Annotated in this window: 55 protein-coding genes and 1 pseudogene; 21 read left to right on the top strand and 35 right to left on the bottom strand. The window is 69.4% G+C overall.

Going from position 1 to position 47,295, the window contains the following annotated elements; all coding sequences use genetic code 11:
* Positions 1-38: 38 nt before the first annotated feature.
* Positions 39-950 (bottom strand): pseudouridine synthase, encoded by a 912-nt coding sequence (locus tag ACKVMH_RS04100; RefSeq protein ID WP_412699333.1) that lies wholly within the window; start codon positions 948-950, stop codon positions 39-41.
* 196 nt (positions 951-1,146) lie between these two features.
* Between ACKVMH_RS04100 and ACKVMH_RS04095 the strand changes: the two genes are divergently transcribed.
* From ACKVMH_RS04095 to ACKVMH_RS04080, 4 genes are all read left to right on the top strand, one after another.
* The gene (locus tag ACKVMH_RS04095; RefSeq protein WP_215220134.1) at positions 1,147-1,929 is read left to right on the top strand and encodes a TerC family protein; all 783 of its coding nucleotides are present in this window, start codon (positions 1,147-1,149) and stop codon (positions 1,927-1,929) included.
* A 69-nt stretch (positions 1,930-1,998) separates the two neighbouring features.
* Positions 1,999-4,080, top strand: coding sequence for a catalase (locus ACKVMH_RS04090; RefSeq protein WP_412699332.1), 2,082 nt, complete (start codon positions 1,999-2,001; stop codon positions 4,078-4,080).
* 91 nt (positions 4,081-4,171) lie between these two features.
* Positions 4,172-4,720, top strand: a complete 549-nt coding sequence (locus ACKVMH_RS04085; RefSeq protein ID WP_412699331.1) for a YaeQ family protein — start codon at positions 4,172-4,174, stop codon at positions 4,718-4,720.
* A 19-nt stretch (positions 4,721-4,739) separates the two neighbouring features.
* Positions 4,740-5,936: a BaiN/RdsA family NAD(P)/FAD-dependent oxidoreductase gene (locus ACKVMH_RS04080; RefSeq protein ID WP_412699330.1), complete on the top strand. Its 1,197-nt coding sequence runs from the start codon at positions 4,740-4,742 to the stop codon at positions 5,934-5,936.
* Positions 5,937-5,943: 7 nt separating this feature from the next.
* On the opposite strand, the gene ACKVMH_RS04075 is transcribed toward ACKVMH_RS04080, so the two are convergent.
* Positions 5,944-6,336 carry a host attachment family protein gene (locus tag ACKVMH_RS04075; RefSeq protein WP_215220131.1) on the bottom strand — a complete coding sequence of 131 codons (393 nt, stop codon included), beginning with the start codon at positions 6,334-6,336 and terminating at the stop codon, positions 5,944-5,946.
* A gap of 127 nt (positions 6,337-6,463) precedes the next feature.
* On the opposite strand from ACKVMH_RS04075, the gene ACKVMH_RS04070 reads away from it, so the two are divergent.
* Positions 6,464-6,925 carry an FKBP-type peptidyl-prolyl cis-trans isomerase gene (locus ACKVMH_RS04070; protein WP_215220130.1) on the top strand — a complete coding sequence of 154 codons (462 nt, stop codon included), beginning with the start codon at positions 6,464-6,466 and terminating at the stop codon, positions 6,923-6,925.
* 91 nt (positions 6,926-7,016) lie between these two features.
* Here ACKVMH_RS04070 and ACKVMH_RS04065 read toward each other — a convergent pair whose 3' ends face one another.
* Both ACKVMH_RS04065 and ACKVMH_RS04060 read right to left on the bottom strand, forming a co-directional pair.
* A complete protein-coding gene (locus tag ACKVMH_RS04065; RefSeq protein WP_215220129.1) occupies positions 7,017-7,169 on the bottom strand; it encodes a hypothetical protein in 153 nt (50 codons plus the stop codon).
* On the bottom strand, positions 7,166-8,827 hold the full coding sequence (locus tag ACKVMH_RS04060) for a serine hydrolase (protein ID WP_412699329.1): 1,662 nt from the start codon (positions 8,825-8,827) through the stop codon (positions 7,166-7,168). The genes ACKVMH_RS04065 and ACKVMH_RS04060 overlap by 4 nt, the downstream gene beginning before the upstream one ends.
* A gap of 72 nt (positions 8,828-8,899) precedes the next feature.
* Between ACKVMH_RS04060 and ACKVMH_RS04055 the strand changes: the two are divergent.
* A pseudogene (locus ACKVMH_RS04055) lies at positions 8,900-10,339 on the top strand (TIGR03862 family flavoprotein); the annotation flags it as partial.
* 108 nt (positions 10,340-10,447) lie between these two features.
* On the opposite strand, the gene cueR reads toward ACKVMH_RS04055, so the two are convergent.
* From cueR to ACKVMH_RS04040, 3 genes are read right to left on the bottom strand one after another with little or no spacing between them, the layout of a single operon-like run.
* The gene (cueR, locus tag ACKVMH_RS04050) at positions 10,448-10,897 is read right to left on the bottom strand and encodes a Cu(I)-responsive transcriptional regulator (RefSeq protein ID WP_412699328.1); all 450 of its coding nucleotides are present in this window, start codon (positions 10,895-10,897) and stop codon (positions 10,448-10,450) included.
* Positions 10,897-13,140 (bottom strand): heavy metal translocating P-type ATPase, encoded by a 2,244-nt coding sequence (locus tag ACKVMH_RS04045; protein WP_412699327.1) that lies wholly within the window; start codon positions 13,138-13,140, stop codon positions 10,897-10,899. The genes cueR and ACKVMH_RS04045 overlap by 1 nt, the downstream gene beginning before the upstream one ends.
* Positions 13,141-13,195: 55 nt before the next feature.
* On the bottom strand, positions 13,196-13,951 hold the full coding sequence (locus ACKVMH_RS04040) for a sulfurtransferase (protein ID WP_412699326.1): 756 nt from the start codon (positions 13,949-13,951) through the stop codon (positions 13,196-13,198).
* A gap of 108 nt (positions 13,952-14,059) precedes the next feature.
* Here ACKVMH_RS04040 and ACKVMH_RS04035 point away from each other — a divergent pair, with 108 nt between their 5' ends.
* Complete coding sequence (locus ACKVMH_RS04035) at positions 14,060-14,374, top strand: HPF/RaiA family ribosome-associated protein (protein ID WP_215220123.1); 315 nt, start codon at positions 14,060-14,062, stop codon at positions 14,372-14,374.
* Positions 14,375-14,391: 17 nt separating this feature from the next.
* On the opposite strand, the gene ACKVMH_RS04030 is transcribed toward ACKVMH_RS04035, so the two are convergent.
* The 8 genes from ACKVMH_RS04030 to ACKVMH_RS03995 form a co-directional block, all read right to left on the bottom strand.
* Entirely contained in the window at positions 14,392-14,622 is a 231-nt protein-coding gene (locus ACKVMH_RS04030; protein ID WP_215220122.1) for an oxidoreductase-like domain-containing protein, read from the bottom strand.
* Complete coding sequence (trxC, locus tag ACKVMH_RS04025) at positions 14,619-15,062, bottom strand: thioredoxin TrxC (RefSeq protein ID WP_412699325.1); 444 nt, start codon at positions 15,060-15,062, stop codon at positions 14,619-14,621. Before trxC ends, ACKVMH_RS04030 begins: the two co-directional genes overlap by 4 nt.
* 135 nt (positions 15,063-15,197) lie before the next feature.
* A complete protein-coding gene (locus tag ACKVMH_RS04020; protein ID WP_412699324.1) occupies positions 15,198-15,818 on the bottom strand; it encodes a COG4315 family predicted lipoprotein in 621 nt (206 codons plus the stop codon).
* Between the two features lie 190 nt (positions 15,819-16,008).
* Positions 16,009-16,626, bottom strand: coding sequence for a trimeric intracellular cation channel family protein (locus tag ACKVMH_RS04015; RefSeq protein WP_412699323.1), 618 nt, complete (start codon positions 16,624-16,626; stop codon positions 16,009-16,011).
* A gap of 91 nt (positions 16,627-16,717) precedes the next feature.
* The gene (locus tag ACKVMH_RS04010; protein WP_412699322.1) at positions 16,718-17,794 is read right to left on the bottom strand and encodes an ATP-grasp domain-containing protein; all 1,077 of its coding nucleotides are present in this window, start codon (positions 17,792-17,794) and stop codon (positions 16,718-16,720) included.
* Positions 17,791-19,023, bottom strand: a complete 1,233-nt coding sequence (locus ACKVMH_RS04005; protein WP_412699321.1) for a flavohemoglobin expression-modulating QEGLA motif protein — start codon at positions 19,021-19,023, stop codon at positions 17,791-17,793. Before ACKVMH_RS04005 ends, ACKVMH_RS04010 begins: the two co-directional genes overlap by 4 nt.
* Positions 19,020-19,871, bottom strand: a complete 852-nt coding sequence (locus ACKVMH_RS04000; RefSeq protein WP_412699320.1) for an N-formylglutamate amidohydrolase — start codon at positions 19,869-19,871, stop codon at positions 19,020-19,022. Before ACKVMH_RS04000 ends, ACKVMH_RS04005 begins: the two co-directional genes overlap by 4 nt.
* A gap of 74 nt (positions 19,872-19,945) precedes the next feature.
* Entirely contained in the window at positions 19,946-20,560 is a 615-nt protein-coding gene (locus ACKVMH_RS03995) for a tetratricopeptide repeat protein (RefSeq protein ID WP_412699319.1), read from the bottom strand.
* Positions 20,561-20,808: 248 nt separating this feature from the next.
* Here ACKVMH_RS03995 and ACKVMH_RS03990 point away from each other — a divergent pair, with 248 nt between their 5' ends.
* Positions 20,809-21,276: an FKBP-type peptidyl-prolyl cis-trans isomerase gene (locus ACKVMH_RS03990; RefSeq protein ID WP_215220114.1), complete on the top strand. Its 468-nt coding sequence runs from the start codon at positions 20,809-20,811 to the stop codon at positions 21,274-21,276.
* A 63-nt stretch (positions 21,277-21,339) separates the two neighbouring features.
* On the opposite strand, the gene trhA is transcribed toward ACKVMH_RS03990, so the two are convergent.
* A complete protein-coding gene (gene trhA / locus ACKVMH_RS03985) occupies positions 21,340-21,993 on the bottom strand; it encodes a PAQR family membrane homeostasis protein TrhA (protein WP_412699318.1) in 654 nt (217 codons plus the stop codon).
* Positions 21,994-22,154: 161 nt separating this feature from the next.
* Here trhA and ACKVMH_RS03980 point away from each other — a divergent pair, with 161 nt between their 5' ends.
* Positions 22,155-23,234 carry a COG3904 family protein gene (locus ACKVMH_RS03980; RefSeq protein ID WP_412699317.1) on the top strand — a complete coding sequence of 360 codons (1,080 nt, stop codon included), beginning with the start codon at positions 22,155-22,157 and terminating at the stop codon, positions 23,232-23,234.
* 19 nt (positions 23,235-23,253) lie between these two features.
* On the opposite strand, the gene ACKVMH_RS03975 is transcribed toward ACKVMH_RS03980, so the two are convergent.
* Positions 23,254-23,919, bottom strand: a complete 666-nt coding sequence (locus tag ACKVMH_RS03975) for a COG4315 family predicted lipoprotein (protein WP_412699316.1) — start codon at positions 23,917-23,919, stop codon at positions 23,254-23,256.
* A gap of 331 nt (positions 23,920-24,250) precedes the next feature.
* On the opposite strand from ACKVMH_RS03975, the gene ACKVMH_RS03970 reads away from it, so the two are divergent.
* The gene (locus ACKVMH_RS03970) at positions 24,251-24,511 is read left to right on the top strand and encodes a hypothetical protein (RefSeq protein ID WP_412699315.1); all 261 of its coding nucleotides are present in this window, start codon (positions 24,251-24,253) and stop codon (positions 24,509-24,511) included.
* A gap of 88 nt (positions 24,512-24,599) precedes the next feature.
* Here ACKVMH_RS03970 and ACKVMH_RS03965 read toward each other — a convergent pair whose 3' ends face one another.
* Positions 24,600-25,631, bottom strand: coding sequence for a GGDEF domain-containing protein (locus ACKVMH_RS03965; RefSeq protein ID WP_251370696.1), 1,032 nt, complete (start codon positions 25,629-25,631; stop codon positions 24,600-24,602).
* Positions 25,632-25,954: 323 nt separating this feature from the next.
* Here ACKVMH_RS03965 and ACKVMH_RS03960 point away from each other — a divergent pair, with 323 nt between their 5' ends.
* Positions 25,955-26,560, top strand: a complete 606-nt coding sequence (locus ACKVMH_RS03960; protein ID WP_412699314.1) for a DUF4136 domain-containing protein — start codon at positions 25,955-25,957, stop codon at positions 26,558-26,560.
* A gap of 3 nt (positions 26,561-26,563) precedes the next feature.
* Here ACKVMH_RS03960 and ACKVMH_RS03955 read toward each other — a convergent pair whose 3' ends face one another.
* Complete coding sequence (locus ACKVMH_RS03955; protein ID WP_412699313.1) at positions 26,564-26,938, bottom strand: hypothetical protein; 375 nt, start codon at positions 26,936-26,938, stop codon at positions 26,564-26,566.
* Between the two features lie 109 nt (positions 26,939-27,047).
* Positions 27,048-27,314, bottom strand: a complete 267-nt coding sequence (locus tag ACKVMH_RS03950; protein ID WP_412699312.1) for a DksA/TraR family C4-type zinc finger protein — start codon at positions 27,312-27,314, stop codon at positions 27,048-27,050.
* 100 nt (positions 27,315-27,414) lie between these two features.
* Between ACKVMH_RS03950 and ACKVMH_RS03945 the strand changes: the two genes are divergently transcribed.
* From ACKVMH_RS03945 to ACKVMH_RS03935, 3 genes are all read left to right on the top strand, one after another.
* Complete coding sequence (locus ACKVMH_RS03945) at positions 27,415-28,014, top strand: mechanosensitive ion channel domain-containing protein (protein ID WP_412699311.1); 600 nt, start codon at positions 27,415-27,417, stop codon at positions 28,012-28,014.
* Between the two features lie 147 nt (positions 28,015-28,161).
* Positions 28,162-28,467 (top strand): DUF2388 domain-containing protein, encoded by a 306-nt coding sequence (locus ACKVMH_RS03940; RefSeq protein ID WP_215220104.1) that lies wholly within the window; start codon positions 28,162-28,164, stop codon positions 28,465-28,467.
* 11 nt (positions 28,468-28,478) lie between these two features.
* Positions 28,479-30,356 carry a DUF7844 domain-containing protein gene (locus ACKVMH_RS03935; protein ID WP_413840327.1) on the top strand — a complete coding sequence of 626 codons (1,878 nt, stop codon included), beginning with the start codon at positions 28,479-28,481 and terminating at the stop codon, positions 30,354-30,356.
* 6 nt (positions 30,357-30,362) lie between these two features.
* Here the strand turns inward: ACKVMH_RS03935 and ACKVMH_RS03930 are convergent, their stop codons facing one another.
* From ACKVMH_RS03930 to ACKVMH_RS03920, 3 genes are all read right to left on the bottom strand, one after another.
* A complete protein-coding gene (locus tag ACKVMH_RS03930) occupies positions 30,363-30,515 on the bottom strand; it encodes a hypothetical protein (protein ID WP_215220102.1) in 153 nt (50 codons plus the stop codon).
* 66 nt (positions 30,516-30,581) lie between these two features.
* Positions 30,582-31,736: a diguanylate cyclase domain-containing protein gene (locus ACKVMH_RS03925; protein ID WP_412699309.1), complete on the bottom strand. Its 1,155-nt coding sequence runs from the start codon at positions 31,734-31,736 to the stop codon at positions 30,582-30,584.
* Between the two features lie 189 nt (positions 31,737-31,925).
* Positions 31,926-32,162: a hypothetical protein gene (locus ACKVMH_RS03920; protein WP_412699308.1), complete on the bottom strand. Its 237-nt coding sequence runs from the start codon at positions 32,160-32,162 to the stop codon at positions 31,926-31,928.
* A 165-nt stretch (positions 32,163-32,327) separates the two neighbouring features.
* On the opposite strand from ACKVMH_RS03920, the gene ACKVMH_RS03915 reads away from it, so the two are divergent.
* Positions 32,328-33,038: an rRNA pseudouridine synthase gene (locus ACKVMH_RS03915; RefSeq protein WP_412699334.1), complete on the top strand. Its 711-nt coding sequence runs from the start codon at positions 32,328-32,330 to the stop codon at positions 33,036-33,038.
* 6 nt (positions 33,039-33,044) lie between these two features.
* Here ACKVMH_RS03915 and ACKVMH_RS03910 read toward each other — a convergent pair whose 3' ends face one another.
* Positions 33,045-33,902, bottom strand: coding sequence for a PA4780 family RIO1-like protein kinase (locus ACKVMH_RS03910; protein ID WP_215220099.1), 858 nt, complete (start codon positions 33,900-33,902; stop codon positions 33,045-33,047).
* A 76-nt stretch (positions 33,903-33,978) separates the two neighbouring features.
* Positions 33,979-35,115 (bottom strand): HDOD domain-containing protein, encoded by a 1,137-nt coding sequence (locus ACKVMH_RS03905; RefSeq protein WP_412699307.1) that lies wholly within the window; start codon positions 35,113-35,115, stop codon positions 33,979-33,981.
* Positions 35,116-35,226: 111 nt separating this feature from the next.
* Here ACKVMH_RS03905 and ACKVMH_RS03900 point away from each other — a divergent pair, with 111 nt between their 5' ends.
* The 3 genes from ACKVMH_RS03900 to ACKVMH_RS03890 all read left to right on the top strand — a co-directional run bounded on the left by ACKVMH_RS03900 (position 35,227) and on the right by ACKVMH_RS03890 (position 36,883).
* Entirely contained in the window at positions 35,227-35,709 is a 483-nt protein-coding gene (locus ACKVMH_RS03900; RefSeq protein WP_215220097.1) for a pyridoxamine 5'-phosphate oxidase family protein, read from the top strand.
* A gap of 101 nt (positions 35,710-35,810) precedes the next feature.
* Entirely contained in the window at positions 35,811-36,110 is a 300-nt protein-coding gene (locus ACKVMH_RS03895; RefSeq protein WP_412699306.1) for a biotin--protein ligase, read from the top strand.
* Positions 36,107-36,883, top strand: coding sequence for a lipoate--protein ligase family protein (locus ACKVMH_RS03890; protein ID WP_412699305.1), 777 nt, complete (start codon positions 36,107-36,109; stop codon positions 36,881-36,883). Before ACKVMH_RS03895 ends, ACKVMH_RS03890 begins: the two co-directional genes overlap by 4 nt.
* On the opposite strand, the gene arsC is transcribed toward ACKVMH_RS03890, so the two are convergent.
* Together arsC and arsH are read right to left on the bottom strand one after the other, a co-directional pair.
* Positions 36,849-37,286, bottom strand: coding sequence for an arsenate reductase (glutaredoxin) (gene arsC / locus ACKVMH_RS03885; RefSeq protein WP_412699304.1), 438 nt, complete (start codon positions 37,284-37,286; stop codon positions 36,849-36,851). The genes ACKVMH_RS03890 and arsC overlap by 35 nt on opposite strands.
* 10 nt (positions 37,287-37,296) lie before the next feature.
* Positions 37,297-38,097, bottom strand: a complete 801-nt coding sequence (gene arsH, locus ACKVMH_RS03880) for an arsenical resistance protein ArsH (protein WP_412699303.1) — start codon at positions 38,095-38,097, stop codon at positions 37,297-37,299.
* A gap of 38 nt (positions 38,098-38,135) precedes the next feature.
* Between arsH and ACKVMH_RS03875 the strand changes: the two genes are divergently transcribed.
* The 3 genes from ACKVMH_RS03875 to chrA are packed head-to-tail and all read left to right on the top strand — an operon-like array spanning position 38,136 to position 40,989.
* Positions 38,136-38,453 carry an ArsR/SmtB family transcription factor gene (locus tag ACKVMH_RS03875; protein WP_412699302.1) on the top strand — a complete coding sequence of 106 codons (318 nt, stop codon included), beginning with the start codon at positions 38,136-38,138 and terminating at the stop codon, positions 38,451-38,453.
* 3 nt (positions 38,454-38,456) lie between these two features.
* The gene (locus ACKVMH_RS03870; RefSeq protein ID WP_412699301.1) at positions 38,457-39,743 is read left to right on the top strand and encodes an arsenic transporter; all 1,287 of its coding nucleotides are present in this window, start codon (positions 38,457-38,459) and stop codon (positions 39,741-39,743) included.
* A gap of 28 nt (positions 39,744-39,771) precedes the next feature.
* Positions 39,772-40,989, top strand: coding sequence for a chromate efflux transporter (gene chrA, locus ACKVMH_RS03865; RefSeq protein ID WP_412699300.1), 1,218 nt, complete (start codon positions 39,772-39,774; stop codon positions 40,987-40,989).
* A 24-nt stretch (positions 40,990-41,013) separates the two neighbouring features.
* Here chrA and ACKVMH_RS03860 read toward each other — a convergent pair whose 3' ends face one another.
* The 8 genes from ACKVMH_RS03860 to ACKVMH_RS03825 all read right to left on the bottom strand — a co-directional run bounded on the left by ACKVMH_RS03860 (position 41,014) and on the right by ACKVMH_RS03825 (position 47,058).
* Positions 41,014-41,622 (bottom strand): phosphatase PAP2 family protein, encoded by a 609-nt coding sequence (locus ACKVMH_RS03860; RefSeq protein WP_412699299.1) that lies wholly within the window; start codon positions 41,620-41,622, stop codon positions 41,014-41,016.
* A 94-nt stretch (positions 41,623-41,716) separates the two neighbouring features.
* On the bottom strand, positions 41,717-42,076 hold the full coding sequence (locus tag ACKVMH_RS03855; RefSeq protein ID WP_412699298.1) for a PDZ domain-containing protein: 360 nt from the start codon (positions 42,074-42,076) through the stop codon (positions 41,717-41,719).
* Between the two features lie 97 nt (positions 42,077-42,173).
* Positions 42,174-42,578: a VOC family protein gene (locus ACKVMH_RS03850; RefSeq protein ID WP_412699297.1), complete on the bottom strand. Its 405-nt coding sequence runs from the start codon at positions 42,576-42,578 to the stop codon at positions 42,174-42,176.
* 59 nt (positions 42,579-42,637) lie between these two features.
* On the bottom strand, positions 42,638-42,853 hold the full coding sequence (locus ACKVMH_RS03845) for a DUF4287 domain-containing protein (RefSeq protein ID WP_412699296.1): 216 nt from the start codon (positions 42,851-42,853) through the stop codon (positions 42,638-42,640).
* A gap of 147 nt (positions 42,854-43,000) precedes the next feature.
* The gene (locus ACKVMH_RS03840; RefSeq protein WP_215220084.1) at positions 43,001-43,228 is read right to left on the bottom strand and encodes a DUF6289 family protein; all 228 of its coding nucleotides are present in this window, start codon (positions 43,226-43,228) and stop codon (positions 43,001-43,003) included.
* A 216-nt stretch (positions 43,229-43,444) separates the two neighbouring features.
* Entirely contained in the window at positions 43,445-44,329 is an 885-nt protein-coding gene (locus tag ACKVMH_RS03835; protein WP_412699295.1) for an alpha/beta hydrolase, read from the bottom strand.
* Between the two features lie 58 nt (positions 44,330-44,387).
* Positions 44,388-44,615 carry a hypothetical protein gene (locus tag ACKVMH_RS03830; RefSeq protein ID WP_412699294.1) on the bottom strand — a complete coding sequence of 76 codons (228 nt, stop codon included), beginning with the start codon at positions 44,613-44,615 and terminating at the stop codon, positions 44,388-44,390.
* Between the two features lie 322 nt (positions 44,616-44,937).
* The gene (locus ACKVMH_RS03825; protein WP_412699293.1) at positions 44,938-47,058 is read right to left on the bottom strand and encodes a M13 family metallopeptidase; all 2,121 of its coding nucleotides are present in this window, start codon (positions 47,056-47,058) and stop codon (positions 44,938-44,940) included.
* Positions 47,059-47,295: the final 237 nt, after the last annotated feature.

Genomic DNA, 47,295 nt, shown 5'->3' with positions numbered 1-47,295 from the left:
CGGCCACGGCGGACACGGGGCGGGCCCGCGCAAGCCCTTCAAGCCGCGCCCGCGCTGACCGCACTCAGCGCCCTGCGGGTTTCGAAGCTCCGCGGCCGCCCATCCAGCGGGTCGGCAAACGCCAGCCCGCTTGCGAGCAATTGCAGCGGGCGCAGGAAGTCATCCGGGGCCTGCGGGCACAGCGACGGGTAGTAGCGGTCGCCCTCGATCGGCGCCCCCAGCGCCGCCATGTGCACCCGCAGCTGGTGCTTGCGGCCGGTCACCGGTTCCAGCGCGTAGCGCCACAACGGTCCTGCGCGATCGAGCACGTCGATGCGGCTCTCGCTGTTGTGCTCGCCGTCGACTTCGTGCATGCGGAAGAACGGCTCGCCAAGTTCGAGCCGGCTGCGTCGGACATGCGGAAAGGCGAGTTCCGGCAACGGTGGTGCAATCGCCTCGTAACGTTTGACGATCCGGCGCTCGCGGAACAGCGCCTGGTAGGTATCCCGCGTGGCCGGTTCGGCGGAGAAGAGCACAAGCCCTGCCGTCCCCCGGTCGATCCGGTGCAGCGGCACCAGCCCGGGATTGCCCAGATGCTTGACCATGCGCGCCAGCAGCGTCTGGTCGACATACCCACCCGCCGGCACCACCGGCAGGAAGTGCGGCTTGTCGACCACCACCAGGTGCTCGTCAACGTGCAGGACCGCCGCCTCGAACGGGATGACCGGCTCCTGCTCCACCTCACGGAAGTAGCGCACTTCGGCACCGACCACGTACGGCGAGTCGGCCGCCAGTGGCTGGCCCCGCACATCCTGCACGCGCCCGCGGCGGAAACGCGACTGCCATTGCTCGCGGCCGACCTGCGGGAAGCGCGAGCACAGCCCGTCCAGCAGCGTGGTCCACCGGCCGGGCGGCAACTGCAGGCGGCTGGGCGGCGGCGTGGCTGAAGTGCGGGTGAGCGGGGACGGCATGGGCGGCAAAGTACCGCACCAGGCGCCGGCGGGCGTGCTAGCCTCGCCGCTCGAAGGGGAGTAGCTCCCGATCGCCACGGCCGTCAATACGAGCACCCGCTCCGGTCCGGCGGCACCTTCCAGGGTGTGAGCAAGACCTTCGCGAACCCACGCCGGCAACCGCCGGCGTGTTTGCCCTTTCGCGAAGGAAAAACCCATGGAAGCACTGGCGAACCCGGAAATCTGGATCGCACTCGCGACGCTGACGGCGCTCGAACTCGTCCTCGGCATCGACAACATCATCTTCATCTCGATCCTCGCAGGCAGGCTGCCCGAAGCGCAGCGTGACCGCGCCCGCAAGCTCGGCATCCTCGGCGCCGCGGTCACACGCCTGGGCCTGCTGTTCATGATTGCGTGGATCATCGGGCTGACCGCGCCGCTGTTCTCGCTGTTCGGCCAGGCGTTCTCGTGGCGCGACCTGATCCTGATCGGTGGCGGCCTGTTCCTCATCGGCAAGGCGACCCACGAGATCCACCAGAAACTCGAAGGCGCCTCCGAGCAGGTCGCCCCCGGTGCGGCCACCAGCTTCATGGCGGTCATCGCCCAGATCATGGTGCTGGATATCGTGTTTTCGTTGGACTCGATCATCACCGCGGTCGGCATGGTCGACGAGCGCTGGGTGATGGTCACCGCCATCGTCGCCTCGATCGTCTTCATGCTCGCCTTCGCGCGACCCATCAGCGAGTTCGTCGAACGGCATCCGACGGTCAAGGTGCTGGCGCTGAGCTTCCTGATAATGATCGGGCTGGTGCTGATCGCCGACGGGTTCGGCCTGCATATCCCGAAGGGTTACGTGTACGCGGCGATGGCGTTCTCGGTGTTCGTGGAGATGATCAACCTGTGGATCCGCCGCCGCGAGCGCCAGGGCCCGCCGGTGAAGCTGCACGAGAAGTACGTCGAGGGCGCCGGGGCCCCTCCGGGAGCCGATGCGGGGCGTTGACCCCGTCGCAGCACACTGCGTTTACGTCCCCGCCGGCAAGCTCCGATGGATCCCCCACGGAGCATTGCGATGGCGTCGAAAGACCAGAACGGGGGCGGCAGCGCCCCCAAGGGCCAGGCCGGTGAGCTGCACCAGCAGGCCGGCGACGGGCACCCGGTACTGACCACCAACCAGGGCGTGCCGGTTGCCGACAACCAGAACTCGCTACGCGCGCATGACCGCGGTCCGACGCTGCTCGAGGACTTCATCTCCCGCGAGAAGCTGACCCACTTCGACCACGAGCGCATCCCCGAGCGCGTGGTCCACGCCCGCGGTACCGGCGCGCACGGCTATTTCGAGCTGACCGAATCGCTTGCCCAATACACCACTGCCCGGCTTTTCACCGAGGTCGGCGAGCGCACCCCGGTGTTCTGCCGGCTGTCCACGGTGGTCGGCAACAAGGGTTCGATGGACACGCCGCGCGATGCACGCGGGTTCGCCACCAAGTTCTACACAAAGGACGGCAACTACGACCTGGTCGGCAACAACATGCCGGTGTTCTTCATCCAGGACGCGATCAAATTCCCCGACCTGGTGCACGCGGTGAAGCCCGAGCCCGACCGCGGCTTCCCGCAGGCGAGCGGTGCCCATGACACGTTCTGGGACTTCATCTCGCTGATGCCCGAATCGATGCACATGATCATGTGGCTGATGAGCGACCGCGCGATCCCGCGCTCGCTGGCCATGATGGAGGGCTTCGGCATCCACAGCTTCCGCTTCCTCGATGCGGAAGGACGCGCCACGTTCGTCAAGTTCCACTGGAAGCCGCGGCTGGGCATGCAGTCGCTGGTGTGGGACGAAGCGGTGAAGATCGCCGGCGCCGACAACGACTTCAACCGTCGCGACCTGCATGACCGGATCAAGGCGGGCAAGGCGCTGCCCACCTGGGACCTGGCGGTGCAACTGTTCACCGAGGAAGACGCGGCGAAGTTCCCGTTCGACCACCTCGATGCCACCAAGATCATCCCGGAGGAGCTGGTGCCGCTGAAGGTGGTGGGCCACATGGTGCTCGACCGCTGGGTGGACAACTTCTTCGCGGAGACCGAGCAGGTCGCGTTCTGCCCGGCCAACATCGTGCCGGGAATCGACTTCAGCGAGGACCCGCTGCTGCAGGGGCGGATCTTCTCCTATCTCGATACCCAGCTGATACGGCTCGGTGGGCCCAACTTTCAGCAGATCCCGGTCAATGCGCCCAAGTGCCCGTTCGCCAACCACCAGCAGGACGGCTTCATGCAGATGGGCCGGCCCAAGGGTCGGGTGATGTACGAGCCGGCATCGCTGGACGAGGACCCGAAGACCGCGCGGGCGACCGCGGGCGGGTTCCGCAGCGCCACCGTCCCCGCCAGCGGGCAGCGCACGCGCCTGCGGCCAGAGTCGTTCGCCGACCACTACAGCCAGGCGCGGCAGTTCTACCGCAGCCAACAGCCACTCGAGCAGGCGCACCTGGCGGCCGCGCTGGTGTTCGAGCTGTCCAAGGTGGAGACCGTGCGCATCCGCGAAGCCATGGTGGGCCACCTTCGCCACATCGACGAGGACCTGGCCGCACGCGTCGCTGCGGGACTTGGGCTGCAGGGCATGCCCGAGCCACCCGACGCCGCACGGCCGGTGCAGGACATGCCGCTGTCACCAGCGTTGAGCCTGATCGGCAATTCCGTGCCGACGCTCGAAGGCCGATCCGTCGGGATCCTGTTCGACGAAGGTTCCGATGCCGCGGCTATCAAATCCCTCCGTGACGCCGCGATGGCGGCCGGTGCAATGGTCAAGCTGGTCGCACCGAAAGTCGGTGGCGCGACGCTGTCGGACGGCAAGCACCAGCCCGCGGATGGTCAACTGGCCGGGACACCGTCGGTGGTATTCGATGCGGTCGCTGTGCTGCTCTCCGCCGACGCGGCGCAGAAGCTGCGCAGCGAGGCAGCGGCCGTGCAGTTCGCCAAGGACGCCTTCGGCCACCTGAAGGCCATCGCGCAGGACGCCGGTGGCAAGGCGTTGCTGGACGAGGCTGGCGTGATGCCCGATGCCGGCGTGGTGATGGCCACCGACACCGCTGCCTTCATCGAGCAGGCCAAGACCAGGCAGTGGGACCGCGAGGCGAAGGTCAGGACGCTGCCGTAATCCGCCGGCGGCCGGTCGGGGGGATCAGTCAACGACCGGGGCGGGACGACCCACCGGCTAGAATGATCCCCTTTTCCGGATGGCCACCCGCATGGCGACCAAATCCACCGTGGTCAAGGCCGAGTTGCAGGTCAGCGACATGGACCGGCACTACTACGCCACCCACAACCTCACCCTCGCCCAGCACCCGTCGGAGACCGACGAGCGGCTGATGGTGCGGCTGCTGGCGTTCGCCCTGCATGCGGACGACCGGCTCGAGTTCGGCCGCGGCCTCAGCGACGAGGACGAGCCGGCACTGTGGAAGCGCGACTACACCGGGGAGATCGAGCTGTGGATCGACCTGGGCAATCCGGACGAAACCCGCATCAAGAAGGCCTGCGCGCGTGCCCGGCAGGTCGTGGTGGTGAACTACGGCGGGCGTGCCTCCGACCTCTGGTGGGACCGCATCGCCAATTCACTGACACGGCTGAAGAACCTCACCGTGATCGACATCCCGGGTGACGTCGTGGACGCGATGGCCGCGATCGGCGAACGCGGGATGCGGCTCAACGCGCTGGTCCAGGATGGCGAGCTGCAGCTGATGGGCGAACGCGGCAACGTGTCGCTGCGCCCTGACGTGCGGATGGCCGCCGCCGGCTGAGCCGGTCCGCGAGGTGGCCGTGACCGAACACGCCGACGTCATCGTCATCGGCGCCGGCGCCGCCGGGCTGATGTGCGCACTCACTGCCGGCCAGCGTGGTCGCCGCGTGCTCGTGGTCGAGCACGCCAACAAGGTCGGCAAGAAGATCCTGATGTCCGGCGGCGGGCGCTGCAATTTCACCAACACCGGCACCACGCCCGACAACTACCTGTCGGCGAACCCGCACTTCTGCAAGTCGGCGCTGGCGCGCTACACGCCGTGGGACTTCATCGCGATGGTGGAGCGCCACGGCATCGCGTACCACGAGAAGGAACTCGGGCAGCTGTTCTGCGATGTCTCGTCCAAGCTCATCGTCAAGATGCTCCTGGACGAATGCGCCGCCGCGGGTGTGCGCATCGAGACCCACTGCAGTGTCGAACGCGTCGTGCACGGCGACGACGGCGGCTACCGCCTGCACACAACCCGCGGCACGTTCACTGCCCCGGCCCTGGTGGTCGCCAGCGGCGGCCTGTCGATACCCAGCATGGGCGCTAGCGGTTTCGGCTACGAGCTGGCGCGGCAGTTCGGCCACGCGGTGCTGCCGACCCGCGCCGGACTGGTGCCGTTGACCCTCAGCGGCAAGCACCAGGAGCGGCTGGCCGACCTGAGCGGCGTCGCCTTCCCGGTCACCGCACGCTGCAACGGCCAAGCCTTCAGCAACTTCATGCTGGTCACGCACCGCGGCGTCAGTGGGCCGTCCATCCTGCAGATCTCGTCGTACTGGCAATCCGGTGACCACCTCCGGCTGGACCTGCTGCCTGGCGTCGACGCGCTGGACCGGCTGCAGGCACTGCAGCGCGAACGGCCCGCGGCCGAGTTGCGCACCGTGCTCGGCGAGCTGCTGCCCAAGCGCTTCGCCCAGCGGTTCGGTGAGGTCTGGCTGGCACACCTGCAGCCGAACCGGCCGATGCGCCAGTTCACCCTGCCGCAGCTGCGCGACGTCGCGTCGCTGCTCGGCGACTGGCCCCTGGTGGCGAGCGGCACCGAGGGCTATCGCACCGCCGAGGTCACCCTGGGGGGCGTGGACACCGACGGTGTTTCATCGAGCACGATGCAGTCGCGCCACGTGCCTGGCCTGTACTTCATCGGCGAAGTGCTGGACGTGACCGGCTGGCTGGGCGGCTACAACTTCCAGTGGGCCTGGGCATCGGGCCACGCGGCCGGGATGGCGGTCTAGCCCGTCGTCACGACAGGATCCGCTCGATCTCCTCCAACGGCGTGTTGGTCAGCGTCTTGGGGATCTCGGCACGCAGGCGATCCTGGACCTCCTTGTGCAACAACGGCCGCATCTCGCCGAGGGTCTTCTCGTCGGCCACCAGGACCAGGTCGCGGTACTGCTGCTTGAGCGCGCCGTCGTTGAGCCGAAGCGCAAGCTGCTTGGCGAACGTCGCCTTGTCGATGCGGAAGCCGTCGGAGCCGTCAGGCATCGAACCGGCCGGGCCGTCGTCGTTCATGTTCATCAGCTCCAGCAGGTCGTACTGGTGCAAAGAGAGCCGCTGCCCGTCCCCGCGGTTGCGGAACACACGGGCGCCTTCGCCGTCGGCGACGATGACCAGGGCTTCGTTGGGAATCTGCATGGGTGGCCTCCTTTTTCCCCACGCTAGTGCCGGCGCCGTTACGCATGCGTGTAACCACGCAACACCGTGATGCCCCGCCGCATAGGGGTTCCGTTAACCTCACGCAATCATCGTCCGGAACCCTTCCATGTCCCGTTGCCTTCCCCGCCTGCGCCGATCCCTGCTGATTGCGGCCGCCGCGCTGTCACTGGTGCTCTGCGCGTGCGCGCCTGAAGCGCCACCGGCGGGCGGGCGCGTCGCCGAGCTGCAACGCGTCGACGTCGTCACGGGTGACGGCGCCCTCGCAACGCCGGGAGACCAGGTCACCGTGCACTACACCGGCTGGCTCTACGACGAGGACGCACCGGAGCAGCGGGGCGACAAGTTCGACAGCTCGCTCGACCGTAGCGAGCCGTTCACGTTCCTGCTCGGCGCTGGGCGGGTGATCCGCGGCTGGGACGACGGTGTCGCCGGGATGCGCGTGGGCGGCCGCCGCGTACTGATGATCCCGCCGGAGTACGGCTACGGGCGCAAGGGCGCCGGTGGCGTGATCCCACCCGGCGCGTCTCTGGTGTTCGAGGTCGAGCTGCTCGACGTCGAGGCACGCTGACGGCCTCGGCTGTTGTAGGAGCGGCTTCAGCCGCGATCGGATAGTTACGCCATGCTCCAATCCGATCGCGGCTGAAGCCGCTCCTACGCCGTCAGAACGGCCGGGGCCAGCCAAGCATTGGCGCCAGCAGCCAGTACAGGCCGAACAGCACGACGCCCCACATCACCAGCTTGAGCGCGAACCCGGCCACCTTGATGGCCAGCCACACGCCCAGCACGACCAGGGCAATGCCGAGCCAGCTCACGCGTCATCCCCGTTGGAGGCGGCGTCATCGTCCACCGGTTCCAACCGCAGGTGATGGAAGTCGAAGCTGAAGTCGGTCAGCGGTGAAATCGCCTCCATCCGCGCGGCGCGCACGTCGCCATCGGGGCCGAGGTCGAACGTCAGGAACGCGTCGGCATTGAGCCAGCGCTCGTCCCAGCGCACCACGAACGTGTCGTGCTGCCAGTGCGACAGGGTGCCAACCAGCGCCGGGCTGCGGGTGAACCGGATCCGCAGTGCGTCGCCGTTGCGTGCCACCACGACGTCGCCGTACCAGGGGTCGCGGTAGGTCGCCGCGTAGCCGTCCAAAGCCAGCGATGGCGACGAATCGGCAACGCGCGCAGCCTGGTGCTTGCGCCAGTCCTCGTCGGCCTCCTCCTGCGCATTGCCACGTGCGGCCAGGTAGGCAGCGGTCCAATCGGTCGGCGCCTCGCCCAGCATCGCGTCCAGTGCACGCATCGTCACCGCGTTGAACGCGCCGCCGACCTCCGCACTGGTGAGCACGATGACCCCCAGCTCATACCCGGGCACCAGCGTGATGCGCGAGTAGAAGCCCGGCCAGCCGCCGGTGTGCCAGACCAGCCGCTCGCCACGGTAGTCGGAGACATTCCAGCCCTGGGCGTAGCCGCGGAAGTTCGGTGCGGCCGCTGCAAGCTCTGGCACCGTGGATGGCTTGCCCAGCGGAATCGGCGTGAGCACGTTCCACATGTCGCGCTGCTGCGCCTCGTCGAAGAGCCGGCGCACATGCGCGCCCTCGCCTTCCACCACGCCCTGGTCGAGCTGCAGGCGCACCCAGCGGGTCAGGTCGTGCGCGCTCGAGTACAGCCCGCCCGCGCCCGACACGTTGCCCCACGCCATGCGCGGCGCGGCGACCAGCTTGGTGAAGTCGGCCTTGGAGTAACCGGTGGCGACGTTGTCACCGGGACGCAGGTGGTCGCTGTTGAAGCGGGTTTCGTCCATGCCGAGCGGGTCGAGGATTCGCTCGCGCAGGAACGCTTCGAAACGCTGTCCACTGGCGGCCTCGACCACCAGCTGGGCGACGCCGAAAAGGATGTTGTCGTAGGCGTACTGCTCGCGGAAACCGCCTTCGATCGGCACCTCGGCCAGTCGCCGGGCGACCTCCTCGGTGGTGTAGTCGGTGCCGGGCCAGTACAGCAGGTCGCCGGCGCCAAGCGCGAGCCCGCTGCGGTGGGCGAGCAGATCGCGGATGCGCATCTCGCGGGTGATGTACGGGTCGGACATGCGGAACCACGGCAGGTGGTCGATCACCCGGTCGTCCATCGCCAGCCGACCGTCACCGGCCAGGATCTGCAGTGCGGTGGCGGTGAATGCCTTGGTGTTCGAGGCGATCGCGAACATCGTGTGCGCATCCACCGGCTCGCGGCTAGCAAGGTCCTTCACGCCATAGCCGCGCTCGAGCACCACCTCGCCATCCTTGACGATGGCTACCGCGATGCCGGGCACGTCGAACTGCGTGCGGACGTTCTCGACGTAGGCATCGAAACCCTGCAACGGGTCGGCCACCGGGGCATCCGCGCGGACTTCGGCCGCCGGCAGGGTCTGCGCGGCCGCGACGCCGGCAATCGAGAGGGACAGCAGCAGCGCGGCCAGGGTCGTCGGCAGGCGGATGGCGTTGGGCATTGGATGGCTCCCTAGGCGAAGCGCCGACATTACCGCAGCCCGTCCGTCGTACGCGCGTGCGATCCTTTGCCGCTGCCCGCCCGCACTGCCCCGCACCTCCGACACCATGCCCGAAACCCCTTCCCTGCTCCCCGGCATCGCCATCATCGGCGGCGGACCGGCCGGCCTCATGGCCGCCGAGGTCGCGCGCGCCGCCGGCGTCGAGGTCGACCTGTTCGAGGGAAAGGGCTCGGTCGGGCGCAAGTTCCTGATCGCCGGCAAGGGCGGACTCAACCTCACCCATGCCGAACCGCGGCCCGCGTTCGACCAGCGCTACCGCGAGCGGATCGCGGACGTGGCCGGCTGGCTGGACGACTTCGACAGCGATGCCCTGCGCGAATGGGCACGCGGCCTCGGGGTCGAAACGTACGTGGGGAGCTCCGACCGGGTGTTCCCGATGGACCGCAAGGCGGCGCCCCTGCTGCGAGGCTGGGTGCGCCGCCTGCGCGAACAGGGCGTGCGGTTCCACGTGCACCATCGCTGGCTCGGCTGGGAACCCGCCGAGCCCACGGCTTCGTCCACGCCGGNATGGACCGCAAGGCGGCGCCCCTGCTGCGAGGCTGGGTGCGCCGCCTGCGCGAACAGGGCGTGCGGTTCCACGTGCACCATCGCTGGCTCGGCTGGGAACCCGCCGAGCCCACGGCTTCGTCCACGCCGGCGCCGCTGCGTTTCGACACCCCGGACGGCCCGGTCCGGTTTCAGGCGCCGGCCACCGTCCTGGCGCTGGGCGGCGCCAGCTGGCCGCAGCTCGGCTCCGACGGGGCCTGGGCGCCGTTGCTCTCACGCCGCGGCGTCGACGTCGCACCGCTGCAGCCCTCCAACTGCGGCTTCGACATCGACTGGAGCGAACATTTCGCCAGCCGCCACGCCGGCGCACCGGTGAAGCCCGTGGTGGCGCACTGGTCGGACGGCGCTGGCTGGCACGCGCTGCAGGGCGAATGCGTGGCTACCGCAACCGGCATCGAGGGCAGCCTCGTCTACGCGCTCTCGGCACCGCTGCGCGAGGCGATCGAACGACACGGGCAGACGACGCTGTGGCTGGATCTCGCACCGGGTCGTGACCTCGCGCGGTTGCAACGCGACCTGGCCCGGCCCCGCGGTGGCCGCAGCGCGAGTGAGCACCTGCGTCGGCAGACCGGCCTCACCGGGGTAAAGGCCGCGCTGCTGCACGAGGTGCTGGGTCGCGGCGGGCTGGACGATCCGGCGCGCGTCGCCGGGACGATCAAGCGGCTGCCGCTGGTGCTACGGCGCCCGCGCCCGGTCGCGGAGGCGATCAGCAGCGCCGGCGGCGTCCGACTGGAAGCGATGGACGATGCCCTGATGTTGCGCGCCCTGCCTGGCGTGTTCGCCGCCGGCGAGATGCTGGCCTGGGCGGCCCCGACCGGTGGATACCTGCTGACCGCGTGCTTTGCCAGTGCCCGGCGCGCGGGGCGTGGGGCGGTGGAATGGCTACGAGGGCACGGGGCGGACTGACCGCGCGACCCCCCGCAACAGTAGGAGCGGCTTCAGCCGCGATCCTGGAACCGGTACGCGCGCCAAGCATTCGATCGCGGCTGAAGCCGCTCCTACAGGACGCCTGGGTCAGTTGCCGGATGGCCCCGCCAGGTCGTCGAGGATCGGGCAGTCGGGACGAGCGTCGCCGTGGCAGCGGTGCGCCAGCTCCAGCAACGTGCGCTGCATCGCCTGCATTTCCTCGATCCGATGCCCCAGGTCGTCGGCGTGCGCCTGGGCCATGCGCTTGACCTCGGCGCTGGCGCGCTCGCGGTCATCCCACAGCCCCAGCAATACCTCGATCTGCTTCACCGAAAAGCCGAGCGTCCGGCTGCGCTTGATGAAGCGCAATCGGTGCAGGTCCTTGTCGGAGTAGATGCGGTAGCCGGCAAAGGTGCGGCTCGCTGGCGGGATCAGTCCGATCGCCTCGTAATGGCGGATCATCTTGGCGCTGACACCGCTCAGTCGCGCGGCATCGCCGATATTGTGCAGGCCATCGGCCAGTGCCTCGGCCAGTTCCGGTCGCGCGGTGTTGGCCATCAGTTCTCCTCCGATGCGCGGGGCGTCCAGCGGCGCAGCAGCAGGGTGTTGGCCACCACGCTGACGCTCGACAGCGCCATCGCCGCACCCGCAACCACCGGGTTGAGCAGCCCGGCCGCGGCCAGCGGCAGGCCGACGACGTTGTAGACGAACGCCCAGAACAGGTTCTGCCGGATCTTGCCACTGGTGCGGCGGGAGATGGCGATCGCGTCTGCCACCAGGCGCGGGTCCGGCCGCATCAGGGTGATCCCGGCCGCATGCATGGCGACGTCGCTGCCACTGCCCATCGCAATACCGACATCCGCGGCCGACAACGCGGGGGCATCGTTGATGCCGTCACCCACCATCGCCACCCGGCCGTGCGCTTTGAGCGCCTGTACCGCGTCGACCTTGTCGGCTGGAAGCACCTCGGCGCGCACGTCATCGATGCCGAGCGCGTCGGCCACCGCCTGCGCCGCGCCCCGGTTGTCGCCGGAGATCATCGCGGTGCGGATGCCAAGGCGGTGCAGGGTCGCGATGGCTGCCTTGGCCTCCGCCCGCGGGGCGTCGCGGAAGGCCAGCAAACCCAGCACGTGCACGCTGTCGCCGGTCCGCTCGGCCAGCCACGACACGCTGTGGCCACGGGTGGCCAAGGCGTCGCTCTCGGCCCGCAGCGCGGGTGCGGATGCAAGGGCGCCCTCCTGCTCCATCCAGCGCGTGCTGCCGAGCAACAACTGGCGGCCCTCGACGTCGCCCACCACGCCACGCCCCGCCACCGCGCGGGTGTCGCTCGACGACGGCAACGCCATGCCGGTGGCCGCCTCGCGCACCGCGGCGGCCAGCGGATGCTCGCTGCCGCCCTGCAGCGCCGCGGCCAACCTCAAAAGCGCCGCGTCGTCGCCGTCGACCGCGACGTATCGGGCCAGCGTCGGACGCCCCTCCGTCAGGGTCCCGGTCTTGTCGAACGCGACCACGTCGACCGCCCGAGCGGTCTCCAGCACCTCGGCGTCCTTGATCAGGATGCCGGCGCGCGCGGCCACGCCGGTGCCGGCCATGATCGCGGTCGGCGTGGCCAGACCCAGCGCGCAGGGGCAGGCAATCACCAGCACCGCTACCGCGTGCAGGATGGCGTCGTTCCAGTCACCGCCGATGAAGCCCCAGCCCAGCAGCGTCAGCAGCGCGATTGCGACCACCACCGGCACGAACACCGCGCTCACCCGGTCGACCAGCCGCTGGATCGGCGCCTTCTTCGCCTGCGCGTCCTCGACCAGCCGGATGATCCGCGCAAGCGCCGTCTCGGCACCGACCGCGGTGGTGCGCAGCAGCAGCCGGCCCTCGGCGTTGAGCGCACCGCCGGTGACGGCATCCCCCGGCTCCTTGGCCACAGGCAACGACTCGCCGGTGATCAGTGATTCGTCGGCGTGGCTGCGGCCTTCCACCACCACCGCGTCTACCGGGAACCGCTCGCCGGGGCGCACGGCGACCTGGTCGCCCACCACCACTTCAGCCAAGGGCAGCTCCCGCTCGATGCCGTCGCGCAATACGCGCGCGGTGGCGGGACGCAGTGCCTGCAACGCGCGGATCGCCTCGGTGGTCTGGCGCTTGGCCCGCGCCTCCAGCCATTTGCCCAGCAGCACCAGCGTGATGACAACAGCCGACGCCTCGAAGTACAGGTGTCCACTGCCCGACAGCAAATGGAAGAGGCTCAGGCCGTACCCCGCGCTGGTGCCCAGGGCGACCAGCAGGTCCATGTTTCCGGTGCCGGCCTTCAGCGCCGACCAGCCACCGCGATAGAAGCGCGCGCCCAGCCAGAACTGCACGGGGGTGGCCAGTGCGAACTGCACCCAGCCGGGGAGCATCCAGTCCACGCCGAACGGCATGAGCAGCATCGGCAGCAGCAGCGGCGCCGACAGCGCGATCGCGATGAGCAGATGGCGAAGCTCGCGCGACTTCCGCGCGGTCGCCGACGCAACGGCACCGCCAGCAGCCGGGGCCCCGGTGTCCGAGGCCAAGGGGGCAGCGGCATCGGCGGGCACCGTGGCGCGATAGCCCGCGCCGGTAACGGCGGCGACCAGCTCCGACTCGAGCCGGTCGCGACCGGTTGCGCGGACACTGGCACGCTCGGTCGCGAGGTTGACGCTCGCTTCCCGAACCCCGGGCACCGCCGCCAGCGCTTTCTCCACGCGGCCGGCGCACGACGCGCAGGTCATTCCCTCGATATCGAGCCGTACTTCGCGCTCGGGTGCGGCGGTCGGGGCGTTCATGGCGGACTCCTGGAAGGCTCAGGCCATGATGCTCCACCTTCCCATCATTGGAGGGTCAACCCGTGGCCATCGCCTCGTCGCCGTCCACCAGTGGCTCCAGCGCCGGGTCCAGCGCCACCCGGCCGTCGAACACGAAACAGCGGCCGTCGTAGCCGAACCCGCCGACCTGCTCGAAGTAGCCGAGGATCCCACCGTCAAGCTGCAACAGGTTGTCCATGCCATCGGCCTGCAGGTGCAGCGCGGCCTTTTCGCAGCGGATGCCACCGGTGCAGAAGCTGACCACGGTGGCGTCGGCCAGTTCGTCACGATGCGGGACCAGCGCCGCCGGCAGCTCGGTGAAGTTGTCGATCGGCAGGGTGAGCGCGCCCACGAAGCTGCCGTGACCCACCTCCTCGCGGTTGCGGGTATCGAGCAGGACCAGCCGTCGTCCCTTGTCGTCGCAGCCCTGCCCGATCCAGCGCGCAAGGTCCGCCGGCGCCACGGTCGGCGCGCGTCCCTGCAGCGGCGAGGCATCGGCGCGGCGGAAGCTGATCAGCTCGGGCTTGACCTTGACCTTGAGCCGCTGGAACGGCTGGGCCCGACTGTAACTCTCCTTCACCACGAGGCCGGCAAACCGGGGCTCGGCCCGCAGCCAGTCCACCCAGGTGCGGACCGCTTTGCCAGCGCCGGCCAGGAACAGGTTGATGCCCTCCCCCGCCACCAGCACGGTGCCCAGCAGGCCCGCCGCGACGGCGCGCGCACGGGCTTCTTCGGCCAGCGCCTGCGGGTTGTCGACAGCGGTGAAATGGTAGGCGGCAACGTTGAGGATCATCGGCGGATTTTACCGGCGTGCGCCGCGGAAGGCCGCCTTCTCGCCGTGTGTATGCGACCGGCGCTAGCGTGGGTGCATACCCGTCACGCATACCGGAGGCCACGCCGCATGAAAGTCCTGCTCAACACCGACAACCACGTCCAGGGTGACGAAGCGCTCGCGCAGCACGTCGAACAGGTCGTCACCGACGCCCTCCAGCGCTTCGGGGACCAGGTGTCGCGGGTCGAGGTCCACCTGGCGGATACCAACGGTGGCAAGTCGGGCGACAACGACAAGCACTGCACGATGGAAGCGCGGCTGGAAGGCCGGCCACCGGCGACGGTAACCGCCGAGGCCCCCACCATGCGCGGCGCGATCGGCGGAGCGAGCAGGAAGCTGCAGCGGCTTCTGGAAAGCTCGCTGGGCAAACTCGCCGGCTATTGATCCGGCTGCGGACCGGGTCAGGTGCCGCCGCCCGGATCCTTCGGCAGCGGTACGCCCGGATTGCGCTCGCGCCACACGGCAAGCGCCTTTGCGTATCGCTCCAGCGCCTCGTCGTGCACGTCATAAATGCAACGGACGCAGCCCTCGCCGCAGCAATCGTTGGGGTCGGGCTCTTCCGGGCGACGGGGTGGCGGGTCGTGGCTTTGCGCGGCCTCCGGCGACGTGCCCTCCGGGAACGATGCGATCATCGCGGCAGCTGGGAACGGGCCCACGCGACGATCTGCCCGCTGCCCATCGCACCGGACTGGCGCCCCAGCTCCCGACCCTGGTGAAGCAGCACCATCGTCGGAATGCTGCGGATGCCAAAACGCGCACCCAGGCCGGGCTCGGCCTCGGTGTCGACCTTCGCCAGACGGATACCGGGCTCCAACGCCGCGGCGGCCGCCTCGAATTGCGGCGCCATTGTCCTGCACGGCCCGCACCAGGGCGCCCAGAAGTCCACCAGCACCGGCACCCCGCCGCGCACCGCATGACGGTCGAAGTCGGTGGCGGTGAGCGCGAGCGGCGCCCCGGTGAACAACACGCCATGGCAACGACCGCAGGTCGGGGACTGCCCGAGACGCTCGGGGGGCACGCGGTTCATCGCTGCGCACTGGGGACATGGAACCAGCAAGGGATCGCTGCTCATCGGAATCTCCATGGGAATGCCGCCAGCGTGCCAGACATCGCCATCGTCAGTCCCTCGCAGGGTGGGCTACCCGGCACGACACGGGCCGCCACCGGCTACCGGCGACGGCCCGCACGCCCACATGGTGAAACGGGATCAGTTGGTCTCGACGTCGTCATCGACCTCGGTGCCGTCCGGAGCCAGCAGGTACCACTCGCCCCAGTCGTCGGTCACGTCATGTCCGCTGGCGACCTGGGCAGCCGTGTCGCGCGTGTAGTAGTACAGCGGATGGCCGTTGTAGGTCAGCTGGGTCGTGCCGTCGGCGCGCTCGACGGTACCGAGTAGCCCGGCCTTCAGGTCGCCATCCACCCCGGGCGTTGTGTCACCCGCGATGACCGGCGGCCACAGTTCCAGGCACGGACCGGTGCAGGTGCTGCCATCGGTGTCGCCCTCGAGGAAATAGATCGCGCGGCCGTCGTCGTCCGTCAGGTACGGTCCCGGCGCGCCGGTGGTGCTGACCATCAACGTGGTCGGGGCGACGATGGCGCCGGCGTCAGCCATGGTGCCAGGGTCGCTGTTGGGGTCCATGTCGCCGCCCAGGGCGGTCGAGTCATCGGGCATGGTGTCGGCCGGCATGGTGTCGTCCATCGTGTCCGGCATGGTTGTGTCGGGCGTGGTGGCGCCCAAGGTGTCATCGGTTTCGACGTTGTTGTCGCAGCCTGCCAGGCCGATGGCCAGCAGCGCGGCGGCAAGGGTGGAAATCTGGTAGTTGCGCATGGGATGTCTCCGTGGGGGGCGGATGCCCGTGGTGGCCCTATCCATAAAGCGCGCCGGGTAAATAACAGGTCAGCTGGATGTACGCGGATCGTGATCTGGAAAGCGCGATAACCGCCCTAGGCCTTCGCAGGCCCGATGTGGCGGGCCCTCCATCGGGTTCAGTGACTGCACCGCCAGCTGAACCCGGATCTCAGGAATCCCGCGGCTGGGCGACCGGCAGCCGCCAACCGTGGCGGATCGCCATGTAACGCAGGCCGAAACACAGTGCGGCGCCGACGACTACCGCCGGCATTGCCGGCCAACCGAGCCAGTGCCCGGCCACGACGGTGGCGGCCCCGGCCATCGCGGCGACGGCGTACAGCTCCGCCTGGAAGATCACCGGCGTGCGCGCTACCAGCACATCGCGCGCGATGCCGCCACCAATGCCGGTGAGCATCCCGAGCAGCGTGGCCGCAATGGGCCCCAGCCCGAAGTCGATCGCCTTGAGCGCGCCGCTGACGGCAAACAGCGCCAGCCCCATCGCGTCGAACACCTGCACCGGGTTGCGCAGCCGCTCGATGTCGGCGAACCAGCGGAACGTAAGCAGCCCCGCCAGGCACGCCACCACCAGGTAGCTCCAGTTGACCAGCGCCACGGGCGGGGTGGCGCCGATCAGCAGGTCGCGCATGATGCCGCCGCTGGTGGCGGCCGCGAACGACAGCACAAGCACGCCGAACAGGTCGAGCCGGTTGCGCACGCCCACGGTCGCCCCGGAGATGGCGAAGACGAAGGTGCCCAGCAGGTCGAGGGCGATCAGCAGGGTGTCCAAGCGGCACGCCCGTGTGTGGAAGGCCCCACAGGATGCGAGCGCGGCCCGGGCGCGGCAACTCCCGGGCCGCGATCGGTGCCGCGACGCGCGGCTACATCATCGCCAGCTCGTTGTTGGTCAGGGTGCGGTTGTACTGGTCGCGCAGCCGCACCTTGCGCTCCAGGTCGGAGACGATGTGGCCGCTGAAGTCGACCCCGGTGAGCTCCTCGGCCATGTTGATCCCGCCCGGCGTGTCGACGTTGATCTCCATCATCTTGTCGCCAACGATGTCCAGCCCGGCCAGGTACATGCCGTCGCGCATCAGCTTGGGCGCGACGATCTCGGCAAGGCGCAGTGCGTCCTCGTCGGGCACTGCCATGTCGATCTTGCCGCCTGCGGTGATGTTGCTGCGCGCGTCGCCGCTGTCGTTGTAGCGGCGGAAGCAGGCGTACTTGCCATCAACGCACAGCGGCCGGCCATTGAGCGTCAGCAGGCGCAGGTCGCCGTCCACCGCCTTGGGCAGGTACTCCTGCACGATCGCGTAGCCATCGCGGGTCACCGCCTCGATCATCTGGTTGAGGTTGGCGCCACTGTCGGGGGTCACCACGAACACACTCTGGCCACCCGACCCCTGCAGCGGCTTGATCACGCCGTAGCCGTCGTGGGACTGGATGAACGACTTGATCTCGTCGGCATCCAGGGTGATGCAGGTGACCGGCCTGACCTCCTCGGGGAAATGCTGGAAGTAGGTCTTGTTGGACGCGTCGGTCAGGTGGGTCGGGTCGTTGAGCACGATGACGTGCTTGAGCGCGGCCAGCTGGGCGAACAGCAGGCCGCTGTTGGGCGCCCACGGCCGCTCGACGACCTCCTCGGCCGGATCGCTGCGCAGCATCAGCACGTCCAGGTCCTCGACCGAGATCCGGTGGATCTCGGCGTCGGGGCCCTGCAGGTCAGCCAGCAGCGCGTCGTCGTCGGCATAGTGCGATTCGCGCGGCACGTGCGCACGGGCACGCACGGTGCCGTTGGCGTCGTAGATGAAATCGCCCAGTCCGATCAGGGCGACCTGGTGCCCGCGGTTCACCGCGGTGCGCGCGAGGCGGATGGTGGTGTAGTTGTTCTTCTCGGTCGCAACGTCGTTGACGACGAAGCCGAGCTTGATCGGCGCGGAGGTGGCGGGTGCGGCGTTCATGCGGTTTCCTTCGGTGCGGGCACACGTGCCACGTTGTGGGGTTCGCTGTGGAACAGGTGCTCCACCGGCGTACGGCGGCAGCGTTCAAGCCGCACGGCGGCTTCGGCGGCGGTGCTGTAGCGCGGCAACAGGTCGGGCTCCACGACCCAGCCCTCCTCGATCAGCTGGTCGAGCACGACCCGGTGCGAGAGAGCGAACTTGCCGGTGAAAAGCGTCTCGAAGTCGCCCCCGTCGGCCAGGTACTCGACCAGGTCGCGCAGGCCGCTGAGGTACACCGCGTCCTTGGTGAGCCCGCCACCGCGCCGCGCCCGCACGGCCACGTCGAACGCATCCTCGGTCGGCAGCCCGTGGGTGTTGTGCAACAGGTCGAAGATGGCCGGTACGTCCTCGCCGTGGATGGCCATGTCGGTGGCGACCACCCGCGCGGCCAGTACGCGCAGGCGCTCGCCCGGCAGGTAGCCGGCCAGGTATTCGCCCAGCACGCCCAGGCCTTCCTGCAGCGGATCGTAGTGTGCGAGGCCCACGCGCAGCTGCTGCAACGCCTGGCGGCTCCCGTTGTGGCGGGTCACCAGGTGGGTACCGATCTCATGTTGGATCAGCGGCTGCACGCGCGCGCGCGGCAGGCGGATGTCGCCATCGATGAAGAACTTGCCGTGCGAGACCATCATCAACGAGTTCAGGTCGGCATCGACAACGACCTCCGCGAAGAAGTCCGGCGACTGTTCGCGGTACCACGCCAACTCGTCCTCGACCGCGGCGAGCACCTCGTCGATCCCGGCCTCGGCCTCCAGCGGGACACTCGGTCCGACGGTGTCGAGGATCCGCCGTGCCAGCTCCAGCAGCCGTGGCTCGACGCCGCCGAACAGGTCCAGGCTGGCGTTGATGAAGCCATCGGTATCGCGCAGCCGTACCAGCTCGATCTGCCGGTCGAGTTCGCGCTGCTTCTCCGATAGCAGGCCCGAGAGCAATGGCGACTCCACCTCCTCCACCGGCAGCGCCAGCAAGCGTTCGCGAACGGCGTGCAGGTCGAGGTCGGGGTCGATGTACTGGAACGGCGGCACCCGCGTGCGACCACTCGCCTCGAACTCCGCCCACAACGCATCGTTGTGGATCGGCGACAGCGCCAGCAACCAGTCGACCTCGCCGTCCATGCTGGCCAGGTGCGCGTCCACCTGCGCCGCCACCGGCGGCAGCGGACGTGCGGTGCATTCGTCCGGCCGTGCGCTCACCGGCATGCGAGGAACTCGCCGCGGACGGCGTCCACCGCGTCCTGCAACCCCGCGCGGAACTGCTCCACCACGGCGATGTCGGCCTGCGCGGTCCACTCGTCCATGTAGATCTTCTTGTACTCCAGCGAGATCGCGCAGACGCGTTCGCCGTAGGTCGCGTACAGCCACTCCGGGAAATGGCCTCCGCCCTCGTAGCGGACGTTCTCGCGCACATCGGGTCGGCGACCCCCGACCTCGTGCCCGCGCAAGACTTCGGCGAAGCGGTCCGCCACCCGGCCCCAGCGGCGCGGGTCAAGGGTGGTGACGCCCAGGTCGATGTCGGGATTGCGATGCGGCTCGGCCGGCTCGGCGTCCGCGCCGTCGCGACGATGGTTGTAGCTGTGGATGTCCAGCAACAGCACGCAGCCCCAGCGCTCGATCATCTCGTCCATCAGCGAACCGACCATCGCGTAGAAGCGATCGTGGATGGCCAGGGACCTTTCCAGCTCGGCGTCCGGCAGCGGCCCCTTCCACACCTGCAAGCCCCAGGTGTCGGCGGGGTTGGTGGAAATGGCCTTGGCGCGCGGACGGTTGAGGTCGACCTCGAAGCGCGAGGTGCGCACCGTCAGGCGGACGTCGCCGACGACCGCGAGCATGCCGGTCAGCGGGTCCTCGTCGCGGCGGCGCTCTTCCTCGCTGAAGGCCAGGTACGGCAGCAGCGAGTCACGCATGGCGTGGCCATCGTGGATGGCCGTGGCCACCACGGGGCCGTCACCCAGCACCAGGTCCCAGTCGTCGGAAGGTTGTTCGAGGACGAGCTGTTCGTCGCGGGAGAAGAACTGCGGCGAGAATTCTTGGAGGCTCTGCATGGCGACGATGCTCCCATCGCCCGCATGGAGAGTCCGTGATTGGACTGCGGCGGGCCCGGAGGCGCCGAGCCGGGTCAGTCGCCGCCCAGTAGGTCGAGCGGATCGCCCTTGGGCGCTTCCTGGCGGGCTTCGGGCAGCTTCTCGATGCGCCGAGCCTTGTAGCGGGCCACCGCTTCGCGCGCCAACTGTGTGCGCAGCTCGTCGGACACGAGGAACTCCGGGCCGAACACCTGCGTCATCAACGTACCGATGGCCTGCGCCGTAGCGAGTTGGTCGGCATCGGGCGGCTGCTCGGTCGCAAGCAACCGTTGCAGCGTGCGACGCGCCACTTCCAGCCCGCTCGCGATGGTGATCTCGTGCGCGGCCGCATCGGTCGGGTCACGCCGCAACACCTGCTCGGCCGCCGCCAACGCATCGACGTGGCGGCCCTGGGATTCCCGGATGCGGGCCATCTCGAGCCACGGTTCCTTGCTTGCACGGTCGAGGGTGGCCGCGGTGCCCAGCGCAACGACCGCCGCATCGGCCTGGCCGGCCTCCAGGTGCGCACGGGCGATCGCCATCGACGCGCCAAAATCCGGGGCATCCTGCTCAGGGTTCAAAGTGGCGCAGCCGGCTACCGCCACGGCGAGCGAAGCAGCGAGCAACGCGCGACGCGCGCCTCCGGGTCCAACGATTGCGGTCAGGGTCATCAAACGGCTCCTTGCGCTGCGAGCGCGAAACGTAGACGGCGCAAGGTGCACGCGAAATAAACGGCGTGCCCCCGGGCACCGGACCCCAGTCAGGTGAACGGGGATTGTCGCGCAGATCAGCCACGCGCGCCGGATGCGCGGGGTTGCGGCGCGGCGGCGGGTTTCCTAGGCTGGGCGGGTTACATGCCATCCGCGCCGTGGGTTGACCGGCGTATTCCACCCCCCTTTTGTTACCAGTGAGGTTTCCCATGGAGATCGCCGATGGGCGCGTCGCCGCCATCCATTACACTCTGACCAACGACGCCGGCGAGGTCATCGACAAGTCCGCCGCCGACGCACCGCTGAGCTACCTGCAGGGCGCCGGCAACATCATCCCGGGCCTGGAGCAGGCGCTTGCCGGGCGCAAGACCGGCGACAGCCTGACCGCCGACATCGCTCCCGAGCAGGGCTACGGCCCGCGCCACGACGGCCTGATCCAAGTCGTGCCGCGCAGTGCGTTCGAAGGTGTCGATTCGGTGCAGCCGGGCATGCAGTTCGAAGCGCGCACGGCCCAGGGCCCGCTGATGGTCACCGTGACCAAGGTCGACACCGAGGAGGTCACGGTCGACGGCAACCACCCGCTGGCAGGCCAGAACCTGCATTTCGACGTCCAGGTCGCCGACGTGCGCGAGGCGTCGGAAGCCGAGTTGAACCAGGGGCACGTCGACGCCGCCTGATCCGGGCGACGTTGCGATGCACCGGAAAGCCCGCGGCGACGCGGGCTTTTTGCTGCGTGGTGGTCAGACCACCTGTGCCATCACCGAGATGTAGTGGCAGACGCTGCCGGCCACCACGAACAGGTGCCACACCGCGTGCGAATAACGCAGCGAAGGCCGGTGGTAGAAGAATGTTCCCAGCGTGTAGCAGGCGCCACCGGCCAGCAGCCAGCCGAGTGTCCAGCCATCGAGCGCGTCCAGCAGCGGCTTGATCGCCACCAGCACCAGCCAGCCCATCGCGATGTACAGCAGGGTCGACAGCAGCCGGAACCGGCCGGTGTAGAACAGCTTGAACACCACGCCGGCGATCGCCAGCGCCCAGATCCCAGCGAACAGCCCCCAGCCCCAGGGCCCGCGCAGGCCGATCAGGGTGAACGGCGTGTAGGTGCCTGCTATCAGCAGGTAGATCGCGCAGTGGTCCAGCACCTTCAGCCGCGCCTTGGCGATCGGGTCCGACACCGAGTGGTACAGCGTCGACGCCAGGTAGAGCAGCAGCAGGCAGACGCCGAAGACGATCGCTCCGGCCAGCTGCCAGCCGTCGCCGAACACCGCCGCGAGCGTGATGAGCACCGCGCCGCCGGCCAGCGCCGCGGCCGCCCCGAGACCATGCGTCAGTGCATTGGCGAGTTCCTCGCCGACATCGTTCACGGTCACGGGTCCTTCGGTACGGGGGCGCATGGTGCAATCCTAACCCTGCCCGGGCGGCGAGGCGCCAGTCGCAGCGGACGGCGTGATGTTCATCGCAGGTTGCTCCCGCGCGCGGGTGCGTGTCCTAGACTGCGGTGACTGTCGTCGGCCCTTGCCGCGACGCCCGCCGAGAGGATCCGATGCGCGCCCGAATGCTCCCGCTCCTGCTGTTCTGCGTGGCGCTTTGCGCGTGCAATCAGACGCCGCCGGTCGAGGAACCGGTGATCATCGAGGCCACCAGTGGTGACGGCGAGACCAACTACGGCGCGGTCTCGGTCGACGAGCCGCCGGTCCCCGAGCCCCCTGCGGACCTGGCGACCACCACCGACTGGCCCGAGGCGATGCTGGAATCGGGCGAGGCCAGGATCAGCTGCGAAGTCGACTACGAAACTTCGGGTGACGGCGCGGCCCTGTCCGACCTGGGTTTCGAGCCGATGTCGGAGACGATGGCGCCCTGCCAGGAGACCGGCGTCCTGCGGCTGAGCTACTCGGGCAAGGTCGCGACCGATTTCGTCACGCTGGTGGAGCGCGTCGGGGTGATGGCCGATCGGATGGGTCTTCGCAACCGCATCCTGGACATCGATTCGAGCGGCGGCCAGGTGGAGGCCGCGATCCGGGCCGGCGACCTCATCGCCGAGGCCGGCTGGACCATCTGGGTGCGCGAGGACGCGGTCTGCCACAGCTCGTGCGTGCTGGTGCTGGCCGGCGGCGACAACCGCCTGATCTCCGGCAAGGTCGGCGTGCACCGGATCATCCGCCTGCAGTCGGGCGCGACGTCGCGCGCCGAGCTCAGCCAGGAACTGCAGGAGGTCCACGCCAACATCGAGCAGTACCTGGCCCGCAACGGCGGCGCGGTGGCCCTCGCGGACATGATGATGACGGTGCCCAACCGCAGCCTTCGCCTGCTCACGACCCACGAGCTGGAGGAGTTCGGCATCGTCGGCATCAATGCTGCGCAGGACGACCTCGACCGCATCCGCCTCGCGCGCAAGTGTGGCGAGGACTTCGTGCGCCGCCGCGACAACTTCTTCCGCAGTTTCGACCGCAAGTGCGCGCGCCAGGACGAGAACCTGGACGCGATGAACACCTGCGGGCTGGAGCTGCGCGAGCGGTTCGGCTTCCCGGACGGCAAGTGCCGGTTGGACAGTCCATTCTCGGAGTTCGACCAGGCCATCCACGCCTCGACCTCGCAAGCCTCCGACGCCGACGCGGACAGCACGCCCGCCGGTTGAGCGGGCGTGCGGAGCCTGGCTACTCGTCCGCGGCAGTCGTCCCGGCTGCCTCGCCGGCTACGGGCTTGCCGTCAGCTCCCACCAGGTGCCATTGGCCGTACTTGTCGCGGACGTTCATGCCGTTGGTACGACCCGCACCCACGTCGCCCGCGTACCGGTACAGGGGTTTGCCACCGTAGGTGACTTGGACGGATCCGTCGCCGCGGTTGATGGTCCCCAGCATTGTCGCGTCGACTCCGTCGCCGGCGCTCGGCGCCACTTCGGCCGCGAGGGCCGGTGGCCAGGCTTCGATGCAGTGGTCGACGCAGCCCCTGCCGTCGGCATCGCCTTCCAGGAAGTACAGCGCGCTCCCGGCTCCGTTCACCAGGTACGGACTCGACGCCCCCGCGGTCGCGGTGGAGACCGTGTTGGCGTCGGGGCGGTCGACGCCGCTCTGCGTCGCCACCTGGCCGGTGCCTTCTACAGTCCCGCCGGCGGTGCTGTCCGGCCCGGTGCCGGGCGGCGTCGCGGGTCCACGTTCGTCGCCGGGGATGTCGTCAGCGGCGGCCTGCTGGACATCGTCGGCATCGACGTGGTCGGCCGCGTCCTGCGCGCACCCGGCGAGCATCGAAAGCACAAGCGCGATTCCCGCCACGCTGGCACGGCCGGCAGGGAAACGGGGGTTCGGCGATGGGGTCGGTTTCACCGCTGCTCCTTCGGCCTTGAGGCCTTTGTCATGGATCAGACGATCAATAGGCGCTGCGGTGTTAAGCGAGGGTTCCCGGTTCGTGCAGTGGACGTGATGCCGCGTTTGACAGCGGGGTAACACCAGCCGGCGTAGTTTCGCGCTTGTCAGGAACACGCGAAGCAAAGGACTGAGGTCCGGCGCGAGCGTCCTGGCACGGAAGGCTCAGACGGCGCTCGTTCCTTGTCCGCCTCTGGGCCTTCTTCATGTCGGAACTTTCCACGTCCACGCTCTCACCCGGCGTCGACGCGGCTCCGGCAACTATCGACCCACCCTTACCAGGAGTCGCGACATGACCCGATTGATCAAGAAGAGCGCTGTACTGGCCGTTGCCCTTGCGTCGACGTTCGCGCTGGCGGCGTGCGACGTCGACCAGACGCAGGAAGGCGAGCTGCCGGACGTGGACGTGGAAGTCCAGGACGCGGGCCAGGTGCCCAAGTACGACGTCGACGCCCCGGACGTGGATGTCGGCACCAAGGACGTCACCGTGCCGGTGCCGGACGTCGACGTGGAGCCGGCGGACGAGGACGAGAACGACGACCCGAATACCTGATCCGGCATTCAAAGAAGAAGGGCAGCCTCGGCTGCCCTTTTTCTTGCGCGTCGCTCGCTGCCAGCACCCGGAAGCGGGGCCGGTTTTTTCAGCCGACCTGCACCGTGCCGCGCCCGGCCCGCTTGGCTTCGTACATCTGGACATCGGCGCGATCCAGCAACTGCGTCGCGGTCTCACCCCGGCGGTACTCGCACACACCGGCCGAGAACGACAACGATCCGGCATCCATGAAAGGCAGGTGCCCGACGCGCTCGAGCATCCTCCACACCGTTGCCTCGGCCTGGGGCCCCGCGGTATCGGGCATCAGCAGCAGGAACTCCTCGCCGCCCCAGCGGGCGAGCACGTCGTGTCCGCGCAGCCCACCCACCGCGGTCATCGCGAACGACCGCAGCACCGCGTCGCCCGCCGCATGACCGTGGGCATCGTTGATGCGTTTGAAGTGGTCCAGGTCGATCAGCGCGATGCTGAAGCGGTGTTCGTGGCGTGCCGAGCGCGCCAGCTCACGGTCGAGCAGCTCCTGCATGTGGCGCCGGTTGGGCAGTCCGGTCAGCTCGTCGCGGGTCGCCAGCCGCTGCACTTCCGCCAACGCCTCGGTCAGGGCCCGACGCTCCGACCGCAGTTTGCGTCGCAGCGATGACAGCCGCACCGCCACCAGCGACGTGGCCGGCAGCAGCACCACCAGCATGCCCAGGTTGACCAGGTCGACGTGCATCCCCGGCGCGTCGAGCGACCAGTCCCCGCCGGGCGACGGCCCATGCCGCAGCGCGATCGAGAACGACAGCGAGACGATGGCGAATACGGTCAGCCAGAGGATCCGTCGCCAGCCCAGCGAGAATGTGCCGAAAATCAGCACGAGCAACAGCGGGAACAAGGCCGCGGTGCGCACCGGCCCACCCAGCACGTAGCCCCAGCAGGCTGCGGTCACGCCCAGCACGATCTGCGGTGCAGTGAGCGCGGCATCGTGGAAGCGTGCGCTCCAGCCGCTGCGCAGCGCCACGTACAGCACGGCCAGCATCGTCCCGACGAACGTCGCCCACGGCAGCATCGATGCGTCCGGCGCCACCCACCCCATGCCCATCGCGAGACCGAAGACGGTTCCGCAACCGATGTAGACGGCCACCGTGATCAACCATTGGGTGGTCCGGATCCGGAGCCGTGGGTCGCCTCCCAGCACCCGGTCGCACAGCACCCGGTCGCACACCTTCCGGGCACGCTGCCGCCCGGGCCCCGCGATTCGGGCGCCCGGCGGTTCGGCAACACGGTTCTGTGAGTCCAAGGGACGCTCGCGGGAGTGGTCGTCCCTGTTAACGGCAGCCCTGGCGCGCACTTGAGGGGTGATTGTTGGCGATCGGACGGGCGGTGGAATCGGGGCTCCGGCGGCTTCACGCGGGCGCGCCGGGCGCGTTGCTAGCGTCGTGGTGTCCGATTCAGGAGCGCTGCGCCATGACTCGTCGCCACTTTTTCCGGGAAACCCCGTTCCGGCTGCTGCTGGCTGTCCTGCTCACGTTGCTGCTGGCGGCCTGTGCCACCGGGCCGCGCGTCAGCACCGACGCCGACCCGACCGTGGACTTCTCCGCCTATCGCACGTACGCATTCTACGAGCCGATCGCGATGGAGCAGTCGGGCTACACCAGTTATCTCTCAGACCGCATCAAGCAGTCTGTCCGCCGGGAGATGGACGCGCGCGGCTACCGCTTCGACCCGGCCGACCCCGACCTGCGGGTCAACTTCCAGGGCTATATCCGTGAAGAGCGTGACGTGTACAACGTGCCGCGCAGCGACGTGCAGTACTTCTACAGCTATCGCGCCCGCAGCTATTTCGCCGTGCCCGTCTGGTATGACGAAACGCGCGTGCGCCAGTACACCGTCGGCACGCTTACGGTCGACCTGGTCGACGCCGAGCGCAACCACCTGGTCTGGACCGGCGACGCGATCGGCCGGGTGACCCAGCGCACCGCCCAGGAACGTGCTGCGTCGGCGGACCAGGCGGTCGCCGCGATCTTTGCCCGGTATCCGTTCGTGGCCGGTTCGGGCGCGGTGCTGCCGTAAGTCCTAGCCGTCTGCGCCGAGCAGCACCACGGCCGCGAGCAACACGAAACCCAGCACCGCGGCCAACGCGTGGACGATCACCAGCCACGCGGGCAGCAGCAGGTTGTTCCACTTGTAGCGCAGGCTCAGCACCGCGCCGCCGCCCGCCGCGACCAGGAACAGCAGCAGCGCCAGCTGGGCCATCGCGGGGACACCTTCGGCCAGTGCCGCGTAGGCCAGCAACGTGAGTCCGGCCGCGGCCAGCAGGCCGTGGAACATCGCCAGCCACGCGGGTGGATTGTGCTTGCCGGCAAACCGGATGCCCGCCATGGTCACGCCGCCCAGGGCGGCAAGCAGGAACAACAGGACGGAAACCTGCAACATCGACGCGACGTCCATAACGAAGTCCTCCGGAGGAACACTCCCCCGGTGGCGGATCCCCCGGGGTGCCCGGGGACGTTAGGTTGGCGCCGGTGAGCGCGACGTGTTCATCGCGCGTTCGGACTCGTCAACGCAGCTGGCTGTCCTTGCTGCCCCGCCGGTTGTAACCGGAGGCCCCCAGCTCCTCGCGGTCGTGCGCTTCCTGGCAAGCCACGCACAGCCGCACCCCGGCAACGGCCTTGCGCCTCGCCTCGGGGATAGCGGCGTCGCACTCCTCGCAGTGGGTCAGTCCGGGACCCTCGCGCAGTTGGCTGCGGGCCCGCTTGATCGCGTCCTTGACGGTCGCATCGATCTGGTCCTGTACCGCGCCGTCGCCTGCCCAGCCGGTCGCCATGGCATTCCTCCGTGTTTTCACGTGCATTGGGAGGATATCCCGGACGGCGTGAACACCGGCCCCGTTATCCTTGTCGGCCCCTTGCGCCCGGCGATACCCGATGACCGAACGACTGCCCTCGTGGATCCAGGAATGGCTGACCGTGGTCGTGCCGCTGGGACAGGTGTTGCTGATCCTGCTGGCCGCTTGGCTGCTGCGGGCGGTGACACGGCGCGTGGTCGACCGTCTCTGCACGCGACGCGGTTTCCCGCCCGAACTGGCCATCGCCGGTCGACGTGTCATCGGCTTCCTCATCTATGCAGCCGCGCTGCTGCTCGTGCTGGAGCGCCTGGGTGTCTCCGGTACCGTGCTGTGGACGGCGTTCACCGGGTTCGCGGCGGTTGGCGCGGTGGCGTTCTTCGCGGCGTGGAGCGTGCTGTCCAACATCTTCTGCACGGTACTCATCCTGACCACCCGGCCGTTCCGACTGTATGACCACATCGAGATCCTCGAGAACGGCGAAAAGCCCGGGCTGAAAGGTCGCGTCATCGACGTGAACCTGGTTTACACGACCCTGCAGGAGCAGCGCGAGGACGGCTCCGACACCGTGCTGCGGGTGCCCAACAACCTCTTCTTCCAGCGCACTGTGCGTCGCTGGCGAACCGCACCGGCGCCGCCACAGACGTCGGCCGGCGAGCCCCACAGCGAGTTCGCGGGCTGACACACACCCGTACGCGCCGCCATCGCCATCACATTTCCACGCGGCGTTTCGTCCCGCCCGCCCGGATTCAGCACCTCGCCGTCGCGTGCGCGTTAGTCTTTGCGCCGCAATCGGTGCCCCGCCCTCCTTTCTAACGAGACAACCCAGATGATCCGACCCGCCACTCTGCTCCTTGCCGCTATCGTCCTCGCCTCGGGCCCGGTGATGGCCTCCAGCTTTGGCGGTACCTCGGCCGGCGCATCCTCGGCGGGGTCGTCGGGCAGCTCGGGAAGCACCTCGGGCGACGACAAGGTGGTGCTGCAGGCACGCGACGACGCCGCGAGCTTTGTCGCCAGTGACGGGCGCATCCGCGGCGCGCAGCTGGAAGCGGCGCTGATGAGCCTGCGCGAGCGCCACGCCGACGCCCGCCTGGCCAGCGACATGGAGCTGGCACGGGCGATCCTGGCGTTCTGATCCGCACGCCAATGCGCTGGGCGCGCGCACTTGCGCTGGTGCCCTTGCTGGCTGCGGCCGGACTGGTCCATGCCGGTTCGGCCGCCCGCCCTGAAACCGGTCCCGCGGCTGGGTTTGAGCCCCGCATCGACCCGTCACTGAGCGCTGCAGAAGTCGCCGCTACACGCGACCTGCTTGCCGCTGCGACACGGCCCCTGCCCGATCGTTGGCTCGCCTCACTTGGAAAGGTAGAGGTGTACTGGAAGGACCTGCCCGAAGACGTTCACGGGCGGGCGACCGCCTCACGGATGCTGCTGGACCGGTCCCTGCTCGACGGCTGGATGGCACGCCCATCGGGCGCCGGCAGCAGCCACCCCGCCACGCGCGCCGCACTGGCCGCGGTGATCCACGAACTGGCCCACTTCCACGACCGCAGTTCGACTGGCGGGCTCTCGCGTGACCCGCGCCTGCTCGACCTCGCCGGCTGGCAGGTGAGTCCCGCCCGGCTCGGCCTGCGGCATCCGGACAATGCGTTCACCGACCGCAGCCCGGACCGCTACGAACTCCAAAGCCCGGTCGAGTACGTCGCGGTCAATCTCGAGCACTTCGTGCTGGACCCGCAGTACGGTTGCCGCCGCCCCGCCCTGCACCGGTATCTGGTGGCTCACTTCGGGGGCGGCCCGATGCCGGCAATGTGCCCGCCGGGCCTGGTGTTCCTGCAACCGGGGCGTGGCCAAGCCGACAGCACGCTGCAGCTGGACCCGCAGCGCGTGTACGCGGTCGATTACCTCCTGGCCGAAGGCAACGACCGCCTGATGAGCCGGTGGGGCCACAGCATGCTGCGGCTGGTGGTGTGCGCGCCCGGCCGAGCGCCTGGCCCGGATTGCCGCCTCGACCTCGATCACCACATGGTGCTGTCGTTCCGCGCCTTCGTCGACGACGTGCAGATCTCGAGCTGGCGCGGGCTTACCGGCTCCTACCCCTCGCGTCTGTTCATCCTGCCGCTGGCGCAGGTGGTCGACGAGTACACACGGATCGAGCTCCGCGGGTTGCAGTCCATCCCGCTGGACCTGGGCCCGGCGGAGATCACCGGCCTGGTCGAGCGTGCCGCGCAGCTGCACTGGAGCTACGACGGCGACTACTTCTTCGTCAGCAACAACTGCGCGGTCGAGACCTTCAAGCTGCTGCACGACGGCGTACCGCGGCTGGCAGGCGAACCGCTCGCGAGCATCACGCCGACCGCGCTGCTCCGCCGGCTGGTCGCGTCGGGCATCGCCGACACCACGGTGCTTGATGACCCGGCCGCAGCGCGCCGGAACGGCTACTACTTCGAGGCGGCCGACACCCGCTACCAGGCGATGTTCGAGGTCGCCCGCGGCGTGCTCGGGTTGCCGCAGTCGCGCGTGCAGGACTGGCTGGACTTGCCGCCCGAAGAACGGTCACCGTGGATCGCGAAGACGGACATGCGTGCCGCGGCGGCACTGTTGCTGCTTGAGAACGCCGCGCTGCGCCGGCACGAATTGCTTGCGCGCGACGAACTCAAGCGGCTGCTGTCCCGCAGCGGTGGTCGATGGGACGATAAGGCGGCACGCAGTCGCGACGCGCTCCGGCAAGTCTTGGACCTGGAAGGCCTGTTGAGCCGGCCGGCGCAGGTGCTGGCCCGGGCCGGGGTCGGTTCCTGCTACGGCCTGCCCCAGGCCCGCGAGCGCGAGGTCCTCGCGCGGCTCGGGCCCGGTCTGGCGACCTCGTGGCGGGAACGCAGCGAACAACTGCGCGCGGAGGCACGGAGCTGGCTGTCGCCCGGACGTCGTGCCGCCATCGCGGGCGCAGAGGCGAACATCGAGGAACTCGGCGACCGGCTGGGGCGGCTCCATCGCGAAGGCGATGGCTTCAGGTTCGACCGGTCGTAAAACGCGCTAGCCGTTCGGCGTCTCGGACGGCGAGGACTGCGTCTGGGAGGGGTTGGCGGCCTCCTTGGCGGCCTGCTTCTTGGCCTGCTTTTCGTCCTGCTTCTTCTTCTTGGCGATCTCGCGCTGGCGCTTCTCGAACGAGTAATTGGGTTTTGCCATGGGCTCTTTATCTCGGTAGGGAGGCCCCCAGTCTAGACCGTGTGGGCCGGTTACCGGGTCCGGGGCCTAAAGCGCTTCCGAAACCACCGGGCTGGCGGGCGGGTTTCCGGCCGCCTTTCGGCGGCGCGCACGCTTGTTGCGGTACATCGCCGCGTCAGCCGCCGCCAGCAGCGACGAGGCATCGGACCGCCCGTCATGCAGCACCCAGCCGACACTGCCACGGATGCGCAACTCCACTCCGTCGATGCTGCGCGGATGGCCCAGCGCGGCCACGACGCCCTGCGCGATCGCCGGCATGTCGGTGCTGCCGTGGCGCAGCGACTCCAGCAGCACCACGAACTCGTCGCCACCGAGCCGCGCGATGAGGTCACCGGCGCGCAGCCGGCCGCTGAGGGCCGCCGCGGTCTCGCGCAGCACCGCATCGCCCATGGCGTGGCCGTGGGTATCGTTGACGGCCTTGAAGTCGTCCAGGTCGAGGAACAGCAGCGCGAACTGTTCGGGCCGGTCGTGTCGGCGGCAGGCCGCGTCCAGCCGCTGAAGGAATTGCGTCCGGTTGGGCAGCCCTGTCAGCGCGTCGTACAGCGCGGCGTCCTGGTACTCGCGTGCCTGTGCGCGGGTCGCTTCCAGCGAGCTCTCCAGCCGGGCCAGCAGCCGCGCGTTGTCCTCCAGCGCGACCTGCCGGCCCAGCGCGCCGCCCAGCGCGTTGCCGATCAGCGCGACGGCCTGCGCATCGATGCCGTCGAACGCGCATGGCACGCTGGAGCACACCTCCAGCACGCCCAGCACCTGGTCGCCGAACCGCAGCGGCGTGGCAATCAACGATTCCAGCGAACACTGCGCGCGTGCCGGTCCCTCCATGCGCGGATCGGTCAGGGCGAAATCGCTGTGCAACGCCTGGTGCGAAGCCAGGCATGCGCGCGCCAGGGTCTGGCCGTCGCCGAACGCGGCCCGGTCCACCCGGCGCATCTGGCCGCGCGCCGACGCGACCCGGAGCGCTCCGTCGCCTTCGGCCATCAACACGACGGCACCGGTGGCGCGCGTGAGTTCCATCACGGTCGCCGTGGCCTCGCCGAGGAACGAACGCGTGTCGCCCGGGTGCTCGGCGATGCGCACCAGCGCGTCGACCACGCTCCGCAGGCGGAGGTACTCGCTCCGGCCATGCGCCTGGCTGCTCCACGAGACCATCCGCGGCTGGGGTTGCTGCCCGGGGGTTGCGACCATCGAAAACCGACCTGCCACTGCTTCCATCAAACCCCGATGGTCGGGCCGCGGCGGTAAAGCGCCGGTGATTTGGCCGATGGAAAAGAGTGACGCGTGACACGACTCGGGGATCGAGTGCGCTGCCGGCAGGAATTCCCGATCGACGCACCCACCGGACACGCCGGTTTCGCCACGGCCCTCCGCAGGCCGCTAGCCGCTGCAGCCCCCGCAACAGATCGACGGCAACTGGTGGATGTCGCCCGGCGCCAGCACCAGTCCGGCCGCGGACAGGACCCCGGCGAGTTCGCCGGCGTCGAGTGCCGCGGCCACGCGCAGGGTGCCGTCGGGGTCGATGTCGACCAGCGCGGCCGGGTCGATGTCGAAGATCGCGCCTTCGATTGCAGCCAGCGCAGCCTGGACGTTGCGGGCCGTCACATGGAATTCCATGGTCACCTCCTGACGAGCGGGCCTGCCGGCCCTGTGTGAATGCTCGCTCACACCGCGCGGGACGGCCCTGACCCCGGTCAAGCGCGCCGGCATCGGGCCCGGCCGGCCCGCGCGCCCTACACTGGCAGACCGCCCGCCCCCGACCACGCCATGCCCGACGCCGATTTGCCCGCCCCGACCCGCCTCGACAAGCGCGTCGCCGACCTGGTCCGCTGCTCGCGCGCCGACGCCCAGCAGTACATCGCCGGCGGCTGGGTGTCGGTGGACGGCCGGGTGGTCGAGGATGCGCAGACGCCGGTCACCGGCGAAGTGGTCGAGCTGGCCCCTGACGCCCGGCTGGAAACGGCCGAGCCGGCCACGATGCTGCTGCACAAGCCGGCGGGCATGGAAACCGCCGCGACCCCGGCGCTGGTGACGCCAGCCACGCGCACGGACGCGGACACATCGGGGCTGCGCACGCTGCAGCGGCACTTCCAGCACCTTACCCCGTTGATGCCGCTCGACGCCGAGGCCAGCGGGCTGCTGGTGCTGAGCCAGGACGGCCGCGTACGCCGGCGCCTGACCGAGGACTACTCCTCGATCGAACAGGAGTTCATCGTCGAAGTCGAAGGCGAACTGTCGCCGTGGGGGTTGCCACGCCTCGCGCACGGGCTGTCGTATGAGGGCCGGCGGCTGCCGCCCTGCAAGGTCAGCTGGCAGAACGAGATCCGCCTGCGGTTCGCGATCAAGGACGTGCGGCCGGGCCAGCTGCGGCACATGTGCAGCGAGGTCGGGCTCGGCGTCGTCGCGATCCGGCGCATCCGCATCGGCCGCGTCGCCATGGGCAAGATGCCGGTCGGCGAGTGGCGCCACCTGCCGGCCGGCGAGCGCTTCTAGCCGGCCTCAGTCGTCCTCGGCGGCGGCTTCGCGCCCCTGCTGGCGGATCAGTGCTTCCTCGCGCGCGTCGTTGATCGCCTCGCGCACGCTGTCCAGGTCGACACGGCGCTCGTCGTGCACGAACGTGCCGGTCAACACGCTGTCGGGCCGCAGGTCGCCGGTTTCGAACAGCGCCCACATCTCCTCGCCGTACCACGTGTCGAACAGCTCGGGGGCGAAGCGGCCCAGGTACGCGGTGAGGTTGTTGACGTCGCGCAGCAGCATCGTGCGCGCCGCATTGTTGCCGGCGGCGCTCACCACCTGCGGGAAGTCGATCACCACCGGGCCTTCGGGACCGACCAGCACGTTGTACGGCGACAGGTCGCCGTGGATCAGTCCGCTGCACAGCATCCGCACGACCTGCCGGACAAGCACGGCGTGGAAGTCGCGCGCCTGCTCCGCGGGCAGCTCCACCTCGCCGAGCCGCGGGGCCGCGAACCCCTCGGCGTCCGTCACCAGCTCCATCACCAGCACGCCGTTGAAGTAGCCGTGCGGCTCGGGCACGCGCACGCCGGCGTCGCGCAGCTGATACAGGGCGTCGACCTCGGCGTTCTTCCAGGCGGCCTCCTGCTGCTTGCGGCCGTAGCGGGTGGCCTTGCCGATCGCACGGGCCTCGCGGCTGCCGCGCACCTTGCGGCCCTCCTGGTACTGCACGCGCTGCTGGAAGCTGCGCTGCGCCATGTCCTTGTAGACCTTCGCGCACCGCACCTCGTTGCCGCTGCGCACCACGTAGACGGCGGCCTCCTTGCCACTCTTGAGCGGGCGCAATACCTCGTCGATCACGCCGTCGTCGATCAGCGCCTGCAGGCCGTTGGGGGTCTTCATGGAGTCCTTGCGTGGGGACCGGGGCACAGGCCGCCGGCTCGGGCCGCGTATCTTCGCAGGCCCGGCGCCGCCGCGCTCAGTCCACGCCGTGCCGCAGGCGCTCCCAGATGGCGGGGGTCGACGCCGAACGCGGCTCGACCACGGCCAATGCGGGCAGCGCGCACGACGGATCCAGCCTCCCCTGCCGCGACAGCAGGGCCAGGCTGCCGGCCAGCCGGCCGAAGCGCAGCGAGCGCCCCAGCGCGCTCATCGCCGCCGGGTCTTCCAGCGACTGCTCGTCCAGCGCCTGGATGATCCGTCCCGACAGCTCCCACTTGCGCGCCAGCCGGCACGCGGTCGGCGCCGCCCATTGGTCCAGCAGGCCCGCCGCGAGCGACGCGTTGGCCACCAGGCCGCGCTGGCGGGCGTACTGGTCGCGCACCACACGGGTGACGATGGTCGCGCCCAGCCCGTGCAACAGCCCCAGCAACTGCGCGGCGAATGCGTCGTCGCGCTCGACCAGCTTGGCGTGGTCGGCCGCGGCGGCCGCCGACAGCAGCGTGTGTTCCCAGGTGACCGGCGCGAAGCGGGCGAAGACACCGCCGCCGGCGCCCATCACCGGTTGCACCAGCACCGCCGCGATGATCTGGCGGATGCCGTCGGTGCCGACCAGCGCCACCGCCCGCTCGATGCTCTCGACCGGCTTGGACTGGACCCGGTACAGGGCGCTATTGGCGTAACGCAGCAGGTTGCCAGCCAGCGCCGGGTCGCGCGCGATGATCGCCGCGATGGCCCTGCCCGACGCGTCGGGGTCGTTGACCTTGCGCATCAGTTGCGGCAGCAGGTTCGGCCGGCGGGGGGTGTAGTGCGGGCGGGCCTCGATGTGCTCCAGCACCTCGACCGTCCCTGCCACCACCTCGGCGTGGCCGGGGCGCATAACCACCGGCTTGCCACCCAGCGCCACCGCGTGGAACCGCCCCAGCAGGTCGCGCGCGAGCACTGCGGGGTCGGCCGCATCGACCGGAACGGCAGGGTCGGCCGCGTCCTCCACCGGCTCGGAATCGTCACCGTGAACGGGCGAAGCGGCCGTCGTCGCCCGGAGCACCGCCGGCGCGCGACGCAGGTGCCACCAGCCCGCCGCCACCGCAAGCAGCGCCAGCACGATGCCCGCGACCACGCCCATCTCCGATCCGCCCATGCCGCCCATCGCTTCCCCTTCGGCCGTCCTGTCCATCGATCCCCGGCCATGCAGGCACGTGGGCACGCCCCGATAACGGCCGCCGCGCTAGAACCTGAAGCGCCGCAGGAGACCTGCGCCCTCTCCCCCCAAACAAGCGAGGCACCCATGCCCACACCACAGGAACTCGAAGCCCGCCTCTGGAAAGCGCTCGACAAGGACCGCACCGTCATGCTCGGCGTCCACGAGGCCGATGGCCACATCCATCCCATGACGGCGCTGGTGGAGAACGAGCGCTCGCCGATCTGGTTCTTCACCTCGCGCGACACCGAACTCGCCCAGCAACTGGCGACGCCCCGCCCGGGCTTTGCCACCTTCGCCTCGAAGGACCACGAGCTGTTCGCGGTGATCAACGGCAACCTGCGCATCGACAACGACCGCGCGGTCATTGACCGCCTGTGGAACCCGTTCATCGCTGCATGGTTCGAAGGTGGCAAGGACGACCCGAAGGTCACTCTGCTGCGCTTCGATGCCGGCCCCGCGCAGCTCTGGGAAAACGAGAACAGCCTGCTGGCCGGGGTGAAGATGCTCTTGGGCGCCGACCCGAAGAAGGACTACCAGGACAAGGTGGCGGACGTCGACCTGCGCTGACGCCGGCGGGCACGCACTCCACCGATCCGGCGGCACCTGACCCAGGTCAGGTGGCCGCCCCGGGGTACCGCGTAGCATCCGGCCCAAAGACGGAGGCACGCATGCACGGCGAGTACAAGGTTCCCGGCGGCAAGCTGGTGGTGGTCGATCTCGACATCGACGCGGGCCGGTTGGCCAACGTCCAGGTCAGCGGCGACTTCTTCCTGCATCCCGATTCGGTGCTGGCGACCATCAACGCGGCACTGGAGGGGCTGCCGGCCGACGCGACCGAAGGCCGGCTGGCCACCGTCGTGCGGGACGCGCTCGCGCCGGGATCGACCTTGTACGGCATCACGCCGGAAGGCGTCGCGGTGGCGGTGCGCCGCGCACTCGAGGCGTGGCTGCCGGAGGCCGGGGCATGAGTGGCAGCAACTGGCGCGACCACGACTGGCAGCTGATCCACGCGCCGGCGCAACCCCCCGCCCTGCACATGGCGCTGGACGACGTGCTGATGGACGAGGTCGGTCGCGGCCACCGCCCGCCCACCCTGCGCATCTGGGAATGGGCCGGCCCGGCGGTGGTGATCGGGCGCTTCCAGTCGCTGCGCAATGAGGTCGATGCCGAGGCCGCCGAACGCCACGGCATCGAGGTGGTGCGGCGCATCAGTGGCGGCGGCGCGATGTTCATCGAGCCGGGCAACACCATCACCTACTCGATCGTCGCGCCGGACTCGCTGGTCGACGGCATGGGGTTCGAGCAGGCCTACGCATACATGGACGAGTGGGTGCTGGCCGCGCTGGCCGGCCTGGGCATAGACGCGTGGTACCAGCCGCTCAACGACATCACCTCCGCCGCCGGCAAGATCGCCGGGGCGGCACAGGCGCGGCGCGGCCGGACGGTCCTTCACCACGTGACGATGGCCTATGACATCGACGCGTCGAAGATGCTCGACGTGCTGCGCATCGGCCGCGAGAAGCTGTCCGACAAGGGCACCGCCAGTGCCGCCAAGCGCGTAGACCCGTTGCGCAGCCAGACCGGCCTGCCGCGCGAGGCGGTCATCGAAAAGATGCTCGAAACCTTCCGCGAGCGCCACGGCGGCACGGTCGACACGCTGAAGCCCGATGAGCTTCAGCGGGCCGAGGCGCTGGCCACGAGCAAGTTCATGAGCCGGGAGTGGACGACGGTGGTTCCCTGAGCCCCTCGGGCTCAATCACCTCGCCGTCCTCCTTCGTAAAGGGCTCCGTCAGCGGCGGCAGGACCTGAAGCACCACTTCTGACGGCCGGCACAGCCGCGTGCCCAGTGGCGTTTCAACAAACGGCCGGTTGACCAGGATCGGCGCCGCCATCATCGCGTCGATGAGCTGGTCGTCCGACAGATCCGGGTTGTCCAGGCCGAGCTCGGCGTACGGCGTGCCCTTCTTGCGCAGCGCATCGCGGACCGAGAGCCCGGCCGCCGCGATCAGCCCGACCAGCCGTTCGCGCGACGGCGGGTCGCGCAGGTATTCGACCACCGTCGGCTCGATGCCCGCGTGACGGATCAGCGCCAGCGTGTTGCGCGAGGTGCCGCAGTCGGGGTTGTGATGGATCGTCACCTTCATGGCCGGGTCCTCAGCTGCAGGTCGATGTGGTGCCGCAACAGGCCTGACGCGCCGGTTGCACGGCAGGGGCCTCCACGGCGGTTGAAGGCGGTGCCGCTGCCGTACCCGAAGCGCTCGCCAGCGTCGCCGCCGACAGGTCGCCCTTGCGCTCGCTGTAGCGGCTGGTCAGGTAGTCGCTGTTGCCGCGCACCAGCAGGGTGAACTTGACCAGCTCCTCCATCACGTCCACCACGCGGTCGTAGTACGGCGACGGCTTCATCCGGCCGTTGTCGTCGAACTCCTGCCACGCCTTCGGCACCGACGACTGGTTGGGGATGGTGACCATGCGCATCCAGCGGCCCAACTGGCGCAACGCATTGACCACGTTGAACGATTGCGACCCGCCGCAGACCTGCATCACCGCCAGCGTGCGGCCCTGGGTCGGACGGACACCGGCCTGCTCCAGCGGCAGCCAGTCGATCTGGTTCTTGAACACCGCCGTCAACGTGCCGTGGCGTTCCGGGCTGACCCACACCTGCCCCTCCGACCACTCCGACCACTCGCGCAGCTGCCGCACCTGTGGATGGTCGTCGCCGACGCTGTCCAGCAACGGCAGCCCGTGCGGGTGGAACACGCGGGTTTCGGCGCCGAACAGGCGCAGCAGTCGCTCGGCCTCAAGCGCGAGCTTGCGGCTGTAGGACTGCGGCCGCAGTGAGCCATACAGGATCAGGATGCGCGGCGGGTGGCCGGCCGCGTCCAGGCCCAGCTTTTCGCGGGCGGGTATGTCCACCGCCGCCGCGGCCAGGTTGCCGAGGTCCGAAATCGTCGTCATGGCGTTGCCTTGTTCGATTGTTCGAGTATTCTAGAAACATGGAATTGCACAATGCAACCACCGCCCTCGCCGCGCTCGGGCAACCCACGCGGCTTTCCGTGTTCCGCCTGCTGGTCGAGGCCGGTCCCGATGGGCACACCCCTGGCGAGATCGCCGAGGCGCTGGCACTGCCGAACGCGACACTGTCGTTCCACCTCAAGGAGTTGGCCGCTGCCGGGCTGATCCAGGGCGAGGCCGAAGGTCGACACATCCACTACCGCGCCGACTTCGCGACGATGGCTGCGCTGGTCGAATTCCTGACGCGCAACTGCTGCGGCGGCGACCGCAACCGCTGCCTTCCGCCGGGAGAGGCCTGAGCCATGCTGCTGGCACTGCTGATCTTCATCGCCACCATCGTGCTGGTGGTCTGGCAACCGCGCGGCCTCGGCGTCGGCTGGAGCGCAACCCTGGGCGCCGCGCTCGCGCTGCTCACCGGCGTGGTCGGGCTGGCCGACATCCCGGTGGTCTGGGGCTTCGTCTGGAACGCCACCTTCACCTTCATCGCGGTCATCGTCATCAGCCTGTTGCTCGACGAGGCCGGCTTTTTCGAGTGGGCGGCGCTGCACGTGGCGCGCTGGGGCAAGGGCCGCGGGCGCCGGCTGTTCGTGCTGCTGGTGCTGCTGGGCGCGGCGGTGTCGGCCCTGTTCGCCAATGATGGCGCGGCGCTGATCCTCACCCCGATCGTGATCGCGATGCTGCTGGCGCTGCGCTTCAGCCCGGCCGCCACCCTCGCCTTCGTGATGGCGGCCGGCTTCATCGCAGACACCGCAAGCTTGCCGCTGGTGGTGTCCAACCTGGTCAACATCGTGTCGGCGGACTACTTCGGCATCGGATTCGCCGAGTACGCATCGGTGATGGTGCCGGTCAACCTGGTCTCGGTGGCCGCCACGCTGGGCATGCTGATGTGGTTCTTCCGCCGCGACATCCCGGCCGACTACGACGTCGCCCTGCTCAGGCACCCGGACAGCGCGATCGTGGACCGCACCACGTTCATCGCCGGCTGGGGCGTGCTGGCGCTGCTGTTGGTGGGGTTCTTCGTGCTGGAGCGCATCGGCGTCCCGATCAGCGTGGTGGCCGGCGCCGGCGCGCTGGTGCTGCTGGCCGTGGCCGCGCATGGCCACCGCGTATCCACCCGCAAGGTGCTGCGCGAAGCGCCATGGCACGTGGTGGTGTTCTCGCTGGGCATGTACCTGGTGGTCTACGGCCTGCGCAACGCCGGCCTGACCGACCACCTGGCGCAGTTGCTGGACGTCTTCGCCGCGCACGGCGTATGGGGCGCGACGCTCGGCACCGGCTTGCTGACCGCGTTCCTGTCTTCGGTGATGAACAACATGCCGACGGTGCTGGTCGGCGCGCTGTCCATCGACGCCAGCCAGGCCGAGGGCGCCGTGCGCGAGGCGATGGTCTACGCCAACGTCATCGGCAGCGACCTGGGCCCGAAGTTCACCCCCATCGGCAGCCTGGCCACCCTGTTGTGGCTGCACGTACTGGCCCGCAAGAACATCCGGGTGACCTGGGGCTACTACTTCAAGGTCGGCGTGGTACTGACGCTGCCGGTGCTGCTGGTGACCCTGGCGGCGCTGGCGCTGCGACTGACGTTGGCCTGACCGCGCCGCACCCCCTATCGTCGGCGCGATGGCCCCCGCAGCAACCACCGGCGCGCTCGAGATCTTCCGCGTGTTCCTGGGCCTGGGCACCACCTCGTTCGGCGGGCCGGTAGCGCACCTGGGCTACCTGCGCGAAGCGTTCGTCACGCGCCGCGGCTGGCTCGACGAGCCGCAGTTCGCGCAGCTGTTGGCGATCTGCCAGTTCCTGCCGGGGCCGGCCAGCAGCCAGCTCGGGTTCGGGATCGGCCTGCTTCGTGGCGGCTGGGCGGGCGCGCTCGCCGCATTCGCCGGGTTCACCCTGCCGTCGGCGCTGCTGATGCTGGCCTTCGCCGTGGTGGCACCGCACGTGGCGGGCGGACCCGGCGCCGCCGCGCTGCATGGCCTGAAACTGGTCGCGGTGGCCGTGGTGGCGCACGGCCTGATCGGCATGTGGCGCGCACTGGCTCCCGACGGGTCGCGCACGCTGCTGGCGCTGGCCGCTGCCGCGCTGCTCACGATCACCGGCAATGCCTGGTTCCAGCTCGCGGCCATCGCAGGCGGTGGCGTCGCCGGCCTGTGGCTGTGCCGCGGCCTCGCGCCATCCCAGCCCGTGGCGCTCCCCGTACCGCACGGCCGCGGCGCCGCGCTGGCGTGTCTGGCGCTGTTCGCCGCCGCACTCCTGGCAGCCATCGCGCTCGCCGTGCCTGCCACCGGTCCGACGAGCAGCCCGGCCACGGCCGATCTCGCGTCCGCGTTCTACCGCGCCGGGGCGCTCGTGTTCGGTGGTGGCCACGTGGTCTTGCCGCTGTTGCAGCAGAGCGTGGTCGAACCCGGCTGGGTCAGCGAAGACGTGTTCCTGGCCGGCTACGGTGCCGCCCAGGCGGTCCCCGGCCCTATGTTCACCCTGTCGGCGTTCCTGGGGGCCGAGGCGTGGCCCGGCACGCCGATTGCCGGCGCGGCGGTTGCGCTGGCGGCGGTGTTCCTGCCGGGCTTCCTGCTGCTGCTCGCGGTCCTGCCGGCGTGGTCGCGGCTGGTGGCACATCCTCGGGCCATGCGCGTGGTCGCCGGCATCAACGCGGTGGTGGTCGGGCTGCTGCTGGCGGCGCTGTACGACCCGGTGCTCACACAGGGCGTGCGCAGCATGGCCGACGCGCTGGTCGCCGCGGTCGGGCTGGCCTTGCTAGCGGTGTTTGGCCGCTCCGCGTTGTGGGTGGTGGCCTGGTGCGTCGGTGCGACCGTCGTCCTGTCGCTGGTGGGCATCGGCTGAAGGACGTGGCGCGCTGGCTCGCCCCTACGCGGCGATGCCCCACTGGAACACCAGCCCGCACACCGCGCCCAGTGCGGCCCCTGCCACCACCTCGCGGAGCGCGTGGCGGCGCAGCACCAGCCGCGACCACGCCACCACCACCGTGGCGACCAGCAGCGTCGCAAAGGCGGCCGCGTGCGGCCACGCGATGCACGCCGCGAACATCGCAAACGCGACATGCAGGGAGGCCTTGAGCCACCCGCGCAACAGGTGGCCGGCCAGCACGATCAAGCCGGACAGGCCGATCGCGGCGACGATGCCGCGGTGCGACCCCAACACGGCGAGGATCGCCGCAATGCCCAACAACAGCCACGAGGCAAAGCGATTGAGCTGCGCGCGCTCGTGCCGCTCCGACGCATCAATATGCGTCCAGCGACCTGACCGCGTCTGCCAGGCGCTGTAGCCCATCACCACCACCGCCGCGGCCAGTGTCAGGCCCAACGCCTGCCAGCGCAGGCGCGCGCCGCCCTCGGCCGCACCCGTCGCCACGACGGCGGCACCGACCATGACCACCGCCGGGTGGAAGATGATCGAGGCCGCGCCGGCCAGCCGCTGGGTGGTCAACGTTGCAGGCGGGCGCAGCGGTTGTGACACGGTGGTTCCCCGGTGGCGTCGTCGGTGATCGGATGAACATACGGCGGCGACCGGCGGCGAGCCAGCGGTATCTCGCGCCGCGCCGGGGTCCCTGTCAGCGCGTGCCTGCCACCACCTCGACCAACGACTCGGTGCCGTCCAGCCTGCGCACCTTGAGCCGCAGCAGGTCGCCGGGGCCCAGGCTGTCCATCAGCGCCGAAAGCTTCTTCGCCTTCGCTCCCGCCACCGGCGTGCCGTTGGCCGACAGCAACAGGTCGCCGACGCGGAGCCCCGCCTTCTGTGCGGGCGAACCCTCGGCGATCCGGGCGATGGACGCTGCCTCGATGGTCGGGTTGAGCATGAACCCGCTGGTATCGAGCTCGACTGCAAAACCGAAACTGGCCTTGCCCGCCAGCGCATTGCCGGGCAGGCCCAGGACGAGGAGAACGGTCAACAACAACGTACGTAGCGACATGGGATCCTTCCTTGTGATGGTGTGGACGCCCCCGCCGCGGCGCGACGGGGACCCGGAGTCGACCACCGCCCGCAGGCCGAGTTCCCCGCCACGCCCATCAGCCGACTTTGTTGCTGTCATCCCACAGCATCGGCTCCCACAGCTCGACCTTGTTGCCGTCCGGGTCCATCACCCAGGCGAACTTGCCGTTCTCGTGCGACTGCGGGCCATCGATTGCCTCGATGCCGGCGGCCTGCAGCTGTGCCAGCAACGCGTCAAGATCGTCGACGCGGTAATTGATCATGAAGGCCGACTCGCTCGGTGCGAACCAGGTGCTGTCGGCCGCGGCCAGGTTCCAGACGGTCAGGCCACCATCGTTGGCGGTGTCATCAGGCCACTTGAGCACCGCCCCACCCCAGCTTTCCAGCGGGATACCCAGGTGCTGCTCGTACCACGACGCCAGCGCCCTGCTGTCGCCCTTGCACTTGAGGAACACACCGCCGATGCCGGTGACCTTTGCCATTGCATTCTCCCGCGTTGATGGCAGCCCGGCCGGGCAACCACCTGCAGGGTAGGCAAATCTCAGGCTGGCTGTCGGCCCCTGTGGTACGCCACCAGCGCATTGGCATGGCCATGCCCGATCCCGTGCTCGGCCTTGAGGTAGGCCACCTGCTCCATGTGCTTCCGGTCCCCCACGCCGTCGAGCACCGCGAACCAGTGCGATACCGGTTTGCCGTAGTGCTTTTCGATGGAGGGGAAGTACGAAGCGGGTCCCTTCGGTTTTGCGTCAACGGCCATGTCGCTCTCCTGCAGTCGATGAGGTGTGGCCGGCACGCCCATGCGCTCGCCGGCCTTGTACAGGTGCGACGACCGGCGTCCCCAGGAATCGACAGACGACGACCGGCATGCACGGCGAGCATCCGCCCGCCGTGCATGCCATTGCCACTACATGATGCAGCCGGGGTAGAACTTCGACCGCCGCGAGGTCTCGCCCCAGCCCGGGTCGCCGCAGCCCCACATCCGCACGCCGATCACGTTGCCGGCGTCGTCGTAATAGACCACCGAACTCGACGGAATTGCACTGCTCCCCGCGCTGCTGGTCATCGCCACCGTGCCCAGGGCCAGGCAGCACGCCAGGGCGAACCACCGGGTGAATCGCGTCCGCTGTTTCATCGACCGTCTCCTTGGTTGGGCCGCCCGGCGACGAATGGCCGACGCGGACAGCACCTTGCGATCCCCCTGCGCGGCCGAGCGTCCGGTGCGTTCTATTACCGGTGGGTGGACACAGTGTTACGGCCCCGTTGGGACGCGACGCGCATCACGGATTACCGCCGTCCTGCTTCATGGATGTTGACCAGCCGTCCGAACAGATCCGCACGTGGAAGCACGTCAACCCGTCGGCGGCGCCGCCCCCACCACATGCTCCACAAACGCCGCCATTGCCTCGCGGAAGGCGTCGGTGTCGGTGGCGTCCTGGTGCCCGCGGCCGGGCACGACCAGCAGCCGCTTGCGGTCTTCGGCCAGCGGGGCGATGTCGAACAGCTCGCGTGTGAAGCGTGCGGGGGTGACGTCGTCATCGGCGCCGACGACGAACAGGGCCGGTTCGTCCAGCGCGGCGACGGCGCGGCTGTTACCCATGCGGGCCAGGCCTTCGTCGGGCAGCACGCGCCACACCAGCGCGCGCACCCACCAGCGCTGCTGGGAGCGCAGGTGGGCGGTCCAGTCCTCGGTGGTGGTTACCGAGCTTTCGAGGATGACGCCGTCGACCGGTCGTTCGGCGGCGACGTGCCCGGCCATGAAGCTGCCGAGCGAATGGCCGTGCAGCAGCAATGGCATCCCGGCAAACGCGGGGTCGGCGCGCACCTGCGCGTGCACCAGGCCGGCATCGGCCATCAGCGTTTCGACGGTCGGCGTGCCACTGCTGCCGCCGTAGCCACGGTGGTCGACCAGCACGACGTTGACCGGGAGGTCGCGGTACACCGCGAGCGTGCGCGGAGCGAACCGCGCGACGGTGTAACCGTTGCCCCCGAAGTACAGCACGGTGGCCACCGCGTCCTCGCGGACGAACCGCAGGGATTGCAGGCGGTTTGCATCCGGCGTGGTGATGGCGGCCGGTTCGATGCGGTAGCCGGGGAACTCCGCATGCAGCACCGACAGGTCGACCGGCGGCGCGCTCCGCGCGATCACGATGTTGGATTCGTCGATCCGGTACGCGCAGCCGGCCACCACGACGGCGGCCAGCACAGCGCAGGCAATGCGGGTGATGCGTTTCATCGGCGTCCCTGTGAATCGTCGCAACCAGGCGTGCGCCCGATTCTGGCACGCGCCGGAGTCAGTGTTCGGGGTGCGGCGGTGGACCCTCGGGTTCGCGCAGTGGCGGCGGAGCGGTCGGGTCGACCGGGCGGTCCGGGATGGGGTCCACGGGGCGGTCAGGCATCGGATCGACCGGGCGGCTGGGGATGGGATCGGTCGGCTGGTCGGGGACCGGGTCGCGGGCGGGATGCGGTGCCTGGCCGGGGACGTCGCGGGGGTCGTGGACCGGGGGGACGGACGGGGTCATCGGGGGCCTCCAGGTAGGTGCGCTGTGGTGGCGCGTACGTCTGGATGGTGGCGTCGTGGGGTTGGTGTGTGGTGATCCGGGGATCTGCGAAGGGCATCGTTCCCACCGGGCGTTGGGGCAGCGGTGTAGGAGCGATGTAGGAGCGACGTGAGTCGCGATGCGTTGGGTTACGGGTTCCGGGTTTTGGGTTTCGCGTGATCGGTGGTGCGCGTTGAGCGTCGTGCTTTTCTTGTCAGTGGGTCGCGACTTACGTCGCTCCTACGGGGGGCGGGCGGTAAAAAAAGCCCCCGGGGGTGCCGGGGGCTTTGGGGGGCGTTGCGGGTTACCAGATGCGGACGCGGTCTTCCGGGGCGATGTACAGGGGGTCCGCCTCGGTGACGTTGAAGGCTTCGTACCACGCGTCGATGTTGCGCAGGGGGGCGAAGGCGCGGATGTGGCCAGGCGAGTGCGTGCCGTTGACCAGCTGCTGGCGCAGGGCGTCGTCGCGCCACAGGGTGCGCCAGACCTGCGCCCAGCCCATGAACAGGCGCTGCTCGCCGCTGAAGCCGTCGATCACCGGCGCCGGCTTGCCGTCGAGCGAGCGGCGGTAGGCCTCCAGCGCGATGGTCAGGCCGCCCAGGTCGCCGATGTTCTCGCCCATCGCGACCTTGCCGTTGATGTGCATGTCGGGCAGCTGCGGGAACTCGTAGGCCTCGTACTGGGCGCCCAGCTTGGCCGCCTCGGCCTCGAACTGGGTGGCGTCCTCCGCGGTCCACCAGTCGCGCAGCAGGCCGCTGCCGTCGGACTTGCGGCCCTGGTCGTCGAAGCCGTGGATGATCTCGTGGCCGATCACGCCGCCGATGGCGCCGTAGTTCACCGCCGGGTCGGCGTCGGGGTCGAAGAACGGCGGCTGCAGGATCGCGGCCGGGAACACGATTTCGTTCTTGACCGAGCTGTAGTACGCGTTGACGGTCTGCGGGGTCATGCCCCACTCGGCCTCGTCCACCGGCTTGCCGATGCGGACGCGGTCGTAGTCCCACTCGAACGCGGAGGCGCGCTGGATGTTGCCGAACACGTCGCCGTTGGCGATCTGCAGCGCGGTGTAGTCGCGCCAGGTGTCCGGGTGGCCGATCTTCAGGCCGAAGTTGGCCAGCTTCTTGGCCGCCTCGGCCTTGGTGGCCGGGCTCATCCACTCCAGCTGCTCCAGCCGCGCGCCCATCGCCGCCTTCACGTTGGCGACCAGGTCGTCCATCTTCGCTTTCGCGTCGGCCGGGAAGTACAGCTGCACGTAGTCACGGCCGATCGCCTCGCCCATCGCGGACTCGGCATAGCCCACCGCGCGCTTCCAGCGCGGGCGTTGCTCCGGCGTGCCGGACAGGAACTTGCTGCGGAAGTCGAACTCGGCATCGACGAACGCCTTCGACAGGTACGGCGCGGCGTTGTCGGTGGTGTGGAACGCCTGCCACGCCTTGAGGGTGTCCAGGTCGGTCTCGGCGAACACCTGGGCGATCTGCGGGAAGGCGCTGCCCTGGCGGATCACCGCGCGCTCGGCGTAGTCGACGCCGGCGGCCTTGAAGAACGTCGCCCACGGGAAGCCCGGCGCGGTGTGCTCGATGTGGGCGAGTTCGACCGGGTTGTAGGTCTTGTCGCGGTCGCGGCTTTCGGCGCGGGTCCAGTGCGCGTTGGCGATCTTCGTCTCCATCGCCATGATCCGCTCGGCGTTGGCCTGCGGCGCGTCCCAGCCGGCCAGTTCGAGCATCTGCGCGACGTACTGCACGTAACGTTCGCGCTGCGGGGCGAACTTTTCGTCCAGGTACATCTGGCGGTCGCCCAGGCCCAGGCCGGACTGGCTCAGGTAGAGCGCGTAGGTGTCGGGGTTCTTCTGGTCGTCGGACACGTAGGCGCCGAAGAAGGTGCCGCCGAAGCTCTCGTTGCGCTTGCCCATCAGCGCGGCGATGGCGTCCTTGTCGGCGGCGGCGCGGATCGCGTCCAGGTGCGGCTGCAGCGGCGCGGCGCCGAGCTTCTCGATCGTCGCCTCGTCCATGAAGCCGTGGTACAGCGCGGCGATCTTGGCAGCGTCGCCGCCGGTGGCCGGGTCACCCAGCGCGTAGCCTTCCAGCAGCTTGCGCACGCGGGCCTCGGACAGGTCGCGCAGGACCAGGAACGAGCCGTAGCTGGAGCGGTCCGACGGGATCTCCGTCGTGCTCGCCCAGGTACCGCTCACGTAGTCGAAGAAGTCCGCGCCGGGGTCGACGCTGGTGTCCATGCCGGCCGTGTCGATGCCCCAGGTGCCGAAACGGTTGGCCGGGATGGCGTCGGTGCTGCCGCCACCGGGGTCGTTGGCGCCGTCGAACAGCGCGATCGTGTGGCAGGCATCGTCGACGCAGGTGTCGTGGGCGGCGGCCGGCGCGGACGCCAGGCCAAGGGCGACGACGGTCGCCAGGCTGAGCAGGGTCTTGTTCAAGGTGGATCCCCCGGGGAACGGTGTTGGTGGTTCGACCGTCCGTTTTACCCTGCTTCGGGTCCGGGGCGCAGTGTCCTAAGTTGGCCTTTGGGCAGGCGTCGCCGGACGGTTCAGCTGTCCGGCGTTGTCGGGCCGCGCTTTGCGGCCCGTGCCGCGCTCAGCGGCCAAGCCGCCCGAGGATGTCGTCCAGCGGGTTGCCGTCGCCGTCGGCGTCCAGCAGCCCGGCGAGCGCGCCGA

The organism is Lysobacter zhanggongensis (genome assembly GCF_046638635.1).
Lineage (GTDB): Bacteria > Pseudomonadota > Gammaproteobacteria > Xanthomonadales > Xanthomonadaceae > Novilysobacter > Novilysobacter luteus.
This window is presented reverse-complemented; position numbering and strand designations above follow the sequence as displayed.

Excerpts from the sequence above, each read along its gene's own strand:
- ACKVMH_RS04100 (WP_412699333.1), bottom strand. The coding sequence starts at position 950 with ATGCCGTCCCCGCTCACCCGCACTTCAGCCACGCCGCCGCCCAGCCGC.
- ACKVMH_RS04095 (WP_215220134.1), top strand. The coding sequence starts at position 1,147 with ATGGAAGCACTGGCGAACCCGGAAATCTGGATCGCACTCGCGACGCTG.
- ACKVMH_RS04090 (WP_412699332.1), top strand. The coding sequence starts at position 1,999 with ATGGCGTCGAAAGACCAGAACGGGGGCGGCAGCGCCCCCAAGGGCCAG.
- ACKVMH_RS04085 (WP_412699331.1), top strand. The coding sequence starts at position 4,172 with ATGGCGACCAAATCCACCGTGGTCAAGGCCGAGTTGCAGGTCAGCGAC.
- ACKVMH_RS04075 (WP_215220131.1), bottom strand. The coding sequence starts at position 6,336 with ATGCAGATTCCCAACGAAGCCCTGGTCATCGTCGCCGACGGCGAAGGC.
- ACKVMH_RS04070 (WP_215220130.1), top strand. The coding sequence starts at position 6,464 with ATGTCCCGTTGCCTTCCCCGCCTGCGCCGATCCCTGCTGATTGCGGCC.
- ACKVMH_RS04060 (WP_412699329.1), bottom strand. The coding sequence starts at position 8,827 with ATGCCCAACGCCATCCGCCTGCCGACGACCCTGGCCGCGCTGCTGCTG.
- cueR (WP_412699328.1), bottom strand. The coding sequence starts at position 10,897 with ATGGCCAACACCGCGCGACCGGAACTGGCCGAGGCACTGGCCGATGGC.
- ACKVMH_RS04045 (WP_412699327.1), bottom strand. The coding sequence starts at position 13,140 with ATGAACGCCCCGACCGCCGCACCCGAGCGCGAAGTACGGCTCGATATC.
- ACKVMH_RS04040 (WP_412699326.1), bottom strand. The coding sequence starts at position 13,951 with ATGATCCTCAACGTTGCCGCCTACCATTTCACCGCTGTCGACAACCCG.
- ACKVMH_RS04035 (WP_215220123.1), top strand. The coding sequence starts at position 14,060 with ATGAAAGTCCTGCTCAACACCGACAACCACGTCCAGGGTGACGAAGCG.
- ACKVMH_RS04030 (WP_215220122.1), bottom strand. The coding sequence starts at position 14,622 with ATGATCGCATCGTTCCCGGAGGGCACGTCGCCGGAGGCCGCGCAAAGC.
- trxC (WP_412699325.1), bottom strand. The coding sequence starts at position 15,062 with ATGAGCAGCGATCCCTTGCTGGTTCCATGTCCCCAGTGCGCAGCGATG.
- ACKVMH_RS04020 (WP_412699324.1), bottom strand. The coding sequence starts at position 15,818 with ATGCGCAACTACCAGATTTCCACCCTTGCCGCCGCGCTGCTGGCCATC.
- ACKVMH_RS04010 (WP_412699322.1), bottom strand. The coding sequence starts at position 17,794 with ATGAACGCCGCACCCGCCACCTCCGCGCCGATCAAGCTCGGCTTCGTC.
- ACKVMH_RS04000 (WP_412699320.1), bottom strand. The coding sequence starts at position 19,871 with ATGCAGAGCCTCCAAGAATTCTCGCCGCAGTTCTTCTCCCGCGACGAA.
- ACKVMH_RS03995 (WP_412699319.1), bottom strand. The coding sequence starts at position 20,560 with ATGACCCTGACCGCAATCGTTGGACCCGGAGGCGCGCGTCGCGCGTTG.
- ACKVMH_RS03990 (WP_215220114.1), top strand. The coding sequence starts at position 20,809 with ATGGAGATCGCCGATGGGCGCGTCGCCGCCATCCATTACACTCTGACC.
- trhA (WP_412699318.1), bottom strand. The coding sequence starts at position 21,993 with ATGCGCCCCCGTACCGAAGGACCCGTGACCGTGAACGATGTCGGCGAG.
- ACKVMH_RS03980 (WP_412699317.1), top strand. The coding sequence starts at position 22,155 with ATGCTCCCGCTCCTGCTGTTCTGCGTGGCGCTTTGCGCGTGCAATCAG.
- ACKVMH_RS03970 (WP_412699315.1), top strand. The coding sequence starts at position 24,251 with ATGACCCGATTGATCAAGAAGAGCGCTGTACTGGCCGTTGCCCTTGCG.
- ACKVMH_RS03960 (WP_412699314.1), top strand. The coding sequence starts at position 25,955 with ATGACTCGTCGCCACTTTTTCCGGGAAACCCCGTTCCGGCTGCTGCTG.
- ACKVMH_RS03955 (WP_412699313.1), bottom strand. The coding sequence starts at position 26,938 with ATGGACGTCGCGTCGATGTTGCAGGTTTCCGTCCTGTTGTTCCTGCTT.
- ACKVMH_RS03950 (WP_412699312.1), bottom strand. The coding sequence starts at position 27,314 with ATGGCGACCGGCTGGGCAGGCGACGGCGCGGTACAGGACCAGATCGAT.
- ACKVMH_RS03945 (WP_412699311.1), top strand. The coding sequence starts at position 27,415 with ATGACCGAACGACTGCCCTCGTGGATCCAGGAATGGCTGACCGTGGTC.
- ACKVMH_RS03940 (WP_215220104.1), top strand. The coding sequence starts at position 28,162 with ATGATCCGACCCGCCACTCTGCTCCTTGCCGCTATCGTCCTCGCCTCG.
- ACKVMH_RS03935 (WP_413840327.1), top strand. The coding sequence starts at position 28,479 with ATGCGCTGGGCGCGCGCACTTGCGCTGGTGCCCTTGCTGGCTGCGGCC.
- ACKVMH_RS03930 (WP_215220102.1), bottom strand. The coding sequence starts at position 30,515 with ATGGCAAAACCCAATTACTCGTTCGAGAAGCGCCAGCGCGAGATCGCC.
- ACKVMH_RS03925 (WP_412699309.1), bottom strand. The coding sequence starts at position 31,736 with ATGGTCGCAACCCCCGGGCAGCAACCCCAGCCGCGGATGGTCTCGTGG.
- ACKVMH_RS03920 (WP_412699308.1), bottom strand. The coding sequence starts at position 32,162 with ATGGAATTCCATGTGACGGCCCGCAACGTCCAGGCTGCGCTGGCTGCA.
- ACKVMH_RS03910 (WP_215220099.1), bottom strand. The coding sequence starts at position 33,902 with ATGAAGACCCCCAACGGCCTGCAGGCGCTGATCGACGACGGCGTGATC.
- ACKVMH_RS03905 (WP_412699307.1), bottom strand. The coding sequence starts at position 35,115 with ATGGACAGGACGGCCGAAGGGGAAGCGATGGGCGGCATGGGCGGATCG.
- ACKVMH_RS03900 (WP_215220097.1), top strand. The coding sequence starts at position 35,227 with ATGCCCACACCACAGGAACTCGAAGCCCGCCTCTGGAAAGCGCTCGAC.
- ACKVMH_RS03895 (WP_412699306.1), top strand. The coding sequence starts at position 35,811 with ATGCACGGCGAGTACAAGGTTCCCGGCGGCAAGCTGGTGGTGGTCGAT.
- ACKVMH_RS03890 (WP_412699305.1), top strand. The coding sequence starts at position 36,107 with ATGAGTGGCAGCAACTGGCGCGACCACGACTGGCAGCTGATCCACGCG.
- arsC (WP_412699304.1), bottom strand. The coding sequence starts at position 37,286 with ATGAAGGTGACGATCCATCACAACCCCGACTGCGGCACCTCGCGCAAC.
- arsH (WP_412699303.1), bottom strand. The coding sequence starts at position 38,097 with ATGACGACGATTTCGGACCTCGGCAACCTGGCCGCGGCGGCGGTGGAC.
- ACKVMH_RS03875 (WP_412699302.1), top strand. The coding sequence starts at position 38,136 with ATGGAATTGCACAATGCAACCACCGCCCTCGCCGCGCTCGGGCAACCC.
- ACKVMH_RS03870 (WP_412699301.1), top strand. The coding sequence starts at position 38,457 with ATGCTGCTGGCACTGCTGATCTTCATCGCCACCATCGTGCTGGTGGTC.
- chrA (WP_412699300.1), top strand. The coding sequence starts at position 39,772 with ATGGCCCCCGCAGCAACCACCGGCGCGCTCGAGATCTTCCGCGTGTTC.
- ACKVMH_RS03855 (WP_412699298.1), bottom strand. The coding sequence starts at position 42,076 with ATGTCGCTACGTACGTTGTTGTTGACCGTTCTCCTCGTCCTGGGCCTG.
- ACKVMH_RS03850 (WP_412699297.1), bottom strand. The coding sequence starts at position 42,578 with ATGGCAAAGGTCACCGGCATCGGCGGTGTGTTCCTCAAGTGCAAGGGC.
- ACKVMH_RS03845 (WP_412699296.1), bottom strand. The coding sequence starts at position 42,853 with ATGGCCGTTGACGCAAAACCGAAGGGACCCGCTTCGTACTTCCCCTCC.
- ACKVMH_RS03840 (WP_215220084.1), bottom strand. The coding sequence starts at position 43,228 with ATGAAACAGCGGACGCGATTCACCCGGTGGTTCGCCCTGGCGTGCTGC.
- ACKVMH_RS03835 (WP_412699295.1), bottom strand. The coding sequence starts at position 44,329 with ATGAAACGCATCACCCGCATTGCCTGCGCTGTGCTGGCCGCCGTCGTG.
- ACKVMH_RS03830 (WP_412699294.1), bottom strand. The coding sequence starts at position 44,615 with ATGACCCCGTCCGTCCCCCCGGTCCACGACCCCCGCGACGTCCCCGGC.